Genomic DNA, 57,671 nt, shown 5'->3' on the forward strand with positions numbered 1-57,671 from the left:
TCGCCGGTATGGCCTCCCCCGACCAGGTGCGCCTCGCTGCGCGGCGGGTCGACGAGCCCATCCCTGATGCGCTGTGGCAACGAATACGGCCCACGGCACCGCTGCCCGAGGGCGCGTTCAGCCGGCCGCCGTCGGCGTGAGCACGGCGTGCCGCGGTACCGGGGCGGGCTGTCGCCCCGGTACCGCCGCGTCACTCCTCGTCGCGCAGCCGAGCCGCCAGGGAGATCAGCGGCTCGGTCTCCTCGGTGCGGCCCAACGCGGTCAGGTGGGAGACCGCCGCATCGAGGCGGGTGAGGGCGGGGGCGGGGCGTTCCAGGTAGATGCCCTCCACGGCGCCCGCGAGGCGGACGCACTCGGCCCACTCGGCGGCGCGGTCGTCGTCCCTTCCCGGCTCGCCGAGCAGAGCGAGGGCCTTCTCCAGGGCGGCCAGGGCGCCCTCGTACTCACCGGCGTAGGCGTTGACCCGTCCGTGTTCGTAGGCCAGAGCGGTGTCCAGGGAGCGGCCGCGGGCCTCGTATTCGGCGGCGCGGGCTTCGTCGGCGATCCGGCCGGCGTCGGCCAGGAAGGCGAGGGCGTCGGCCAGGCCGTCGGGGCCCTGCTGCTCGGCCTGGAGACGGGCGAGTTCGCGCAGGCAGTTGCTGAGCTGCTCGTAGCGCGGAGCCCGGGCGTGGGCGGCGAGTGCCTGGTCCGCAGCCTCGCGGGCCCGGCCGAACTCGCCGGACTCACCGAGGAGTACGGCCGTCTCCGCGGCGATCATGGCGTGGCTCCCCGGGTCGTCGTCCCAGTCGGCCGACTCGGCCGCGAGGGTGACGAACTCCGCCGTGGCGGCCTTGAGGTCCTGGCCCGCGTGCAGTGCGCGGGCGCGGGTCAGGCGCAGTTGAGCGACGAGCCGGTCGTCCTGCTCTCCGGCGGCGACGTCCGGTTCGGCCAGCAGGGAGTCGAGCAGCGCGATGCAGTCCTCGACCCGGCCCAGGTCGAGGGTGAGCTGGGCCGCGTTGCCGTAGGCGCAGAACCCGTCCGTCCGGCTGCCGCGGCGAAGCTCCAGCTCTCCGGAGCGCGTCAGGTGCTGCAGGGCCTCGTCGGGGCGGCCCAGGCGCATGCATGCCTCGGCCAGATCACCGTGGAGGCGGGCGGTGTCGACCGCGTCGGCCGGCCAGTCGGCGGCCAGTCGCAGGCCTTCGGTCAGGTCGGCGTGCGCGGCCCGCGCGGCCTGGAGGCTGAGTTGGAGCCGGCCGCGCAGTCCCAGCGTGCGGGGCAGGTGCCAGGCGGGACCTTGCGCCTTCAGCCGGTCGAGGAGGGCGTCGATCTCCGTGACGGCGGCGGGCAGGTCGCCGGAGATGGCGTACGTGCTGGCCCGCAGCAGCAGGGCGCCGGAGATCTGGCCGGCGAGGTCGTGCCGGGTGGCGAACGCGTGCAGCAGGTCCACCTCGGCGAGGACCGGCGCGACGTGCTCCTCGCTCCCCGACGTCTGTACGCGCAGGCCGAGCGTGGTCGCCCGCAGCCGCAGCAGGCGGGCCTCCTGGTACGGGGCGAGGCCGGGCGTCTCCTCGTGCAGGCGGACCATGGAAGCGTGGGCGGCGGTCAGCGCAACGGCCTTCGCCTCGGCTCCGTCGGCGCCTTGTGCGGGGGTCTCGACGGTGGCGAGCAGGGCGCAGGCGCGGGCGAGCGCCGCGTCACCCGGCTCTCCGGCGTCGTCGTACAGGGCCGCGGCCTCCTCGTGGAGGGCGGCGGCGTCGGCGAACTCCTCCTTCTCGCCCGCCCGGCTCGCCTCGTCGGCCAGCAGGTCCGCGCGCAGTCGTACGAGCGGGCCCACGGCAGGGTCGTCGGGATGGGTGTAGTCGCGGGCGGCGACGAGCGTGCGCAGCCGCGCCCAGCAGGCCAGTGCGTCCGGGTGGCCCTGCTCATCCAACCTCCTGGCCCGGAGGATGAGTTCGGGCAGCGAGTCGGGAACGGCGGCGGCTGTACGGGCGGCGGGCGCGACAACCGGGGCGGCCGGGGCCACGTCGTCGAGGCTGCGGATGCGCAAGCTCAGTTCCAGCGCGTCCAGGAGCGGGGCACGGTCGAGGCGGGCCCTGCGGCGGTCGGTGTGGGCCGTGGTTCCGTTACGGGCGTCGAAGCGGGCGGCCAGGTCGTCGGCGCGGCCGCGCACCTCGGCGCCCAGGCCGGCCACCGTCCAGGTGCGGCCCGCGTACCCGGCGGCGGGCAGTTCGCCGTGGCCGAGGGACTCGACGCGCTGGAGGAGGACCTCCACGCCGGTGAGGAAACTGAGCAGGTCCAGCGGCGAGTCGACCTCGTCGAACAGGCTCCGGTTCTCGGCGAGCAGTTCAAGGCCGCGTGCCTCGTTGCCGGTGAGCGCGCAGAACTCCAGGTGTCGGCCGACCTCCTGGGACGTCGAGGGGTTACGGCGGCAGCCGCGGTAGCCGGCGAGGTGCAGTTCGCGCGCCCGGTCGGTGCGGCCGGTGCGCAGCAGGGGCAACAGCGCGTACGAGACGGAACGGGCCGGTTCCTCCCGGCAGGATTCCTTCCCGGCCAGGACGGGCTCCCAGGTGCGCAGCGCCCGCTCGTCGTCGCCCGCCCCGAGGTGGTACAGGGCGCGTTCGCAGGTCTCGCAGGCCTCGCAGTCGCTGAGCCCGGTGCGGGTGCGGCCCGCCCACAGCTCGTACGCGAGGGTGGTGTCCTCGCCGACATGGGCGGCGAGCTGGTACGCCTGTCCGTAGTAGGGCTGAAGGCCGAGGCCGGCCTTTTCGTACCGGTCACGCATCTCCGACAGCCACTGGCGCAGGCTGGTCAGCGGTATCTCGGGCAGCGCGAGCAGAGCGTTGGCCACCCACTTGAACCGCCAGAACAGCATGTGGCGCAGGCGCTCGTCGAAGACGTCGGGCTGCTCGTCGAAGAGGGTGAGCAGGCGCGCGAAGACAACGGGCGACTTCCGGGGTTCGGAGCCGTAGGTGTACGCCTCCTGGAGCTCGAGGAGCGCATCGACGAGCGGGAGGGGCTCCGCGAACTGCTCGGCGGCGTCTACGAGTTCCTCGGCGGTGACGGTCCGGGCTCGGCCGTAGGCGCGCCGGTCGTTCTCCTGGAGCGCCTGGTACAGCTCGTCTGTGTTCCGGGGATGGGGTGCGGGTGCGGGCGCGGTCGGCATCGTCAGCTGTCCTTGCGGAGGGCGTGGGCGAGCAGGTCGAGGAAGGAGCGGTTGATGAGGCTCGATTCGGCGGGCCTCAGAGGGCGCCTGGACAGCATCGCGGCCTGCCCGTAGAGGGCTTCGGCGCTGGTGCGGGCCAGCTCGGGCTCGTCGATGGTGACGGCGGTGCGAACCAGCGGGTTGAGCTGGTTGAGGATCAGCTGGGCGCGCGGGGCCTCCTGGCTCAGAGCGCCGAGGATGTCGCCCCACAGGCCACCCTCCTGCTCACGGGCGAGCCGGGAGCGGGTGCGCTCGTGCCGCGCCTCGCGGCTGTCGACGAGGAGGGCGGGGGCGGAGGCGGGCTGGAAGGTGCGCAGCGCGACATCGCAGTCGAAGACCGCGAGGGCGTCGCGGGCCACGGCGAGGTAGGCCGCGGCGGCCAGTTCCGTCTCCCGGTCCACGGGGTCGAGGTGGGCGGTCAGGGTCGCCGGGTCGAGGTCGGCGACGACGGCCTCGGGCCTGATCTCGGGCAGCCGGTGGACCAGTTCACGGTCGTAGGTGTAGCCGCCGTTGACGACGCCGAGCCCGGCGGCCGAGGCGATGGCCGCGACCTGCCGGAACTCCTCCACGCTCGATGTCACGAGCACGGTGCGGTGGGTGCGCGCGAACTCGTCGAGAGTGGTGTGCCCGTCCGTGGTCTCGAACGGCAGCCAGGGCAGCAGCATCCGCAGGATTTCGCCGTCGTGCACCGCGAGCGACTTCACGGCCAGGTGGTGAGCCTGGAGGAAGCGCGCGAGCAGGTCCGGGTCGCTGGCGGCGGCCCGGGCGATCCACTCGCGCAGCCGCTCGGCGAGAGCGTCGCGGACGGCGGCGAGCGTGTCGTCCTCGTACAGGGACTCGCGGGACGCCGTCGGGCGCAGGCTCTCGGCGTCGATGACGCAGCGGACGAAGAAGGCCCACTCGGGCAGAATCTCCTCGGCCTGCTCGGACAGCAGCATGCCCTTGACGTGCACGCGGTGGCCGTGGCGGCGCCCGGCCGGCACCGCCTCGGGCAGCACGCACGCGATGCCCTTCAGACCTACGGCCGGCAGGTCCAGCTCGATGGTGTCCAGCGGCGTGAATCCGAAGACCTCCTCGCCGTACGCGGCCAGCGCACGGGAGCGGGCTCCCGGCGTGGGGTACGTACGCGCCCAGGGTGCGGGCTCGGGGTTGACGGACACGCTCGGGCCGCCCGTACCGCCCGTACCGTCGTCGAAGGTCACCGGGTGGCGCAGCAGGGAGCCGAAGTACCGGGCCAGCGCGTGCGCCTGCGCCGGGCGGGTCCACTCGCCGGCGTCGGCGCGCGGCGTCAGCGTGACGGTGGTGCCGGGGCGGCGGCGGGCGGAGGCGGGCAGGGTGCGGACGGTGTAGCTGCCGTCGCCGCGTCCCCGCCACTCCACGGCGGGCGCGTCGGGGGTACGGGCGGAGCGGCTCAGGACGTGGATCTCGTCCGCGACCAGGAAGCAGGAGAGCAGGCCGATTCCGAACTGGCCGATGAAGTCGGCGCGTTGCTCGGCGATCCGCTCGGCGCGCTTGCTGCTGCGGCCGATCGTGGCGAGGAAGGTGTGCACATCGGCTTCGGTCAGACCGACGCCGTCGTCCTCGACGCGCACCACCGAACCGTCGGCGTACAGGCGGATACCGAAGGCGTCGGCGGGTGCGGCCGGTTCGACGGGCGCGGCCGGTTCGAGGCTTTGCCGGGCGGTCAGCGCGTCCACCGCGTTCTGCATCAGTTCACGCAGGTAGACGCGCGGGCTGGAGTAGAGGTGGTGGGAGAGGAGGTCGACGAGGCCGCGCAGATCCACCTGGAAGGTGCGGTCGGCGCCGGCCGGGTTGACGGCGGTGTCAGGCAGGGTCATCGGACAGTCCGGGGTGGGAGGGGCGACGGGTGGCGGGCAGGCGGCACCGGGGCCGGCGGGTGCTCAGGCACGGCGGTGGTGGCGGGCGAACTGCTTCTCGGGCTCCGCGAAGTAGGTCCATGGCCACTTGGTGTACGCACCGTCCAGCGTTTGGAAGACGCGCCGGACCGTGTGGCGCTCACCGGCCAGCGACAGGGCCATGGCGAACATGTTGAAGTCGTGCTGCCAGCCCGGGCGCCACGCGTAGGCGGGGTGCAGGATGCTGCGGTCGGCCGCCTCCCGCAACTCGGCCTGGATTTCGGGGGTTTCGAGGCAGTCCTCATGATCCGACTCGACCCAGTCCTCGATGTGCGCCATGGCGATCACGCAGCCGAGGCGGTGCCCCTGCGGGGCGCGGGCGAGCGCGTCGCGGGCGAACGCCAGGGCCTCGCCGGGCTCGCCGCCCCAGCGGGGCTGCAACTGCGACACCCACTCGACGTGGCTCTCCAGGTCCAGTGGATCGCGGCCCAGGGCGGCGTCGAGCCGGGTCTCATTGACGGCGGGGCCCAGCGACATGCCACGGCCGGAGGTGAGGAGACGGCGCCACGGCGTGACCCATTCCGGCCGCAACTCGGCGGCCTCGAGCAGTTGCTCCTCGGCGCTGCGGAGCCGCTCGTGGAAGACCCGCCACTGCTCCTGCGTGACGTTCATGGCACGCGCGGCGGTGCGGGCCTCCCAGCCCCAGCTGATGTGGCGCGTCCCGGATATCAGCAGGGCGGTCGCCCGGTGCTCCTTGTCCTCCTCGCAGGCCCTGCCGATCCAGTCCTGCACACCGTCCAACTCCGCCAGCTCGCCCAGGACCTGGTGGTCGCGGCCGAGATCGAAGGGGGCCAGCGCCGCCTTGACCGCCTCCCAGTCACCCGCGGCGGCGGCCTCCACCAGCGCGAGCACCCGCGCGTCCCCGAGCGCGCGCAGCGTGTACGTCCCGTTCTTCTGCCTGCGCGGGACGGGAAGGGCGTGCGGATCCGCCGCCGGTCTCTCCGTATCCCTGCCGAACAGCTTGCCGAACATGCCGCGCCCTCCCCTGGTACCGCGTCATCGTCTGAGGCAGCATAAACGGCCCCACCGACACCACTTCCACAGGGTTTTCACCGGCACTTCACAGCCCTAGTCCCGCATGACCTCGGGCTCGTGCCTGCGCAGCAGGCGGGTCACCACGAAGCCGCAGGCCAGCCCGATGGCCAGGAGCACAGCGAGGTCGATGCCCCACTGGGTGACGGTGTGGGCCCACAGCGGGTCGACATCGTCCGGCTTGTCGAGATTCCAGGGCGGCATGGTGTGCGCGAGGTCGAGTGTGGTCCCGGCGCCGGCGACCGCCCAGCGGGCGGGCATCAGCCAGCCGATCTGTTCGATGCCCGGGGAGTCGAACAGCTTGAAGAGGACCCCGGTGAAGACGACCTGGACGACGGCGAACATCACGAGCAGCGGCATGGTCTTCTCCGGGGTACGCACCAGCGCGGAGATGACCAGACCGAACATCATGGTGGTGAAGCCCAGCGCGCTGATGACCACGCAGACCTCGACGGCCGTGGGCATGAGCAGCCCCTGGGCGGGCAGTTGGCGGACGGAGAAGCCGATGGCGCAAATGACGACACCCTGCATCGCGGTGATCAGACCGAGGATGATCACCTTCGACATCAGATACGCGGATCGGGACAGCCCCGTGGCTCTCTCCCGTTCGTAGATCACCCGTTCCTTGATCAATTCACGTACGGAGTTGGCCGCGCCGGAGAAGCACATGCCGACGACCAGCACCAGCAGAATGGTTCCGGACTCCTGGTTGTAGCGGAAACGGCTGTCGGGCGGTGGCGCGGCGAGTCCGTATGTCGCCGGAACCAGACAGCTCACTCCGCCCAGCACGGCCGGGAGCAGCAGCATCAGCGCCATGAAGCCCTTGTCGGAGGCGATGACCGACACATAGCGGCGCATCAGCGTCCATAACTGGACGATCCAGCCCTGTGGTTTGGGCCGCGGAGCCCGCGCGGGCGGCTGCGCCGCAGGGGCGCCCGGCTGCTGCGGCGGGACGGCCGAGTCGATCTCCGCGGCGCACCGGTCGTACTGCCGGGATGCCCGCCAGCGCCCGCCCCAGTCGTCGCGATGGTCCTCGAAGGCGGAGAAGACATCGGCCCAGCTGTCATGACCGAAGAAGTCCAGGGCCTCGCCCGGGGGACCGAAGTACGCCACGGAGCCACCGGGCGCCATGACCAACACCCGGTCGCACAGGGAAAGTTCGGCGACCGAGTGTGTCACCACCAGCACGGTGCGGCCGTCGTCGGCGAGCTCCCGCAGCAACTTCATGACATTGCGGTCCAGGCCCGGGTCCAGACCGGAGGTGGGCTCGTCGAGGAAGAGCAGGGAGGGCTTGGTCAGCAGTTCCAGGGCAACGGACACCCGTTTGCGCTGACCGCCGGAGAGCGAGGAGACCTTCTTGCCCCGGTGAACATCGAGTCTGAGCTCCTGGAGCACCTCGTCGATACGGGCCTTGCGCTCGGCCGCCTTGGTGTCACCGGGGAAGCGGAGCCTGGCGGCGTACTTCAGAGCGGTGTCGACGGTCAGTTCCTTGTGCAGGATGTCGTCCTGCGGGACGAGGCCGATACGGTGGCGCAACTCGGCGAACTGGGCGTAGAGATCGCGGTGGTCGTAGAGCACCTGACCACGGTCCGCGGGCCGGTAGCCGGTGAGTGCGCGCAGAAGGGTGGACTTCCCGGAACCCGACGGCCCGATCACCGCGACCAGCGACTTCTCGGGGACACCGAAGGAGACGTCGTCCAGGATGGTCTTGCCGCGCCCGACGGTCACTGTCAGGTTGCGGGCGGTGAAGGAGACCTCACCGGTGTCGACGAACTCCTCCAGCCGGTCTCCGGCAAGCCGGAAGGTGGAGTGGCCGACACCGACGATGTCGTACGGGCCGATGATCCGGCGGTCCACGGGCTGCCCATTGACATAGGTGCCGTTGTGACTGCCGAGGTCGACGATCTCGAAGCGGCCACCTGGCAGGGGCCGGAACTCCGCGTGGTAGCGGGAAACATGCGGGCCCTCCACCACGAGTTCGTTGTCCTGCGCGCGACCGATACGCAGCCGCTGCCCCAGGACGAGTGGGTAGACGCCCGAGGGGTCCCGGTCGATGGAAAGGGCCGCGGCGGCTCCACGGGGACCGTCTGTGGGCCCTTCGGACCGGCGACCGTCCCGGGCGTCACTCGCGTCTCCGGGCGTCCGGGGAACCGCGGCACGGGCGAGGTCGGCTGCGGCGTGGTGAGGGAGGGGCCGGAACAGGTCGTCGCCACCGGGCGCCGCCACCCTCATGGGGGCTCCCGGAACCTCCCCCGCCCGGGGACCGGGCACCACCGGGGGCATGGCGGCCGCCTCCGGCGTGTCCCGATCCGTGGCTCCCCGGGCCTCGGGACGGGCCTCGCCTTGAGGCAGCCCCGCGCGTATCGGAACGTCAGCACGCGCCTGATCGTCAACCATTGCCGCCGAGGCTCCCGTGAAGTCCAGCCGCATACCGGTGGAGACGTCTCCCAGCCGGACGATCGAACCGTGGCCGATTTCCATCCGCTGGATACGACGCCCTTCGGCGAACGTGCCATTCGCGCTGCCGAGATCTTCGATGACCCACGTCCCGCCCTCGCAACGGATCACGAGGTGCCGCCGGGAGACTCGACGGTCGATGAACGAGATGTCGGCCTGCTGGTCGCGCCCGATGGTGTAGCTCCGGGACGCGTCCAGGGTCCAGGTGCGTCTATTGGCATGCAGTACAAGTTCCGGCATGTCGGCCCCAAGTCGATCGTGTACACCGAGGCCGTCTGCGCAAGGACAGACGACGGCTCGGACGGTTCCTGCGGTTCCGGCGTGCGCCCGGATGCCCCGGGTGCGGATCGGTGTCATACGGTCCGCGCCATGGGCAGCGGCGGCTCCGCACAGGTCGGGTTTCGCCGACGCGTGGTGAGCCGACTCCCCGGAAACCGAACTGTACATTTCTCGACGAACGCAACGGGCTGTGCGCGGACGATCGATGACATCGTCCTCATGCGGTCGAAGTGTTCGTCGGGCATCAGGCGGTGTGTCCTCGTGGAGTCGGAACCGAAGTCGGTCAGCCGGCGTGCGGCCCGGACCGGGGCACATCGGCGCCTACGGTCATGGCCGGTATGGAAGAGGGCGCGGGACATGCGGAGGTTGCGCGTCATGGCGCGGAGCCGGGGATTCCGACCGCGTACCGCGCGGCAGGCAGTGCGGTGCACCGGGGCGGGCACGCCATCCCCAGCGGCGGCGCGACGGGCATCACCGTCCGGGGCGGGCACGCCATCCCCAGCGGCGGCGCGACGGGCATCACCGTCCGGGGCGACCTCGGCCACAGACACGTCAAAGCCGCCCAGGGCACCGGCCCCGGGCGGCTCTCTGCGCGGCGGCGACGGTCAGGCGTCGGCCTGGAGTTGGGCGAGTTCGGCTTCGAGGTGGGCCATGGCCTCGCCGCCGGCCATCAGGTCGGTGATCTCCTCGCGGGTGCGCTCGCCCTTGCGGAAGTCGTCGGCCTTCTGACCGCGGATCAGTACGGCGAAGTGGTCGCCGACCATCATCGCGTGGCGGACGTTATGGGTGACCAGGATGACCGCGACGCCCTTGGCGCGGGCCTGCATGACGATGCGCAGGACGTGCGCGGCCTCCTTCACGCCGAGAGCGGCGGTGGGCTCGTCGAGGATGAGGACGTTGGCGCCGAAGTAGACGGCGCGGTCGGCCGCGGCCTGTTCATCGTCGCCCAGCTCGCCGAACGCTGGGGCACCCGACACGGCCATCATGGCAAGACGATCTGGGCGGAACTGATCACGGGCCCCGTCGCGGCTTATCAGGCCGCGTAGTTCACGACTCCCATCAGTCCGGTCGGGCAACGAGGACTTCCACACCTTTGCTCTGCAGCGAGTCGAGGTCCGGCTCCGGGATGTCGGCATCGACGATGACAAGGTCGAAGGCGGTGACGGGCGCGAGTTGGTACAGCCCACGTCGTCGGAACTTGGTGTGGTCGACCAGGAGGACTCTACGGTCGCATGCCTCCATCAAGGCTCGTTTGACCGCCACTGTCTCCTGGGACTGGTGGTAGCAGTGACCGCGGGTGATGGCGGTCGTGGAGGCGAACAGGACGTCAGCGTGCAGGGTGCTGACCGCGTCGACGGTCCGGATACCGAGGAAGGCGTCGTAGGCAGGGTAGTACAAGCCGCCCAGTGATATCAGATCGATTCCGGCGCTGCCGGCGAGAAGCTGGGTCACGGGCACGAAGTTGGTGATGACTGTCAGCGGTGCCCGCTGCGGGAGCAGTCCGACGAGGGCGAGGGCGGACGTGCTGTCGTCGATCACGATGGACTGACCTGGTTTGACGAAGGTCAGCGCGGCACGCGCGAGCATGCTCTTCTGCGCCACCATGGCTTGGGTGCGATGCCGGACGTCACCGTGGAATGCCGTCGATGGCTGCGCGGTCGCGCCGCCACGCACCTTTCTGAGCCATCCCTTGGCCTGTAGGTAGTCCAGGTCACGACGGATGGTCATCGGGGTGACGCCGAACTCGTCAGCGAGTTGCTCGATGCGGACGAAGCCTTCGTCGACAACGCGTGTTTTGATCCGCTCCCGCCTGTCGCTCGGCCCCCGGCCGCCTTCGTCGGCGGTCGGGTGTTCGTTTGCCTCCATGAGACTCCCTGTTCGATTGATGTGAAGAGAACATCCTCGCGCGCACCGGACTCCGCCTGCCGACTTCGGGACTTCCACCTGGAGAGAAGCTGTGACAGCCGGGCATGCCCTGTGTTCCCCCCGGGAAGTGAGGTATGCCGCTGTTCAGCCACGCAAGGCAATCGAACACTTCAGGTGATCGAATTCCCAGCAACTCATGTTCGTTTCCGGCCGCCTGTTGACTCTTCCGATGACCGTCACGTTACTTGTGCGCTACGTCTTTGTGCGTTGTGACATAGCTACCGGTTCGCGGCCCAGGATCAAGGAGTGAAACATGAGGAGAACGGCCAATGGTGCTCTCATCGGCGTCATCGCCCTGAGTGTCCTCACCGCATGCGCCGAGGAACCGACCAAGGCCGTCCAGGGTAAGGACGCGACGGGCAAGGTCGCGTTCCTGATGCCCGACCTCGCGTCCACCCGCTACGAACAGTACGACGCTCCGCTGTTCAAGAAGCGCATGGCCGAGCTGTGCTCGGGCTGCAAGGTGATCTATCAGAATGCCAACAGCGACGCCTCGCTTCAGCAGCAGGCGAACTCCGCGATGACTCAGGGCGCGAAGGTGATAGTCCTCGACCCGGTCGACTCGACCGCGGCGGCGACGATCGTGCAGACGGCACAGTCCCAAGGTGTCAAGGTGGTCGCCTACGACCGACCCATTGTCGCGAAGCCGGCCGATTTCTACGTCTCGTTCGACAACGAGGCGATCGGCGCGTCGATCGGAAAGTCGCTGATCGATCACCTGAAGACGACCAAGGCCAAGGGTGGGTTGCTCGAGGTCAACGGGTCTCCCACCGACGCCGCCGCCGGGCTGATCAAGAAGGGCATCCACAAGGCCGTCGACGGCGGCGGGTTCAAGCTGCTCGCCGAGTACGACGCGCCGAAGTGGTCGCCGGAGAAGGCACAGCAGTGGGTGAGCGGCCAGATCGCACAGTACAAGGGCCGGATCGCCGGCGTGGTGGCGGCCAACGACGGCACCGGCGGGGGCACGATCGCCGCGTTCAAGGCGGCGGATGAACAGGTCCCGCCGGTCACGGGCAACGACGCCGAGCTGGCGGCGGTGCAGCGCATCATCGCCGGGGACCAGTACAACACCATCTCCAAGCCGATCAAAACCGTCGCCGAGGCCGCCGCGAACGTCGCCCACGAGCTGATGCAGGGGAAGAAGCCCAAGGCCGACACCACGCTGTTCGACACGCCTTCCCAGCTGTTCCAGCCGACCGTCGTGACGCAGGAGAACCTCAAGAAGGTCATCTTCGGCCCCGACGGAGTTCTCAAGACCAAGGACGTGTGCACCAAGCAGTACGCCGCCGACTGCCGCCGACTGGGCATCAAGTAGCGGTCTTCGCCTTGGAGGAGAGCGGGCCATGAGTACGGGCACAGCGGTTCCCCGCGAGAACACGGACACCGCGTTGTCACTGCGCGGCATATGCAAGCACTTCGGCGCGGTCGCCGCGCTCACCGACATCGACCTCGATGTCCCGGCCGGCGAGGTGGTGGCCATCGTCGGGGACAACGGGGCCGGCAAGTCCACGCTCGTGAAAGTCCTTTCCGGAGTCTACGCGGCCGACGCGGGGAAGATCTTCTTTCACGGCGACGAGGTCTCCCTGGGCTCGCCCGCCGAGGCCCACGCCATGGGAATAGCCACGGTCTTCCAGGACCTGGCGCTGTGCGAGAACCTCGACGTCAAGGCGAACCTGTTCCTGGGTCAGGAACTCCGGCCGTGGATGCTGGACGAGGTCGCCATGGAGAAGCGCTCGTGGGAACTGCTGCGTGAGCTGTCGGCGAAGATCCCGACACTCGACGTACCGGTGGCCGCTCTCTCGGGCGGTCAGCGGCAGACGGTCGCCATCGCGCGGTCGCTGCTCAGCAGCCCCAAGGTCGTCCTGCTCGACGAACCGACGGCGGCCCTGGGCGTCGCGCAGACGGCCGAGGTACTGAACCTGGTCGAGCGGCTCAAGGACAACGGACTCGGCGTGGTGATGATCAGCCACAACATGGAGGACGTCCGGGCGGTCGCCGACCGTGTCGCCGTCCTCAGGCTGGGCCGCAACAACGGCGTGTTCGACGTCAGGGACGTCTCGTCCGAGGAGATCGTCGCCGCGATCACCGGCGCGGCCGACAACGTGGTGTCACGGCGGGCCGCCCGCCACACGCTCGCCCAGCGGGAAGAGAAGGAACAGCCGTGAGTACTACTGAGGACAGTCGGGTGGCGCCGCCCGCCGATCTGCGAGACGAGCGTCTCGCGACCCCGCGGGACATCGCCGACCACGTTCGGGCGGGAGTGCGCCGGGTCCGGGACGGAGACCTGGGCGCGCTGCCCGTCATCGCGGGCATCGCGGTGATCTGGACCATCTTCCAACTGCTGAACCCCACGTTCCTGTCCAGCACCAACCTGGTGAACCTGTCCTTCGACATGGTTCCGATCGGCGTCATCGCGCTGGGGATCGTATGCGTCCTGCTGGTCGGCCAGATCGACCTCTCCGTGGGATCGGTCAGCGGCCTGTCGGGGGCGATCACCGCCGTCGTGATGGTCCGGTTCGAGCAGCCGACCTGGCTGGCCGTCCTCGCGGCCCTGGCCGCCAGCTGCCTGATCGGATGGCTCTACGGCCAGGGGTTCAACCGCGTCGGGGTGCCCAGCTTCGTGGTCACCCTGGCCGGTCTGCTGGCCTTCCTCGGGGTCCAACTGCTGGTGCTGCAGGGCGAGAACGCGATCAACCTCCCCTTCGACTCCACCCTCGTCAAGTTCGCGCAGCTGTGGTTCGTCCCCGACTGGCTGGCCTACACGCTGGCAGTGGCGGCGGGGGGCGGGGTACTCCGCCGCCGGCTGGGTGCGCGCCCGTACGCGGCGCCGCGCGGGACTCTCGGCACAGTCGCCGCAGTGGCTCATCGCGAAGTCGCTACTGCTGCTGGCCGCGCTGCTGTTCATGGTCTCCTACCTGTGCCGCACCCGTGGCGTCGCCTGGATGTTCATCCTCTTCGTCGCCCTGGTGCTGGCGCTGCACTATGTGCTCACCCGGACCAAGTACGGGCGGTCCGTCTACGCGGTCGGCGGCAATGCTGAGGCCGCCCGCAGGGCGGGGATCAACGTACGGGGCGTGTACACGTCGGTGTTCGTCATCTGTTCCAGCCTGGCCGCGCTCGGCGGAGTCCTGGCCGCGTCGCGGCTCGCCGCGGCGAACCAGAGCGCGGGCGGCGGAGACGTCAATCTCAACGCCATCGCCGCGGCGGTGATCGGCGGCACGAGCCTGTTCGGCGGCCGCGGCTCGGCCTTCGCCGCCCTGCTCGGCACCCTCGTTATTCAGTCAATCTCCAGCGGTCTCACCCTGCTCAACCTCGACTCGTCCTACCGGTTCGTGATCACCGGCCTGGTCCTGTTCCTGGCCGTGGGCCTGGATGCCGTAGCCCGCCGGTCGCGGCAGGCACACGGCCGGGGGTAGAACGCCGCCTCAGCTGATGTCCGCATTGGTCGAACGTCGTCATAGGCGCAGATGTCGTAGACGGACCTCGCTTCGACGTGCCCATCCATGTCGGCCGCATAGCGGATGACATGGGTGGGCACGTCATTTTGGCGTCACTGCTGGGGCGCGCGGTGGCGTCAAGGGCCCCGTAGGCGGTCACCGGTCGGTGGATCCAGCCCCAAAGCTTGACCACAAATTACACACATCCTCTCTACATACCGGGCTCCGATGGTCTAGATTGACCGTGCTTCAGCCGTTCGGGCACGAGGCGACCGGTAATGATCTAGAGAACCACTAATGATCTATAGGTCCGGCGCTACGGAAACAATTCTTGGAGCCCGAGGGGGGCCATGGGTGCGGGGAGCACCCAAGATTTCGACGGGTTCCTGCGCACGTTCTTCAAGTAGCTCTGAAACAGCTGAGATGTCATGCGCGGGGGGTGGGGGCCTCCCGTGGGAAGGACCGGCGCGGCGGGGGCGGGGGCCCCCGAGGGGAGGGACGGTGCGGGGGGTGGGGGCCTCCCGGCGGGATGAACAGTGTTAGGCGACCACGTCGAACCACTGGGGACCTGGGGGGTTCTGTGCGGCAGGGGGGATTAGTCAGCCCGTTTTCGTCAGAGCGCGGGCGTCTGGCGAACGGGGCAATCAGTCGGCCCGCGAATGACTGGGAGCAGCGGTACCGCCGTACCGTGATCACCAGCGATACCGTGGCCACCGCCATCGTGGTGGCGGCGATCGGCAACTTCTTCGGGGCCCGGGACGCGGCCAACTGGCACGAGAAGTGGGGGATTCTCGCATTCGGCACCGAGCTGCTGGTGCTGGGGGCGCTTGCGGTGAGCCGGTCGTGGGCTCCGGCCGTGCTCGGCCAGGGCGCCGAGGAATTCCGCCGGCTCGGACGCTCACTGTTCACGGCGACCGTCGTACTGGCACTCGGCGGGATCGCCCTCACCTCGCGCAACATCAAGCTCTGGATCTTCGTCGCGATCCCCGCGATCGCGCTCATCACCATGACCGCGCGGTATGTGCTGCGCCTCTGGCTGCACAAACAGCGGAAGGAAGGGCGGTGCCTGCGACCGGTGCTCGCTGCCGGGAGCCCGGCCACCGTGCACGACCTGATCACCCGAACACGCAAGTTCCCGCACCTCGGCTGGCGGGTGGACGCGGTGTGCACGACAGACGGTCTCGGGCTCGACGGTGACCAACTGGACGGAGTGCCGGTCGTCGGCCGGCTGACGGACGTGGCGGGCCATGTCCGCCGCGACGGCTACCGTGTCGTCGCGGTCACACCGGACCCGCACTGGTCACCGGACCGGTTGCAGCGGCTGGCTTGGAACCTCGAAGGCAGCGACGCCGAGATGGTCGTGGCCCCCGTGCTGATGGAGGTGGCCGGCCCGCGGCTGCACGTCGACGCGGTGCTCGGGATCCCGCTGCTGCGGGTCAGCATGCCTGCCTTCACCGGGGGCCGCCGGGCGGTCAAAGGGGTCGTCGACCGGATGGGCGCAGCGATCCTGCTGATCCTGTTCGCGCCGCTGATGGTGTTCGTCGGACTGCTCGTGATGGCCGACAGTCGGGGTGGGGCGTTCTACCGCCAGCGCAGGGTCGGCAAGGACGGCCGCGAGTTCACCATTCTCAAGTTCCGCACCATGGTCGCCGGGGCTGACGGGGCACGTGCCGCGCTGGCCGACCGCAACGAAGGCGCCGGCCTGCTGTTCAAGGTCCGCCGGGATCCGCGGGTGACCCGGGTGGGAGCAGTGCTGCGCCGGTACTCGATCGACGAGCTCCCGCAGCTTTTCAACGTGCTCACCGGATCCATGTCGCTCGTCGGTCCGCGGCCTCCGTTACCCGAGGAGTCCGCCGCGTACGACCCGGACATCCGGCGGCGGCTGCTGGTCAAGCCCGGGCTCACCGGCCTGTGGCAGATCAGCGGACGCAGCGACCTGTCGTGGGAGGAGGCGGTCCGGCTGGACCTGCGGTACGTGGAGGACTGGTCGCTCGCCCTGGACACAGTGATCTTGTGGAAGACGCTGCGTGCGGTGCTCTACGGGCAGGGGGCCTACTGATGCACGGGGGTCTGCAATTCAACGGTCGCGCCGACGCGCGGACCGCAGGCCAGAAGGGCCTGCCTGGGGGGAGGAACGGGTCATGAGAGTCAGCGTTTTCGGGCTCGGCTACGTGGGCTGTGTGTCGGCCGCGTGCCTGGCCGGCATGGGTCACGAGGTCATCGGGGTGGACGTGAACCAGGTGAAGGTCGACCTGGTCAACGACGGCAAGGCCCCGGTGGTCGAGGAGCGGATCGGCGAGCTCATCGCCGAGGTCGTGCGGACCGGGGCGTTACGCGCCACCGGCGATGTCCGCGAGGCGATCACGGGCAGCGAGGTGTCGCTGGTCTGCGTGGGCACGCCGTCGGAGCCCAACGGCAGCCTGTGCACCACGTACTTGGAGCGGGTCACCGAGCAGATCGGCGCCGCGCTGGCCGAGGGGGCCAAGCAGGGGGGCCGGCACACCGTCGTGTTCCGCAGCACCATGCTCCCGGGCACCTGCCTGAACCTGCTGGTGCCGATTCTGGAGAAGTACGTCGGCGGCACGGCCGGGGTGGACATCGGGGTCGCGGTCAACCCGGAGTTCCTGCGCGAGGGCACGAGCGTGCGGGACTTCTTCGACCCGCCCAAGACCGTCATCGGCGAGCTCGACCCGGCAAGCGGCGATGCGGTGATGGCGCTGTACGACGGCCTGCCCGGCGAGGTGTTCCGGGTGCCGGTCCCGACGGCCGAGGCGATCAAGTACGCGGACAACGCGTTCCACGGCCTCAAGATCGGCTTCGCGAACGAGCTGGGCGCGGTGTGCCAGGCGCTCGGGGTGGACTCGCACCAGGTGATGGACGTGTTCCTGGCCGACCGCAAGCTGAACATCAGCCCCGCCTATCTGCGGCCCGGCTTCGCCTTCGGTGGTTCCTGCCTGCCCAAGGACTTACGCAGCCTGGTGCACGCGGCGCAGCGGGCCGACGTCTCGGTGCCCATCCTCGCCCATGTGCTGCCCTCCAACTCCGACCATCTTCAGCGCGCGGTGGAGCTGGTCGAGCGCACCGGCAAGCGCCGGGTGGGCCTGTTCGGGCTGTCCTTCAAACCCGGCACCGACGACCTCCGCGAGAGCCCGCTCGTCGAGCTGGCGGAGCGGCTCTTCGGCAAGGGTTACGACCTGCGGATCCACGACGCCAACGTGAGCCTGTCCCGGCTGATCGGCGCGAACCGCGAGTACATCGAGAACCGGCTGCCGCACCTCGCGCAGCTGCTCGCGGATTCCGTCGACGAGGTGCTCGAGCACGCCGAGGTGTGCCTGGTCGGGACCAGGGATCCGGCCGTGCTGTCGGCCCTGCCGCATGGCGACGGCCCGGTGATCGTCGACCTCATCCGCCTTCCCGACGCCGAGGCGCGCCGGGCCGAACCGGGGTACATGGGCCTTGCTTGGTGACACATCGTTCGGTGACACGGTCAGCGGCGACGGGCCGGGCCGGCGCGCGCTGATCCTGGTGGAGAACCTGTCGGTGCCGTTCGACCGGCGGGTGTGGCAGGAGTGCACGACGCTGCGCGACGCGGGCTGGAAGGTGCACGTCATCTGTCCCCAGGGGACAAAGCGGGACACGGAGCCGGAGGCGGAGATCGACGGGGTGCGGATCCACCGCTACCCGTTGCGCGCGGCCACCGGAGGGCCGGCCGGCTATCTGCGGGAGTACGGATCGGCGTTGTGGCATACGGCCCGGCTGGCCCGCAAGGTCGGCCCGGTCGACGTGGTCCACGCCTGCAACCCGCCCGACCTGCTGTTCCTGCCGGCACTGTGGCTGAAGCGGCGCGGCGCGCGGTTCGTCTTCGACCAGCACGACCTGGTACCCGAGCTGTACCTCTCCCGGTTCGACCGCGGCGAGGATCTGCTCTATCGCGCCGTGTGCGCGCTGGAACGGCGGACCTACCGGGCCTCGGACGTCGTGCTCGCCACGAACGAGAGCTACCGGGACGTCGCGATACGCCGTGGCGGTCGGAGGCCGGAGGACGTCTTCGTGGTGCGCAGCGCGCCCTCGATCGACCGGTTCCAACCGGTGCCACCCGAGCCGGAGTTGAAGCGCCGCAAGCCTCATCTGCTGTGCTACCTCGGCGTCATGGGCCCTCAGGACGGCGTCGACTACGCCTTACGGGCCCTCGCGAAGCTGCGCGACGAGCTCGGGCGGACCGACTGGCATGCGGTGTTCGTCGGCGCCGGCGACGCCTTCGACGCGATGGTGGAGCTGTCCCGGCGGCTCGGGCTCTCGGAGCAGGTGCAGTTCACCGGGCGCATTCCGGACGCCGACCTGGTGCGCTACCTGTCCACCGCGGACGTGTGCCTCTCCCCCGACCCGCGCAATCCGCTCAACGACGTCTCGACCATGAACAAGGTCCTGGAGTACATGGCGATGGGCCGGCCGATCGTCTCGTTCGACCTCCGGGAGGCGCGGGTCTCCGCCGGTGACGCCGCCGTCTACGCATCCGCCAACGACGAGGCCGAGTTCGCGGGGCTCATCGCACTGCTGCTGGACGATCCGGAGAGGCGGGCCCGGATGGGCAAGATCGGCCAGGAGCGGATCGGCGGACCGCTCTCCTGGCGGAACTCGCAAGCGTCGCTGCTCGCCGCCTACGCCGCTGCCTGCCGTGACCACACTCCGGTGTCGGCGGGCGCCCCGAACCGGGCAGGGAAGAGGCAGCGCCGTTGAGCGACGACACGATACGCCTGGTCACGATCGGGCGGATTATCCGTCGGCGCCGACGGCTTCTCACTATCCTCGCCGTGGTGGGTGCGCTCGTCGGCTACGGCACCTCTTTACTGTTTCCGCCGCGCTACACGACGTCGGCATCGGTACTGCTGCCGGGGGCGTGGCAGGAGCGCGAGCTGGCGACTCAGGTGGAGATCGCGACCAGTTCGGTGGTGGTCGACCGCGCGGCCACCACGCTCGGCTGGACCGGGGTCAGCGGCAGCGAGCTGCGGGATCAGGTGAGCGCCAAGGCCGCCGACGGGAACATCATCACGATCTCGGGCACGGCCGACACCCCGGAGCGCGCACAGAAACTCTCCGACCAAGTGGCCCAGCAGTTCGTCACATTCGCCGCACGGATCGCGGGCGACAACACCGACCCCGAAGCGGCGACGCGGCCCGAGGCACTGCGGCAGATGGTGGTGCGGACCAGCCGCCGCATCACCGAGCTGGCCGATGCGGCCGATCCGGGTCAGACCGTGGAGGGCGTGCAGACCCGCACCGAGCTCGCGAAGCTGCGCACCACGCTGCAGGAGGCCATCAACAAGCTGGACCAGGCCGACCCGGCTGCCAACAAGGCGAACAAGACCAACATGGTCGTCATGGGGCCGGCGGCCCGGCCGACCGGCGAGGCACCGCCGACGCGGATGCAGCTCATCATCGCCGGGGCGCTGCTGTTCTTCCTGCTCGCGGTCATCGGCCATCTCACCGCCGCACGGATGAGTCGCCGACTGCGTACCGAACCGGAGATCGCCGCGGCGATGGGCTCGGTGCTGCTGGGTACCGTCGAGGTACCCGGTGAACGGCGCGCGCACCGGCCGGAAGGCCATGGCCCGCGGGCCCGGATCCGCCGGCTGCTGGGCGTCGACGTCCGGTGGGACATACCGACCCCGCGGACGTCCGGCGACGAGGCCGGCAGACAGATCCGCTACCGGCGGGTGTGCACCCGCCTCCGGGACCAACTGCCGGCCCCCCGGCGGCTGCTGGTTGTCGTCCCGGACGGCGACGAGATCGCCCGCCGGGCCGCCGGGCAGCTCGTCGCCGAGGCCGAGAGCGGTCCTTCCCCGTCCTCTTCGAGCAGGGGATACCCCATCCCGTCCTCGTCGAGCAGGGGGTACCCCATGCTGCGGGTGGTGGGGGTTTCGGTGGACCGGCCGATGGTGCCGGACCGCGACGACGAGTCCGGTGCCCTGGTCGTGCTCAGCGCGGGCTGCTGGACCGCGGGGGAGCTCGCCGGCATCGCCGGCGCGTGTGCGGACGCGGGGCACGAGGTCGTTGGCATCGTCCTCGCCGGCACGGTCCGGGCCCGTCCGACGCGGACTGCCGACCGTCCTCGGGATGCCGCGACGCCGGCGCTCGCGGCCCGCGACCATGCGACGGAAGGTTCAGGGTGACGACGAGTACGACATCGGAGTCGTCGGCCGCCGCTCCGCTGCTTGACCTGCAGTCGCTGGTGGTGGCGGTGCGCAGGCGGCGCCGCCTCTGGGGCTCCCTGGCGCTGCTGGGGCTGCTCGTCGGTGCGGCGTTGGCGGTCCTGCTGCCGCCGCCGCCGAGCGCGGTGACCAAGGTGCTGGTCGCGCACAAGGAGGACCAGCCGAACGACCCCGGAACGCTGATCCGCACCGACGTCGCGCTGCTGCAAACCACGCGGATCGCCGGTAAGGCCCTGAAGTCCCTCGGGTCCCCGGAAAAACCAGAGGACTTCATGCAGGACTACGGGGGTATCGGTTTGACCAACAACCTGCTGCAGATCAATGTGACAGGTGACAGCGACGCGCAAGCGGTGGCCCGCGCCAAGGCGCTGGCCGATGCGTTCGTCGCGGACCATGTGAAGCGGATACGGGAAGCCGCGAACGCCGAAGCCAAGACCCTGCTCGACCAGCGTGACCGAATGCGGGACGAACTCGCCCAGGTCAACAAGGCGATCGAAGAGGGATCGCCGGAGAGCGGGCCGAAGGCGTCGGCGAACATGGAGTCGCTCTTCGCCCGCCGGGCCGAGCTCACCTCGCGCATCACTGATTTCGGCCAGCGCGCCGCGGAGGCGCGCATCGGCACGCCCCAGCTCATCGCCGGCACGCAGATCGTGGACGCCCCGCGCGCGGTGCGGCACTCCCTGCCCAGGGCCGTTGCCACCAACGCGGCGATCGGGCTCGTCCTCGGGCTCGCCCTCGGGCTCGCGGTGGCCGCGGTCGGCGCGGTGGTCGCGGACCGCCCCGTGCTGCGCCGGGAGATCGCGGCGAACCTCGGCGCCTCGGTCATCGCGGAGCTGCCCCGGCGGTCGGGCAGGCTGTGGCAGCGCCGACGGATCCGGGCGGCACGGACAAGGCTCACCACGTCCTTGGCCCGCACCGTGCGCGGCTCCGCGGAACCGGTGTCGCTGCTGGAACTGGGCTGTGCGCGCAGCGCGAGCGTGATCGCCCTGGACCTCGGCCGGGCACTGGCGGCGGAGGGGCCAGCGGTCATCATCGACGCACTGCCCGGCCCGCAACTCGCCAAGCGCACCACGAAGCCAGGAGATCCCACCGTGGTCAGCGGCGAGCGTGCCGCGGCCGTGTCGCAGGAGGAGCTCCGGCTCGGCGTCGGCTCGGTGGCGCCCGGCACCGCGTGGACCGACCTCCAGTACCTCGGCGCCCGGACCGTGCTCGTCGTACGTGCCGGGCACGGCAGCGCCGCATGGCTGCACACCGTGGCGCGGCACCTCGCGGACCAGGGCATTCCAGTGATCGGTGTGGTGCTGATCGACCCCGATCCGCGTGACCGGTCCGACGGCACGCTGTGGGACGGGCCGCACACCGCGCTGCGCGGCCAGAGCGAGCGGCCGGCCCGGCAGAACGGGACGGGCCGGTGGCGGACGGAGCGGCAGCCGATGTGGGCCGCACGGATCCCGGACAGCGACCAGGAGGCGCGGTAGGACATGTGTGGCATCGCAGGCACTTACCGATGGCCGGACGGGAAGGTCGTGACCGACCGGCTCACCGATACCCTCGCCCACCGCGGCCCGGACGGGGCGGGCCGGTACAGCCACGCCGCCGGCGTTGGCGAAGTGCACCTCGGGCACCGCCGGCTGGCCATCATCGACCTGTCCGGGACCGGCGCCCAGCCGATGGTCTCGGACGGCCTCGCCCTGACGTACAACGGCGAGCTGTACAACGCGCCCGAGCTGCGTGCCGAGCTGGCAGCCGCCGGGGTGCGCTTCCGTGGTACCTCCGACACCGAGGTGCTGCTGGGGGCCTGGCGGCGCTGGGGCACGGACTGTCTGCCCCGGCTGCGCGGCATGTTCGCGTTCGGCATCTTCGACGAGCGAACCGGTGAGCTGGTGCTCGCCCGCGACCAGCTCGGCATCAAGCCGCTGTTCCTGCTCCGGCGCGGCGAGGGTCTGGTGTTCGCCTCCGAGCTCAAGGCGCTCGCGGCCGCCACCGGCGGGTCGCTGCAGGTGGACCAGGCGGCGCTGGTGGCCTCGCTCCTTTACTACTGGGTGCCGGACTCGCGCTGCGCGTTCCGCGAGGCGGAGAAGCTGCCGCCGGGGAGCTGGCTGCGGATCCGGCCCGACGGCCGGGTGGAGCGCGGCAGTTACTGGAACCTGAAGGACGTCGCCGCCGAGGGCCGGGAACGGGCCCGCAACGGTGAGCAGCCGGACCTGGCCGCCATCGTCGAGGAGTCGACGCGGCGCCACCTGCTCTCCGACGTACCCGTGGCGACCTTCCTCTCCGGCGGTCTCGACTCCAGCTACCTGACCGCGCTGGCGGCCCGCGACCGACCCGGGATCTCCGCGTACACGATCGGCTTCCGCTCCGAGGACGCCAGGTTCGAGGCGATGCCGGACGACCTGCGCTATGCCCGGCAGGTGGCCGAGCGGTTCGGCGTCGACCTGCATGAGATCGAGATCGCCCCGAACGTGCTCGATCTGCTGCCGCAGATGACGTACCACCTGGACGAGCCGATCGGCGACCCCGCCGCGATCAACACGTTCCTGATCTGCTCGGCCGCCCGGGAGGCCGGGGTCAAGGTGATGCTCTCGGGGATGGGTGCCGACGAACTGTTCGCCGGTTACCGCAAGCACCTGGCCAACCTGATCGCGCTGCGCTACCAGCGCGTCCCGCGGCCCCTGCGGCGCGGGGTGTTCAGGGCCGTGGACCGGCTGCCGGTCGCCACGGCCCGCCGGGGGTACCGGTCGGTGCGCTTCGCGAAGCGGTTTCTCTCCTTCGCCGAGCTGCCGGAGGAGACCGCGTTCCGGCGCAGCTACACCATGTACGACCAGGACGAGCTGCTCGCCCTTCTCGATCCGGACCTGGCCGGGACGGTCGAGGACGTGCTCACCGAGCACGCGGACATCTATCAGGACAACGACCTCGACGACTTCGTCAACCGCATGTGCCTGGGCGACGCCCGGATGTTCCTGCCGGGCCTGAACCTCACGTACACGGACCGCTCCAGCATGGCCGCGTCGACCGAGGTGCGGGTGCCGTACGTGGACGTCGAGGTGGTCAAGGCGGCGTTCGCCGTGCCCGGTGATCGCAAGATCGTCGGACGGCAGGGCAAGGCCGTCCTCAAGGAGGCGGCCACCTCGATCCTGCCCCGGGAGATCGTCTACCGGCCCAAGGGCCTGTTCAGCGCCCCGCTGCGGGCCTGGATGAGCCGGGATCTGGCACCGCTGGTACGCGAGGTGGTGCACGACGGCGTGCTCGTCCGTTCCGGCTTCCTGCGCCGCGACGCGCTGGCGCGGCTCGTCGCCGAGGACGCCGCCGGGCAGCGGGACTTCTCCAAGCATCTGTGGCATGTGCTGACCCTCGAGTACTGGTATCGCGACGCGACCTCTGGGTCCGGCCAGAGCACTCGGTTAACGGCTTAGGAATTCAGAGGAGTTCGGGTGAAACAGGTTGTGCAGAACTACAAGAGCGGCGAGCTGGCGGTGCTCGACGTGCCGGTGCCGGGATGCAAGCCGGGGGGTGTGCTGGTCCGCAGCGCCTACTCGCTGATCTCCACCGGGACCGAGCTCATGAAGGTGTCCGAGGCCGGTATGTCGATGCTGGGCAAGGCCCGCTCCCGGCCTGACCAGGTGGCCAAGGTCATGCAGAGCGTGGCCACCAACGGATTGCCCGCCACCTACCGCAAGGTGATGGGCAAGCTGGACTCCTACACGCCGCTGGGCTACTCGCTGTGCGGAGTGGTCGAGCAGGTCGGCACCGGGATCGACGATGTGGCGGTCGGTGACCTCGTGGCCTGCGCCGGCAATGAGCACGCGTTGCACGCCGAGCTGAACTGGGTGCCGAAGAACCTCTACGCCCGGGTGCCGGACGGCCTCGCGCCGCGGCACGCGGCCTTCGGCACCGTCGGGTCGATCGCGATGCAGGGCGTCCGCCGCGGCGAGCCGCAGCTCGGCGACACGGCACTGGTCATCGGCCTCGGGCTGATCGGGCAGCTGGTGGTGCAGCTGCTGGCCGCCTCGGGAGTCCGCGTCGTCGGAGTCGACCCCGACCCGGTGCGCTGCGAGCTCGCCGAGCGCCTGTCCGCGGCGGCCTGCGGCGATCCCGCCTCCGCGGCCGTGGAAGCCGCCGTCGCCGAACTCACCGGCGGTCACGGTGTGGACCAGGTGTACCTGGCCGCCGGCGGTAACAGCAACCAGCCCGTCGAGCTGGCCGCCCGGCTGTGCCGGGACCGAGCCCGGGTCGTCGACATCGGCAAGTGCCGCCTGGACCTGCCGTGGAACGCGTACTACGAGAAGGAGCTCGACGTCCGGTTCTCCCGCAGTTACGGCCCCGGGCGCTACGACCCGGAGTACGAGCTCGAGGGGCGGGACTACCCGATCGGCTATGTGCGCTGGACCGAACGCCGCAACCTGGCGTGCTTCCTCGATCTCCTCGCCCGCGGCAGCGTCGACGTGGAGCCCTTGGTCTCTCACATCGCCGCCTTCGATGACGCCGTCGAGACGTATCAGCGCCTGAAGGACGGCGATCTGAAGGCCGTGGCGGTGCTGTTCCGGTACCCCGGCCACCCCAGCCAAGCTGCGGAAGCGGAGGCCCCGGCGGTGGCCGTGCCCGCGGTGAGGAGAGCCGGCGGCGGAGTGTCCACCCCGACCGGGTCCGCCAAGGCGCCGGTGCGGCTGGCGTTCGTCGGCGCGGGAAACTACACGACATCCATGCTGCTGCCGCACCTGGCACGGCGCGACGGCGTCGAGTTGTCCACGGTCGTCACCACGACCGCGCTGTCCGCGGCCAACGCGCAGCGGAAGTTCGGCTTCGCCGAGGCGACCACCGATCTCGACGCCGTGCTCGGCGACAAGTCCATCGACGCGGTGTTCGTGGTCACCCGGCACAGCTCGCACGCCGAACTGACCCGGAAGGCGCTGCTCGCCGGCAAGACGGTGTTCGTGGAGAAGCCCCTGGCCCTCACCGAGGACGAGCTGGCCGGCGTGCTCGCGGCAGTGGAGGAGTCCGGCAACGACCGGCTGCAGGTGGGCTTCAACCGCCGCTTCGCCCCGCTGCTGCAGGAGGCCAGGAAGCGGTTCGGCGCCCGGACCGGCCCGGCGAGCCTGCGCTACCTGGTCAACGCGGGCCGGCTGCAGCACGGCAGCTGGTACCTCCAGCAAGACACCGAGGGCTCGCGGTTCGAGGGCGAGGGCGGGCACTTCATCGACACGGCGAGCTGGCTGCTCGAGGCCGACCCGGTCTCGGTGTACGCGGTCGCCACGTCCGGCAACGAGGGCAGCGGTGACCTTCAGGTTGTGCTGCGCTACCCGGACGGGTCCACCGCCACCATCAGCTACGTCACCACCGGCGCGCCCGGTTTCCCCAAGGAGACGCTGGACCTGATCGCGGACGGCAAGGTGCTGCGGCTCGACGACTTCGTCCGTGCCTCGCTGTTTGCAGACAGGGGGGCCAGCGGCAAGCGGTGGGTCAGTTCGCGGCTGCCCAAGGCCCGGGACAAGGGCCAGTCCGCCGAACTGGCCGCGTTCATCAAGGCCGTGCGCACCGGCGGGCCGATGCCGGTGCCGCTGGAGTCGCTGGTCGCCACCACGGCGGCCACCCTCGCCGTGCGGACCGGCCTGGCCGGCGGCGCGCCGGTCACGTTGGCGAGGGCGCGATGACTGTGAGCTCGGGGAGTCCGGGCTGGTACCTGCGGCGGCTGTCCCGGATGGGGCCGCGGGAGGTCGGCGGCCGGGTGGGCGACGCCGTGCGCAGGCGGCGGTGGCGGTCGGCGCGGCCGGACTGCCCGAGCGTGACCGGCGCCCGGTTCACCGCGGTACTGCCCGCGGGGACGATCGCCGCGGTGCCACCGGACGCCGCGAAGCGTCTCATCGCCGAGGCGGACCGGCTGATGGCCGGGCACGCCGAGTTTTTCGGGGTGGTCCGCGACGACCTGGCCGACCCGGACTGGTGGTACGACCCGAAGACCGGGCGCCGGGCTCCGTGGGGCTACGCCTTCGACGTGCCGTACCGGAACGAGGACGCGGTCGGGGACATCAAGCAGATCTGGGAGCTGTCCCGGCATCAGTACCTCACCCAGCTCGCCGCCGCCTACGCGATCACCGGGGACGAGCGGTACGCCGAGCGCGTGGCCGAGCACCTGCGGTCGTGGTGGGCGGGCAACGCGCCGCTGCGCGGAGTGCACTGGACCAGCGGCATCGAGCTGGGGATCCGGCTGCTGTCGTGGGTGTGGATCCGCCGGCTGCTCGACGGCTGGCCGGGCGCGGCCGGGCTGTTCGAGGGCAACCCGGTGGCGCTGAACCAGATCTGGCACCACCAGCGCTGGCTGGCCGCCTTCCCCAGCCGGGGGTCTTCGGCGAACAACCACGTCATCGCCGAGACCGCCGGGCAGTCTGCCGCGGCCTGCGCGTTCGGGTGGTTCCCCTCCTCGGCGCGCTGGCGAGCCGACGCGCTGCGGTCGCTGGAGCGGCAGCTGCGGAGCAACACCTTCGACTCCGGTCTCAACCGCGAGCTGGCCACCGAGTATCACGGACTGGTGCTGGAGCTCGGCCTGGCCGCGGTGGCCGAGGCGGATGCCGCAGGCGTGCCGGTCCCCGCGTCGATCCGGCTGGTGCTGCTGCGGATGACCGACGCGCTCGCGGCCATCGTGGACAACCGGCTGCGGCCGCCGCGCCAGGGGGACGCGGACGACGGGCACGGTCTGGTCGTGGACGGCGCGGGAACCGACCGCTGGGCCTCGCTGCTGGCCACCGGGGACGCCGTGTTCGGCCGGCTCGCCTGGTGGCCGGCGGTGACCGGCGCCGATGTGCGCACCCCGCTGCTGGCCGCGCTCATCCGGCCGTACGCGAAAAATGGAACCGCACCGGCCGTGTCCCGACCGCCAAGCCGGCCGGCCCATTTCGCCGACGCGGGGCTTACCATCCTGCGCGGTCCGGCGGAGATCTGGTGCCGCTGCGACGGTGGTCCGCACGGGTTCCTGACCATCGCCGCGCATGCTCACGCGGACGCGCTGTCCGTGGAGGTCCGGCACGACGGGGTCGACGTGCTCGCCGACCCGGGGACATTCTGCTACCACGGGCAGCCCGAGTGGCGGCAGTACTTCCGGTCGACCCTCGGCCACAACACCCTGCAACTGGACGGCGGTGACCAGTCCGTCTCCGGCGGCCCGTTCCTGTGGACCCGGCATGCCCGCAGCCGCGTCCTGATCGCGGACACATCCGGCGCCTCCGAAGAGGGGACGGCCCGCTGGTGCGCCGAGCACGACGGCTACCAGCAATCCGTGCACCGCCGCAGGGTGGAGCTGACGGCCGCGGCCAAGGAGCTGAGGGTGGTCGACGAGGTGCGCGGCCCGCGCCGGGCCGTGCGCCTGGCGTTCCACCTCGGCCCGGCGATCGCCGCGGACCTGGTGGGGAACCGGGCACAGCTCACCTGGACCCGGGACGGCGAGGACCGCTCCGCGGCGCTCGACCTGCCCGGGCAGCTGTGCTGGCGGGCGCATCGCGGCGAGAGTGACCCGCCGCTGGGCTGGTACTCCGCCGGCTTCGGGCGCAAGGAACCCACCACAACGCTGGTCGGCACCGGCTTCGCCGACGGCACCGCGCTGTTGGGGGAGTTCACCACCGTACTCAGGTTCCGCGGCTAGGGAGGAGGACGCTTGGGGATCAAGTGGCGGCACTGGGCGTTTCCGGCGGCACCACTGGCGCTGGCCCTGCTGGCGGCGGCCGGCTGTGAGAGCACGCCGGGCGCTCGGTCAAAGCCGCCCGCTGCGCCGTCCACGTCCGTGGCCCGGGTGTGCGCCAAGCCCGCGGCCGGGCCGGCGAAGGCGCCGGCGGGCGCGGTGATGGTCGACCCCGCGGTGGCCGGTGACCTGGCTGCGAAGACCAAGAAGAGCCCTCCGAACACCACGTTCTGGCTTCGACCGGGCAAGCACAGGCTCGACCCGGACCGCTACGCCCAGGTCATCCCCAAGGAGGGGAACACCTACCTCGGCGCGCCGGGCGCGGTGCTCGACGGCCGGAAGACCAACCAGTACGCGTTCGGCGGCACCGCCCGCAACGTCACCATCCGCTTCCTGACCGTGCAGGATTTCGTCGCGCCGCACAACGAGGGCGTGGTCAACCATGACTCGGCCGACGGGTGGGTGATCGAGCACGCGACGATCCAGAACAACTCCGGCGCCGGGCTGATGGCCGGCGCCCGCCAGCGGGTCCGCGCCAGTTGCCTGCGCGGCAACGGTCAGTACGGCATGAACGCGTACAAGGCCACCGGCCGTATCAGCGGTCTGGTGGTCGAGGGCAACGAGATCGTGGGCAACAACCGGGACGACTGGGAGCGGCGACGGCCGGGCTGCGGCTGCACCGGAGGCGTCAAGTTCTGGGCCGTCAACGGCGCCGACATACGAGGCAACTGGGTGCACGACAACCGCGGAGCCGGGTTATGGGCGGACACCAACAACAACGACTTCCGCATCGAGAACAACGTGCTCGAGGCCAACGACGGTGCCGCGCTGATCTACGAGACCAGCTACAACGCGGTCATCCGGAAGAACACGATCCGGCGGAACAACTGGGTCGAGGGCCGCAGGTACGCCGACCGAGGCGACAACTTCCCGTATCCGACCATCTACCTGTCCGAGTCCGGCGGCGAACCACGGATCCGGGCCCGTACGGACAAGATCGAGATCTACCGGAACGTGCTGGAGAACAACTGGTCCGGAATCACCCTGTGGGAAAACGCCGACCGGTTCTGCAACAGCCCGGCCAACACCTCCTCCGGTGACTGCACGTTGCTGGTGAAGAAGACCGACCGCTGCGCACAGCCGGCGATCGCCACTGCCCCGCTCTACGCCGACTGCCGGTGGAAGACCCAGCGGGTGGACATCCACGGCAACCGCTTCGTGCTGGACGAATCCGTCGTCGACTGCACGGTGAAGTGCGACCGGATGGCGTTGCTGGCCAACTACGGCACCTATCCGGACTGGTCGCCGTACCAGGGCGAGCGGGTGGCCGAGGCGATCACCCGCAAACAGCACAACCGCTGGCACGACAACGTCTACCTCGGGCCATGGAAGTTCGTCGCCCACGACCCGAGCCGGATACTCGACTCCTGGCAGTGGCAGAGCACGCCGTACCAGCAGGACGCGGGCAGCACCTTCCGCGCACGGGACGGTGGTTGAGATGAGCACCGACCACACGTCCCACACGTCGAAGATCGTCGGGACGGTCTGGGGACTGCTGATCCTCAACACGCTCGGCTCCGCCGGGGCGAAGACCATCATCCCGCTCCCCCGCTCCCTCATCCAGTTGGTCACCATGGGCGCGCTGGTCACCGCGTTCGCGCTGGCGCTCACCCTCAATCTGCGGCTGCGCATCCGAGCCAGCGCCTATCTGTTCCTGCTCACCTTGCTGCTCGTGCCGAGCGTGATCTCCAGTGCGCACCTGGAGTCCGGGTTCGGCGCGTTGTTCCGGTGCGCCCGGCTGGCTCTCTTCGTCGGCACGCTGTGGCTGCTCAGCCGCTGGTGGGACGGCGGTCTGACGTTCGTGCGGCACCACATCCGGATGTACTTCGCGGTGCTCGGGTCGGTGGCCGCCGGCCTGGTCGTCTCGCCGGGCGCTGCCATGCCCGACCTCTACGGCGGCCGGCTGGTCGGCGCGTTGTGGCCGCTCACCCCGCCGCAGATCGGACAGTACGCCGCGGTGATCACCGGGCTCACCGTGCTGCTCGTACTGGGCCGCCGGACCGACCGGGCGAGCGCGGCGCTGGTCATCGTGCCGTCACTCGTCCTGCTCGCGTTGACCCATACCCGGACGGCCACACTCGGCCTGTTCATCGGGCTGGCGTTGGCGATCGGCTCGCTCGTCCTGACCAGCGCCGCCGCCCGCCGGTTCTTCACCCGGGCGGTGCTGTGCGCCGCGGTGGCCGCGGTGGCGCTCGGCTCCGCGCTGCAGGCGTGGTTCCTGCGCGGACAGAGCAAGGAGAACTTCTCCAGCCTCACCGGTCGGGCCAAGGTCTGGGACGCCCTGCTGGCAGCGCCCCGGACGACCGTGGAGCAGGTGTTCGGCGTGGGCCTGGGCGACAAGTCGTTCGGCGGGCTGCCGATCGACAACAGCTGGCTGGCCGTCTACAACGAGCAGGGTCTGCTCGGCGTCGCCCTCGTGGCGGCGATCATCATCGTGCTGGGTGGCGTCGCGTTGCTGCGGCCACCGTCGCTGCAGAGGGCCTGCGCGATCTTCCTGATCAGCTACTGCGCGATCGCGTCGTACACCGAGGCCGGGCTGGGCGACGCCTCGCCGTATCTGCTGCATCTGGCCGTGGCCGGCTCGCTGCTGGCGGCACCTGCCCCGGCCACGCCCGTCCCGACGCCCGAAGTTCCTCGACGACGCATTCCGCGATGGGCCCGGAGATCGGAGGTGACCTGATCATGCACGGCATTCACGTCCTCGTAGTGCACAACCGCTACGCCTCGGCGCAGCCGAGCGGGGAGAACAAGGTCGTCGACCAGGAGGTGGAACTGCTGCGCGCGGCCGGCCACCGGGTCGAGGTGTTCGAGCGGCGCAGCGACGAGATCGCCGCCCGTTCCCTGCTGGGCAAGGCCGCCGTACCGCTGCTGGTGCCGTGGAACCCGGCGGTCCGCACGGAGCTCGCCGCCCGGCTGCGCACCGAGCGGCCGGACGTGGTGCACGTCCACAACGTCTTCCCGCTCCTGTCGCCAGCGGTGCTGGCCGCCTGCGCCGACGCCGGTGTGCCCGCCGTCGCCACGCTGCACAACTACACCCAGGTCTGCCCGCCCGGCACGCTGCAGCGGGACGGCCGGCCGTGCGCCGAGTGCGTCGGGTCGACGCCACTGCCCTCCGTCCGGCACGGCTGCTACCGGGGCTCCCGGCTGGCGACGGTGCCGCTCGCGGTCAGCCTGTCGGTCAACCGGCGGCGGTGGTGGTCCGGCGTGGAGCGGTTCTTCTGCATCTCCGCGGCGCAGCGCGACGTCCTGGTGCGGGCCGGCATGCCGGCCGAACGGCTGGCGGTGAAGCACAACTTCGTGCCCGAACCGGGCGCCCGCCGAACGGGCGCCGGCGAGCATCTGCTGTATCTCGGCCGGCTCGCGGAGGCCAAGGGCGTACGGCTGCTCATGGCCGCGTGGGACGAGATCGCCGCGAGCGGCGGTGTGGGTGTGCCGCTCATGGTCGCCGGCGCGGGGCCACTGGAACGAGAGGTGACCGCCTGGGCGGCGGGCCGGGACGACGTGCGGTACGTCGGCCTGTACGACACGGCGGAGTGCCGGCAGGCCATCGCGCGGTCGGTCGCCGTGGTGGCTCCCTCGACGTGGCTGGAGGCGTTCGGCCTGGTGGTCGTGGAGGCGATGGCGGCGGGGGTCCCGGCCGTCGCCGCCGGTCACGGCGCCTTCGTCGAACTCGTCGAGGACGGGGTGACCGGGCTGCTGCACCGGCCGGGCGAGCCCGCCTCGCTCGCGTCCTGCCTGCGCCGGATCACGGCCGAGCCGGCGCGCAACCGGGAGATGGGGCAGTCGGCCCGGCGCCGTTACGAGCGGGACTTCAGCCCGGCCGTCGGGCTGGAGCGCCTGGTGGAGGGGTACCGCACCGCGATCGCGGATCGGACGGAATCAATGGGGGGCAATAGATGACACGATGCCGACTCTGCGGCTCGGAAGCGATGGCGAGCGTCGTCGATCTCGGGGCGACGCCACCGTGTGAGAGCTTTCTCGCCGCGGACCAACTGGACAAGCCGGAACCGGCGTACCCGCTGCACCTGCGGGTCTGCACCGACTGCTGGCTGGCACAGATACCACCGCTGATCACGCCGGAGGAGACGTTCAGCGAGTACGCGTACTTCTCCTCCTTCTCGACCTCCTGGGTGGAGCACGCGCGCACATACGTCGCCGACGCCGCACAGCGGGTGGGTCTCGGCCCCGACTCCTTCGTGGTCGAGGTCGCGAGCAACGACGGGTACCTGCTGAAGCACGTGGTGGACCGCGGGATCCGCTGCCTGGGCATCGAGCCGTCGGTGAACGTCGGCGCCGCGGCGCGGGACGCGGGTGTGCCGACGCTCACGGAGTTCCTGTCCCCGGACACCGGCTCGGCCGTCCGCGCCGAACATGGCCCGGCGGACCTGGTCGTGGCCAACAACGTGTACGCGCACATCCCCGACGTGGTCGGGTTCACCCGAGGGCTGCGCGCCCTGGTCGCCGACGACGGCTGGGTCTCCATCGAGGTGCAGCACCTGCTGACCCTGATCGAGGAGAACCAGTACGACACGATCTACCACGAGCACTTCCAGTACTACACGGTCGCCTCCGCGATCCGTGCCCTGACGAGCGGTGGACTCGCGCTCGTGGACGTCGAGTTGCTGCCCACCCACGGTGGCTCCATCCGGCTGTGGGCCCGGCCGGCCGAGGTGGCCGGAGAGCCGACCCAGCGGGTGGCCGACGTGCTGGCCCGGGAGAAGGCCGCCGGGCTGCGGGAGCTGTCCGGGTACGCCGAGTTCTCCGCTCGGGTGGCCAAGGTGCGCCGGGACCTGCTGCGGTTCCTCGTCGAGGCGGCCGAGCGCGGCGAGACGGTGGTCGGCTACGGCGCCCCGGGCAAGGGCAACACCCTGCTCAACCACTGCGGCATCCGGCCCGATCTGCTCCCGTACACGGTCGACCGCAACCCCTACAAGCACGGCAGGTTCACTCCGGGCACCCGCATCCCGATCCTGCCGCCCGAGCAGATAGCCGCCGACAGACCCGACTACGTCCTCGTCCTCCCGTGGAACCTGCGGGCCGAGCTGGTCGAGCAGCTGTCCTTCGTGCACGCCTGGGGCGGCCGGCTGGTCTTTCCCATCCCGGAACTGAGCATTGTCGAGGTCGCGTCTTGAAAGAGGTCACAGCATGAAGGTCGTTCTGTTCTGCGGCGGTTACGGGATGCGTATGCGGAGCGGTGCCGCAGACGACGTGCCCAAGCCGATGGCGATGGTCGGGCCGCGGCCGCTGATCTGGCACGTCATGCGCTACTACGCGCACTTCGGGCACACGGAGTTCATCCTGTGCCTCGGCTACGGGGCCCACCACATCAAGAACTTCTTCCTCAACTACGAGGAGACCACGTCCAACGACTTCGTGCTGCGGGGCGGCCGGACCGAGCTGCTGTCCACCGACATAGCCGACTGGACGATCACATTCGTGCAGACCGGCACCGAGTCACCGATCGGGGAGCGGCTGCGCCGGGTGCGGCACCACCTGGACGGCGACGAGATGTTCCTCGCCAACTACGCCGACGTACTCACCGACGCCCCGCTGCCGGAGATGATCGACCGGTTCGCCCGGCGCGACGCCGGTGCGTCGATGATGGTGGTGCCGCCGCAGTCCTCGTTCCACTGCGTGGACCTGGGCGAGGACGGCCTGGTGGGGGGCATCACCCCGGTGAGCGAACTGCCGCTGTGGGAGAACGGCGGCTACTTCGTACTCCGCCAAGAGGTCTTCGACCACATCCCGGAGAACGGGGACCTGGTCGCCGACGGATGCGCCCAACTGGCCAAGCGCGGGCGGCTGGTGGCGCACCAGCACCGCGGCTTCTGGAAGCCGACCGACACCGTGAAGGAGCGGGCGGCGCTCGACGCCGCCTACGCGCGGGGCGACCGCCCGTGGGCCGTGTGGGAGCGGGACATCGCCGGAGCGAGAGCGTGATCCGGCTCGGCCCCGGGCGCCTGGACCGGATCGTCGCGGTGGGCGCGCACTGCGACGACATAGCCATCGGCGCCGGCGGCACACTGCTGACGCTGTGCCTCGCGCGGCCGGGCATCCGCGTCGACGCGCTGGTGCTCTCCGGCGGCGGCACCGACCGGGAGCAGGAGGAGCGAGCCGCGCTCGCCGCCTTCTGCCCGGGTGCCGACCTGCGGCTGACCGTGCACAAGCTGCCGGACGGCCGGCTGCCCGCGCACTGGGAGGAGGCCAAGTCCGCGGTCGAGGAGCTGCGCGCGCGGACCGAGCCGGAGCTCGTACTGGCCCCGCGCACCGATGACGCGCACCAGGACCACCGCGGCCTGGCCCAGTTGATACCCACCGCGTTCCGCGACCACCTGGTCCTCGGCTACGAGATCGTCAAGTGGGACGGCGATCTCGGCCGTCCGGCGGCGTACCAGCCGCTGCCGCCGGAGATCGCCGAGCGGAAGGTGCGGCTGCTGCAGGAGCACTACCCCTCGCAGCGGCACCGGCCCTGGTACGACCGGGAGGCCTTCCTCGGTCTTGCGCGGATCCGCGGCATCGAATGCCACGCGCGCTACGCCGAGGCGTTCGCCGTCACCAAACTCACTCTCAACCTGGGGGAATGAACCTTGCGCGTACTGCTGACCGGACACCAGGGCTACCTGGGCACCGTGATGGCCCCGGTACTCAACGCCGCCGGGCACGAGGTCGTCGGCCTTGACGCCGGCCTGTTCGCCGACTGTGTGCTGGGCCCGGCTCCCGCGGACCCGGCGGGACATCGGGTGGACCTGCGCGACGTCACGGCGGAACACGTGGCCGGGGTGGACGCCGTGATCCACTTGGCCGCGCTGTCCAACGACCCGCTGGGAGCGCTGGCGCCGGATCTCACCTACGACATCAACCACCACGCGTCCGTGCGGCTGGCCCGGCTGGCCCGCGACGCCGGAGTGCGGCGCTTCCTGTACGCGTCGACCTGCTCGGTCTACGGCGCCGCCGGCGGCGATGCCCTGGTGGCCGAGGACGCCCCGCTGCGCCCGGTGACGCCGTACGCGGAGTCCAAGGTGCGGGTGGAGGACGATCTGCACGCGCTGTCCGACGGCGACTTCAGCCCGGTGTTCATGCGCAACGCCACCGCCTTCGGCTACTCACCCCGGCTGCGCGCCGACATCGTGCTGAACAACCTGGTCGGCCACGCGCTCCTGTCCGGCGAGGTGCTGGTGCTCTCCGACGGCACCCCCTGGCGCCCGCTGGTGCACGCCGCCGATATCGCCCGGGCCTTCGCGGCCGCGCTGGTCGCGCCGCGGGAAGCGGTGCACGACCGGGCGTTCAACATCGGCAGCGAGATCAACAACGTCACGGTCGCCGAGATCGCCGAGCAGGTCGCCGAGGCGGTGCCCGGCGCCAAGGTGGTGATCACCGGGGAGACCGGTGCCGATCCGCGGTCGTACCGGGTGGACTTCTCCCGGTTCCGCGCCGCGGTGCCCGGCTTCGACTGCGAGTGGACGGTGAAGCAGGGCGCGCTCGAACTCGCCGACGCCTACCGGAAACACGGGCTGACCCGGGAGGACTTCGAACGACGCTTCACCCGGCTGGCCGTGCTGCGCGCGGCGTCTGACGCCGGCGCCGTCGACGACACCCTGCGGTGGCGCCGATGACCACGGCCGGCGAACAGATGCACGCGCTGGTGGAGCGGTTGTACCCGCTGTGCCGGAGCATCACCGGCGACGGTGTGCGCGCCACCCTGGAGATCGTCGGCGAGTACGTTCCGCTGCGGGTGCACGAGGTGTCGACCGGGACTCAGGTGCTCGACTGGACGGTGCCACAGGAGTGGAACATCCGCGACGCGTACATCGCCGACTCCGCCGGCAACCGGGTCGTCGACTTCGCCGCGTCCAGCCTGCACGTGCTCGGCTACAGCGTGCCGGTGTCCGCGACCATGCCGCTGGCCGAGCTCCGCGCGCATCTGCACACCCTGCCGGACCACCCGAGCTGGGTGCCGTACCGCACCAGCTACTACAAGCCGGAGTGGGGTTTCTGCCTGGCCCAGGACACCTTGGACGCGCTCCCGGACGGCGACTACGAGGTGCGCATCGACTCCACACTCGCCGACGGCCACCTCACCTACGCCGAGCACGTGGTCCCTGGGCAGATCGCCGACGAGGTGATCGTCTCCTGCCACGTCTGCCACCCGTCGCTGGCCAACGACAACCTGGCCGGCATCGCGGTGGCGACGTTCCTGGCCCGGGCGCTGGCGGAGCAAACCCCGTACTACACCTACCGGTTCATCTTCGCGCCCGGCACCATCGGGGCGATCACCTGGCTGGCCCGCAACGCGGAGCGGATCAATGGGGTATCCCCTGCTCGAGCGGAGCCGAGAGCTCGGGGAAGGGTCAAGCACGGGCTGGTGCTGGCCTGCGCCGGCGACCGGGGCCAACTGACGTACAAGCAGAGCAGGCGCGGAGACGCGGAGATCGACCGGGTGATGCGGCATGTGCTGCTCGCGTCCGAACGCCCGCACCGCGTCACCGAGTTCACTCCGTACGGCTATGACGAGCGGCAGTTCTGCTCGCCCGGGTTCGATCTCGGCGTGGGCTCGCTCAGCCGGACCCCGTACGCCGGCTACCCCGAATACCACACCTCGGCGGACAACCCGGACTTCGTCTCCCCGGAGGCGATGGCGGACACGCTCGCCGTCTGCCGCGAGGCATTCGCCGTGCTCGACCGCAACCGGCGATACGTCAACCTCAGCCCCTACGGCGAGCCGCAGCTGGGCCGGCGGGGGTTGTACGACTCGGTCGGCGGCCGCAGCGACGCGAAGCAGGCCCAGATGGCCATGCTCTGGGTGCTCAGCCTCTCCGACGGCGAGCACAGTCTGCTGGACGTCGCCGAGCGGTCCGGGCTGCCGTTCGACACCGTCGCCGCCGCGGCCGACGCCCTGCACGGCGCCGGGCTGATCAAGGCATGACGCCGATGACCACCGAGCGGGAGAAGGCGACGGCATCGGCGGCCCCGACCGCCAAGCGGGCCATGGTCGGCCGGCTGTCCTGGGGACTGGCCGACCAGGCGGCCTCCAGCCTGAGCAACTTCGCGGTGGGGGTCTACGTGGCACGCTCGCTGGGGCCTGCCGCGTTCGGCGTGTTCAGCCTGGCCTGGGTGACCTACGGCGTGGTGCTCAACGTCTCCCGCGGGCTGGCCACCGACCCGCTCGTGGTGCGCTTCAGCGGCGTGTCGGACACGTCCTGGCGCGGGGCGGTGGCCCGGTCGTCGGGTACCGCGCTCGGCGTCGGTACCGCCCTCGGCGCGGCGTGTCTGGTGGTCGGGCTTGCCCTCGGCGGCAGCGTGGGGACCGCGTTCGCCGTCCTCGGCGTCGTGCTGCCGGCGCTGCTGCTGCAGGACGCCTGGCGGTTCGCGTTCTTCGCCGCCGGCACCGGGCGGAAGGCGTTCGTCAACGACCTCGTGTGGGGCGTCGCGCTCGTCCCGGCCATGGTGGTGGCCGCCCGCGTGGGCAGCGTGGCCGCTTTTGTGCTCGCCTGGGGCGCGTCCGCCGCGGTGGCCGCCGCGTACGGCTGCCTCCAGTCCGGCATCAGGCCCCGGATGGCCGGGGCGCGCGGGTGGCTTCGTGAGCAGCGCGATCTCGGCTACCGGTACCTGGTCGAGAACGTCAGCCTCAGCGGCGCGAGCCAGCTGCGGGCGTACGGGCTCGGCGCGATCGTCGGGCTCGGCGCGGTGGGTGCGGTGCGGGGCGCCGAGCTCCTGATGGGCCCGTTCCTCGCCGTGCTGATGGGGCTGTCCCTGGTCACGGTCCCGGAGGCGGCACGGGTGCTGCGGCAGGCCCCGCACCGCCTCGGCACGTTCTGCCTCCTGCTGGGCGGCGGGCAGGCCGCCGCCGCGCTGCTCTGGGGCGCGCCGCTGCTGATGGTGCCGGACCGGCTCGGCGAGCTCGTGCTCGGCGGCGTCTGGCACTCCGCCTCGGAGCTCATCGTGGCAATCACCTTCGGCGTCGCGGGCGCGGGCCTGGGCACCGGCGCGGCGGCCGGGCTGCGCGCGCTCGGCGCGGCCCGGCGCAGCCTGCGCTGCCAGCTGTTCGCCTCCGCCTGTTACGTCGGCGGCGGGCTCGGCGGCGCGGCCGTCGCCGGCACGGTCGGCTCGGCCTGGGGCGTCGCCGCCGCGACGTTGAGCAGCTCGGCCGTGTGGTGGCTGCAGTTGCGGTCCGCCCTGCGCGAGCGCCACCACACCCCCGTCCCCGAAGTGAGGACCTTATGACCGACCGACCCAGGCTGAGCATCGGCCTGCCCGTGTACAACGGCGAGGAGTACCTCGCCGAGTCGCTCGACGCCCTGCTCGGCCAGACCTACGAGGACTTCGAGCTGGTCATCTCCGACAACGCCTCGACCGACGCGACCCAGGACATCTGCCGCCGGTACGCAGCTCAGGACTCACGCATCCGCTACCTCCGGCTGCCCCGGAACATCGGCGCCACGCCGAACCACAACCGTGTGTTCGCCGAATGCCGCGGCGAGCTGTTCAAGTGGGCCTCGCACGACGACCTGTACGCCCGCGACCTGCTGCGGCGCTGTGTGGAGGCGCTGGACGAGCGGCCGGACGTGATCCTCGCGCACACCGGCCAGGCGGTCATCGACGGCGCCGGTCAGGTGAAGGTCCCGTACGAGTACGGGCTCGCCACCGACTCCCCGCACCCGCCGGAGCGCTTCCGCAGTCTGTTGTTCGAGCCGGGTGGCGACGACTTCTACGGGGTGCTGCGGGCCGACGCGCTGCGCCGGGTGAAGCCGCTCGACAGCTACCACCACGCGGACCGCACGTTCGTCGCCGAGATCACCCTGCACGGCCCCTTCCACCAGGTGCCGGAGCTGCTGTACTTCCGCCGCGACCACCCCACCCGCGCCGAGCGGGCGAACCCTTCCAAGCGCTCCCGGTGCGTCAACCTGGACCCGCGCCGGGCGGGCCCGCTGCACCCGACGCCCCGGCTGCTCGCCGAGTATGTCTGGGGCTTCGTCGCGGCGATCCGGCGGGCGCCGTTGTCCCCGGCCGACCGGCGCGCGTGCTACCGCCATCTGGCCGCCTGGATGAGCAGCCGGGCCCGGCCGGGCGCCGGTGAGCGGGTCGAGGACCGCGCCCCGGTCGACCCGGGCCTGCTCACTGTCTCCGTCGACGCCCTGGTCGCCGGACGTGAAGGGAGGCGGGCATGACGTCCGCGGACGAAACCCCGGTGCGCGTCGGAGTGTTCGGACTGCTCGGCTCCGGCAACCTCGGCAACGACGGGTCGCTCGAGGCCGTGCTCGGGTACCTGCGCGCCGAGCACCCGGAGGCGGTCGTGGACGCGCTGTGCGGCGGGCCCGAGGCCGTGACGGCCCGGTTCGGGATCCCCGCCACGCGGCTGCACTGGAACCGCGCGGAGTACCGGACCGCGTCGCGTGCGAGCGCGATCGCGGCGAAGGGTCTGGGCAAACTCGTCGACGTCTTCCGCACCGCCGCCTGGGTGCGCCGGCACGACGTGGTGATCGTGCCGGGCATGGGCGTCCTGGAGGCCACGCTGCCGCTGCGGCCGTGGGGCTTCCCGTACTCGCTGTTCCTGCTCTGCGCGAGTGGCCGGCTGCTGCGCACCCGGGTCGCGCTGGTCAGCGTCGGCGCCGCCGAGATCCGCAACCGGCCGACCCGGGCCCTGGTGCGCTGGTCGGCGCGGCTGGCCGCGTACCGGTCGTACCGGGACGCCCAGTCCCGCGACGCGATGCGGGCGATGGGCGTGGACACCGCGCGCGACGAGGTCTACCCGGACCTCGCGTTCTCCCTGCCGACACCACGGGTGAGCACGCCCACAGGCTCACCGGGTCCCGTCTGCCTCGGCGTCATGGACTTCCACGGCGGCAACGACGACCGCGCCCGGGCCGAGGAGATCCACCGGCGCTACCTCGACGGGACGATCCGGTTCGTCCGCGCGCTGGTCGAGGAGGGCAGGCCGGTCCGGCTGCTCACCGGCGACCAGTGCGATGTGTCGGTGGTCGCCGCGATCCTCGACGCGGTCGACTCACCGCTGGTCAGCGCGGCCGAACCGGCCTCACTTGCCGACCTGATGAAGGAGATGGCGGCCGCCGACACCGTGGTGGCGGTCCGCTACCACAACCTGATCTGCGCGCTGAAGACCGGCACACCGGTGCTCGCCCTCAGCTATGCGGCGAAGAGCGACGCGCTCATGGCGCAGATGGGCCTCGCCGCGTACTGCCACCCGGCGCGCGAGGTCGACGCCGACCGGCTGCTCGAACAGTTCCGGGACCTGGAGAAGCACGCGGCGGAGCTACGGCAGACCCTCGCCGAGCGAAACCGGGCCGCCGCGCAGCAACTCGCCCACCAGTTCACCGCCTTGACCACAACCCTGTTCCCGGCGGCCGACCACACCCACGCCCACGCTCGGCAGGAGTCTCCATGAAAGCGACCGAAGTCCCGGCGATCGCCGGCGCGTACCTGTTCGAGCCGACGCCGCACGGCGACGAGCGCGGCTTCTTCTGCCGCACCTTCGACGCCGACGTGGTCCGCTCGGTGGGTCTCGACCCGGACGCCTTCGTTCAGGACAGCCTGTCCCGCTCGGTCCGGGGCGTGCTGCGCGGCCTGCACCTGCGCTCCGGCGCCGGCGAGGCCAAGCTGGTGCGGTGCTCGTACGGGAGGATCTTCGACGTCGTCGTGGACCTGCGGACGGACTCGCCGACTTACCGCAACCGGGCCTTCTTCGAGCTGTCCGACGAGACGCAGGTGGCCCTGTACATCCCGGCGGGGTGCGCGCACGGCTTCCAGGCCCTGACCGAAACCGCCGACGTCTCGTACCGGATCGACCGCCCGCACGATCCGGCCGAGGACATGACGATCGCCTTCGACGACCCGGAGCTCGCCATTCCGTGGCCGCTGCCGGTCACATCGATGTCTCAGCGGGACCGGGAAGCCCCGAGCCTCGCCGAGGCCCTGACGTAGAAAGAGAGTTGAGGTTGGCGTGGCCACCGAAAACACCAAAAACACCGAGGAGTTCCGCCTGCCCCGGTCGCGGCTGGCGAACGAGCGGCTGCACGCCATGATCCCCGGGGGCGCGCACACCTACGCCAAGGGCGACGACCAGTACCCCGAAAATCTGGCCCCGGTCATCAGCCACGGCCGCGGTGCCCACGTATGGGACATCGACGGCAACCGCTACGTCGAGTACGGCTCCGGCCTGCGGTCGGTCAGCCTCGGCCATGCCCACCCACGCGTGATCGAGGCGGTGCGGCGGGAACTCGACCGCGGCAGCAACTTCGTCCGGCCGTCCATCGTGGAGGTCGAGGCCGCGGAACGCTTCCTGGCCACGGTGCCGACCGCCGAGATGGTGAAGTTCGCGAAGAACGGCTCCGACGCCACCACCGCCGCGGTGCGCCTCGCCCGCGCCGCCACCGGGCGCTCGCGGGTGGCCATCTGCGCCGACCATCCATTCTTCTCCGTCGACGACTGGTTCATCGGCACCACGCCGATGTCCGCCGGTGTTCCGGCGGCGACCAACGAGCTGACCGTGGCGTTCCCTTACGGGGACCTGGCCGCCACGGAGGAGCTGCTCAGCCGGTACCAGGGCGAGGTCGCCTGTCTGATCCTCGAACCCGCCACCCACACCGAGCCTTCCCCCAGCTCTCAACTTCGTTCGAGCGGGGGAGACCCCACTCCGCAGTACCTCACCGGCCTGCGCGAGCTGGCCGACCGGCACGGCTGCGTACTGATCTTCGATGAGATGATCACCGGCTTCCGCTGGTCCGAGGCGGGCGCCCAGGGCCTGTACGGCGTCGTCCCCGACCTCTCCACGTTCGGCAAGGCGCTGGGCAACGGATTCGCCGTCTCCGCGCTGGCCGGGCGCCGCGATCTGATGGAGCTGGGCGGGCTGCGTCACTCCGGCGACCGGGTGTTCCTGCTGTCCACCACGCACGGTGCGGAAACGCACTCCCTGGCCGCCGCGATGGCCGTGCTCACCACCTACGTCGAAGAGGGCGTCACCGCGCGGCTGCACACCCTCGGCGAGCGGCTGGCCGCCGGTATCCGCGACGCCGCGGCCGGCATGGGCGTCGGCGACCACATCGTCGTCCGGGGCCGGGCCAGCAACCTGGTCTTCGCCACCCTCGACGAAAACGGGCAGCCGTCGCAGCAGTACCGCACCCTGTTCCTGCGCCGACTCCTCGCGGGCGGGGTGCTGGCCCCGTCGTTCGTGGTGAGCAGCGCGCTCGACGACGCCGACATCGATCACACCGTCGACGTGGTGGCCCAGGCATGTGCGGTGTACCGGAAGGCACTGGACGCCGCTGACCCCACCCCCTGGCTGGGCGGGCGACCGGTGAAGCCCGTATTCCGCCGCTTGGCGTGATACGTGATATGACATGACGTCAGCGACGCTCCGGCCGACCGGCGTCGGCCATCCGACCGGCCGTCCGACCGGCCATCCGATCGAGGCGCCAGTCAGCCATCCGGTCGACCAGCCACGCGGTCGCCGGTATCACCGCCAGCGCCGTGCACCAGCCGCCGAGGACGTCGGTCGGGTAGTGCGCGCCCAGGGCGACCTGCGCCCAGCCCATCGCGGCGCCGGCGACCAGCGCCGCGGCGAGCACGAGTAATGTGCCGGCCGTCCTGCCGAGGCCGAGCCGGCCGGTCGCGAGCAGCGCCACCACGAGGGCGAGCGCGGTGAGGAAGGCGGTGTGCCCGCTCGGGTAGGACAGGTTCCCGTCGTGGATGGTGCGCCCCACCAGGGACTTGAGCAGCGTCGCCGTCCCCACGGTCATGCCGACGCCGGCAACGACGATCACCGCCGCGCGAGGACGCCGAAGCAGCAGGCAGCCCGTCACGGTGGCCACGACCAGCGTCGCCGCTCCCACGGGCTCCCCCAAGAAGTCCGTGGTCAGAGCGACGTGCCGCCACGGCGGCCCGACACCGTACAGCGCGGTCCCGATCCGCGCGTCCACCGTGCCTGGCTTGCTGTCGTCGGCGTACAGGACCCCGAGCGCGACGACCACCAGCCCGGCGAGGGCCGCGATCAGCCCGAGCCACCCGCGCAGCGATGGTGGCAGCACAGCGGGCGCCGACCGGCCGGTCACAGGCCCACCGCGTCCGCTCGCACACCGTCGCAGACCATCCGGCAGATGCGATGCACCCCTCCCCCTCCCGTCGGGGCCGACGCCATGTCACCCGCCGCCACCGCGATGCCGCACCCCGAGAACCACCCTAACCAACAATGCGGCGCGGCAAACGGCCGTCGGAAATCCACGTGTCAACACTTATGTCAGACCGAGAAGCAGAAGAGCTTGCCGGACCAGCTGGCGAAGACGTGGTCGTCGGTGGGGACCGCCGACCAGGAGCCGGAGCCACCGCTGACGGGGTGGTGCCAGACCTGTTGGCCGGTGCCTGCGTCGTAGCCGTAGAGCCCTTTCTCTCCCGCGAGGAGGAAGAGGTCGCGTACGGCGCCCAGGAACTGCGGCTCGCCGAGGCCGGAGCCTGCCGTCCAGCGCTTCGCCCCGGTCCGGGCGTCGACGGCGTGCAGGACCTGGTCGAGGTAGCAGACGGTGTCACCGGACCGGTCGTAGTCCCGCATCCCCCGAGCCGCGGTCCGCACGCTCCACAGGGTCTTGCCCGTCTTGGGGTCGAAGGCGGCGAGCAGCCCGCCGGTCGCCCCGGCGGCTCCGGTGGCCGGGTAGCAGAACAGGGTCCCCTGGCGCAGCTCCAGGGATCCTTGCCAGCCGAGGATCGCACTGTTCGTCGGCGGGAGACCGGTGGGCTTGCTCCAGAGCGTGTCGCCGTCGGCGGGCTTGAGGGCGAGCAGCCGCATATCGCCGTCGATGGCGTAGAGCACCTCGCCCTCGGACGGCGTACAGAGGGCGACGAGGTCCTTGGACCACAGGCGGTCACCCGTGTCCGACGCGATGGCGGTGTATCCGTTGAGGATCGCGGTCGTGGACGTGTTCGACTCGCGGCCCCAGACGATCAGTTGGTCCGCCCGGGTGGTGCCGACGACCGTGGGTCCGCCCATGTCCGGGGTCTGCCACCGCACCGCACCGGAAGACGGGTCGATGCCTTGGAGGCGCCCGTCGCTTCTGGTCACGAGCAGCGAGCCGTTCGCGAACTCGATCTCCGGCGCGCCGTCCCCGGCCGGGGACGCGGTCCACAGCTCCTTCCCGGAGCGGCTGTCGAACGCGTGGACCTTCCCGTCGGTGCGTACGGTGTAGACGCGCTTGTTGTCGGCGATGGCGTCGGTGTTCTGACCGCTGAGGTCCTGCCACAGGTGCTTGCCGGTGGCCCGGTCGACGCAGACCCCCGAGGTCTCCCCGGCGCACAGCAGGGTGGACGGTGTCACCGCGAGGAGGGACATGCCGGGCTGCGGGAGGTCCGTGGTCCAGGAGAGTTCGGGGGTGGCGGTCGCGTCCCCGTCCCCGTCGCGCGACCGGAGAATCAGCGCGGTACCCGTGGCGGCCGCGGCGACGGCGAGCACCGCGCCGCCGGCCAGCACCCGGCGCCTGCTGAGCAGCGGAGTGCGCACCTCGTCGCGCAGGCTGCGCTGCGCCGCGGTCACCTGCAGTTCGACCGCGCCGAGCCAGCCCGCGGTGGTCGCCGGGCGCAGCCGGTCCTGCAGCTGCGCGACGGTCGGGCGCCGGGCGGGGTCCTTGTCCAGGCAGGCGGCGACGATGCCGAGCAGGGCCTGCGGGACGCCGTCCAGCTCCGGTTCCTCGTGGGCGGCGCGGTAGAGCAGTGCGTGCGCCGCGCCGGTGCCGAAGGGCGGGGCGCCGGTGGCGGCGAAGGCGAGCACGGCGCCGAGCGCGAACACGTCGCCGGCAGGGGTGAGCTCGGCCCCCGTCGACTGTTCGGGCGACATGAAGCCGGGCGACCCGATGATCTGGCCTTCCGCGGTGAGCACGGTCCCGTCGACGGCTCGGCTGATACCGAAGTCGATGACCCTGGGACCGTCGAGCGTGAGCAGGATGTTGGACGGCTTGAGGTCGCGGTGGACCAGTCCGGCGCGGTGGATGGCGGCCAGCGCCTCGGCCAGGCCCGCGCCGAACACGCGCAAGGTGGCCTCGGGCATGGGCCCGTGGGCCCCGATGGCGTCGGTGAGCGAGGGGCCGGGGATGTACGCGGTGGCGAGCCACGGTTGCGGCCCCTCGGGGTCGGCGTCGACGACGGGCGCGGTGAACGCGCCGCCGACCGCGCGGGCGGCGTCCACCTCGGCCTTGAAGTGCCGCCGGAAGCCAGGATCGGCGGCCAGTTCGGGGCGTACGACCTTGACGGCGACGGCACGGCCGCTGCGCGACGCGGCCAGATGGACGCGGCCCATGCCGCCCGCGCCGAGTTCCCGGATCACCCGGTACGGTCCGATGTGTGTGGTGGCGTTGTGTGTGGTGGCGTCGCCCTGCGTGGTCATGGGGTGGGGCTCCGGAAGGCGTAGAGGGTGGTGTCGGACGCGGCGTAGACGGTCGTGCCGGAGGTCTGCACCGACCAGGACTTCTTGCTCTTGGCTTCGGCCCCGGATGCCTGGTGCGCCCACAGCGGTTTGCCGTCGGCGGCGCGCAGCACGATGAAGCCCGGGGTGACGGCGCCGAACAGGGAGAGCGCCACCAGGCACCCGGTGGCGGAGGGGCCCTGGGCGCGTGCGCTCCAGGGGTCGAGGGTCAGCGGACTCGGGGTGTGCCACAGCTGGCCGCCGTGGCGCAGGTCGAGGGCGAAGACGGTGCCCTGGCCGTCCGCGACGTAGCCCCGCTTGCCCTGGACCGTGGTGGGGCTCAGGTTCGTCGTCTCGTTGACGGCGGTCCACAGGTCGCCACCGTCGGCAGTGCTCAACGCGCGCACCTTGACGTGCGTGACCAGCAGCGCGTTGCCGTCGGTGGCCAGTCTCGGGTAGGCGCCGGGCTTGATGACGTCCCGGACCGTCCAGCGGACCTCGCCGGAACGCAGCTCGATTCGGTGGACGTTGCCGTTGTCCTGCAAGAAGCAATCGCGCCCGTCGGCGATGGCCTGGAAGTCGGAGCCGTTCACCGTACGGGACCAGAGCACCGACCCCTCGGCGAGATCCACGGCGCACACGCTGTAGCCCTGATTGCCGCTGGTGCTGATGACGGCGACTGAGCCGGCGACGCTGAGGACGTCCTGGACCTGGTCGGCGTACGACTCCGTGTCCTTCTGCTCGGTGACCGTGTGGGTGAACTTCAGGTCGCCCTTGGCGTCCACACCGAGCAGGTAGCCGCGCTCACCCGCCCAGGCCGTGCCGAACAGCGTCGAGCCCCGGACCGTGAGCCAGTCCGGCCCGCTGGAGGCGTCGGACGGTATGCGGGCCTTGGCCGTCCAGCGTTCCTTTCCGGTCGTGGTGTCGTAGGCGATGGCGGTCTGCTTGTCCCAATGCACCAACGTGGAGCCGAGAAGACGTAGTTGGCCGTTCTCCACCCGCCGCAGCGGGCTCGACCACCGCGGCTCTGGGCCCGCGGGCACCTTGGCCCGCGGCCGGACCGTGGTGCCCGCGCCACCGCCACGGCCCGGGGTGCGGCCGGGCTCCGACCGCCGCCCGGCCACGACCGCGGCGCCCGCGGCCAACGCGGCGGTGCCACCGGCCACGGTGATCCACACGAAGCGGCGGCGGCTCGGCCCGCCCGGGGCCGCCGGGGAAAGCGAGGTCACGGGCATGGGGGGTGCGGCCACCAGCACGGCGGCGTGCGCCTCGCGTGTGGCGAGGTCGTCTCGCAGGCCCGGTGTGAGCAGCGCGGACGGTTCGGCGGGGCCGAGCGCGGCCAGCGCCGCGCCGGTCGGCGGCCTGCGGGTGGGGTCCTTGTCCAGGCAGGCCGCGACCAGCGGACGCAAGCCGTCGGGTACGCCGTCCAGCAGTGGCGGGGCGTGGACGGCCCGGTAGAGGATCTCGGCCGAGTTCCCGGCGCCGAAGGGGCCCCGGCCGGTGGCCGCGAAGACCAGGACACAGCCGAGGGAGAAGACATCGGCCGCCGGTCCGGCTTCGCGGCTCGACACGATCTGCTCGGGGGCCATGAACCCCGGCGTCCCGATCACGGCGTCCGTCCGGGTGACCTGCGTCGCGTCCGCCGCCCGGCTGATGCCGAAGTCGATGACACGGGGCCCGTCTTCTGCCACGAGTACGTTGCCGGGCTTGAGGTCGCGGTGGACGATTCCGGCGGCGTGGATCGCGAGCAGCGCCTCGGCGAGGCCGGTGCCCAGGGCCCGCAGGGCCGGCTCGGTCAGCACGCCGAAGCGGCGTACGACATCGTGCAGGGACGGTGCGGGGATGTACGCGGTGGCCAGCCAGGGCCGCGGGGCGTCGGCATCCGCGTCGAGCACCGGAGGCGTGTAGAACCCGCTGACCTTACGGGCGGCGTCGGCCTCGCGTCGGAAACGCCCGCGGAAGTTCGGCGTCTCGGCGTACTCGGGCCGGATGACCTTCAGGGCGACCAGGCGTGACCCAGGTGACCTGGCCAGGAAGACCCGGCCCATGCCGCCTTCGCCCAGGAGCTGGAAGACCTCGTAGGGGCCGATCCGGCCCGGGCCCTGCGGCTGCGGCTGCGGCTGCGGCTGCGGCTGCGGCTGCGGGACCGTCGTGTGCGGCTCGAAGACTTTCGTGTGCGGCTGCGGAACCGTGGGGTCGCTGCCGCCGTGTGCCGGTGTGTGCACCGTGATCGTGGACGCGGGTCAGCTCAGCGAACCGAGTACGTCGCGCGCGGCGGCTACGACGGCGTCCTCGGCCTGCTGCTGGTTTCTGCCGGAGTCCCCGGTGTCGTAGGTGAGGCTCACAGTGAACTCGGCATTGCCCTCACGGACGATCACCTGGGCCTCCGCCAGGTCGAATGGGTCCTTGTCCACACCATGCACGACGTAGGCGTCCTCGCCGAGCCCGCTGAGCGACCGGGAGTCGGTGATCGTGCGCACCTTCTTCAATGCCTCGAGGGCGCTCTTCTTGTGCACGTCGAACATCCCACTCGCCGACGGGCTGACCGTGAGATTCACCCGCAGGCTCAGCGACCCGCCGCTCGAGCCGAACGGCATGTCCCAGCTCGGCATCCTGGTGATCATCGCTGCCATGGTGGCGTTGTCGAACTGCGACGGCTTGCACTCGGTTCCCGGTGCGATGCGCGCGATGGTGGACGCCTTGATCAGCCGGCATCCTTCGGGCACCTTGGTGAACGACTTCCCCGCCGCCGTCGGCGCCTGCGGCTTGCCGGCGCCGCCCGGGGCGCCGGACTGCTTCCCCTCCGCGGCGCTTTCGCCGTCACCCCCTGACATGGCGATGACCACACCGACGATCGCGGCCACGGCGAGGGCCGCACCGCCGCCGATCAGCCAGGGCCGCGTACGGGCGCCGCCCCGCCGCCCCGAGCCCGGGCCACCGCTGAGCGGCGACGTCGCCGGGACCGGCTGCGACCAGGCCGAAGGCGTGCCCGGCGACTGGGGCGGGACCGGCGACTGGGGCGTGCCTGGCGCCCCCTGCTGGGGGTCCGACTGCGGGGTCTTACTCACGGGGTGGCTCGCTTTCCGTTCTCGCCATCGGGACCGGCGGGGCCCGTCCCGTCGACCGGGCCGGAGCGAAGGCGCACCGGGGCCCGGCACAACTTGCGAAACCCTTTCGCGAGGCGATGCAATGCCGATGAAATCTCGCTGAAGCAGGGGACTTGGGGGGCTGGGACTTGAGGGGCTGCGGGGCCATGGGGGACTTCGAGGTCGGCACGGTTCCGGCGGATTCGGGAGCGGATCCGGCAGAAGCGACGGGAGGGCTGCGGATCGACCTGCTCGGCCCGGTCAGAGCCCGCCGGGGCGGGGCACCGCTCGACATCGGCCCCGTACGACGGCAGGCGGTGCTGGCCGCGCTGATGCTCCGTACGGAGACAGTGGTCACCCACCAGCAACTGCTTGATGACGTATGGGGAACCGAGCCCCCGGGGACGGGCCGCCGGGTGCTGCCGAGCTACGTCTACCCGCTGCGCAGGGCACTGGACGTGCCCGGAGCCCGGCTTGCCGAGTCGTTGATCCGCGGCGAGCACGGCGGCTACCGCTTCGTGCCGGGCGGCGCGCGGACGGACATCGGTCAGCTGGCCGAACAGGCCGTCGGCGCCCGGCGCGCGAAGGCCGCGGGCGAACTCGCCACCGCCCTCGACCACTGCACCCGGGCGCTGCGGCTGTTCCGCGGCGAGCCGCTGCCCGGCCTCCCGGGACCGTTCGCGGACACGGAGCGGCAGCGTCTTGCCCAGCAGCGGCGCGCACTCCGCGAACAGCGGGCGGAGTGCCTGGTGCTCCTCGGCCGCTATACGGATGCCCTGGACGACCTCATGTCCGCGCCCACGGCGGAGCCGTACGACGAACCGCTCGCCGCCCTGCGGATGCGCGCGCTGTACGGCAGCGGCCGCCAGGCCGAGGCGCTCACCGCTTACCAGGAGACACGGGACCGGCTCCGCGCCGAACTGGGAGTGGAGCCCGGTGAGGAACTGCGCCGGGTACACCAGGGCGTCCTGCGCCGGGACGACCTGCTGCTGCTCGGCCAGGCGGTGCGGCAGCGCGCGGCAGCGTCCGCGCCCGCGCAACCCCCGGCGCGGCGCAACGAACTCCCCGGCGACACCGCCTGCCTCGTCGGCCGGGAGGCGGAACTCGCCCTGCTCACCGCGCCCGTGCCCGGCGGGGCCGTGTCGGTGGCGGCCGTGGACGGCACGGCGGGCGTGGGCAAGACCGCGCTGGTGGTCCGCGCCGCCTGGACGCTCCGCGACCAGTACCCGGACGGCTGCCTGTTCGTGGACCTGCACGCGCACAGCGCCGCACACGAGAGCCTCCGCCCGCAGCGGGCACTGCACCGGCTGCTGCGTGCCGTCAAGGGTGCCGACGGCGATCTGCCGGACGACCTGGACGAGTTGGTCACGGCCTGGCGCGCGGCCACCAGCTCCCTGCGACTGCTGCTGGTCGTGGACGACGCCCGCAGCGCGGAGCAGGTGCGCCCCCTGCTGCCCGCCGGTCCGGGCAGCAGGGTGCTGGTGGCCGGCCGGCAGCGGCTGTCCGGACTCGACGCCGACCTGCGGCTCACCGCGGAGCCCCTCGGCACGGGCGAGGCGGTCACGCTGCTCACGCATCTCCTGGGTGAGGCGCGCGCCGAGCGGGAACCAGAGGCCGCGCATGAACTCGCCCGCCGCTGCGGCGGTCTGCCCCTGGCGCTGCGGATCACGGGGGCCCGGCTGCAGAACCGCCCGTCCTGGACGCTGGCCCACCTGGTGGACCGGATGTCGGACGACGCGCGCCGGCTCGGCGAGCTGCGGGCCGACGACCGCAGCGTGGAGGCCGCCTTCCGGATGTCGTACGACCAGCTCGCGCCCGAACTGCGGCGCGCGTTCCGCGCGTTGGGCCTGTCACCGACCGCCGGATTCGACCCGCTCACCCCTGCCGTCATGCTGGGCCGTTCCCGCGACGACGCTGAGGATCTCCTGGAACGCCTGGTCGACGCGAGTCTGCTGCAGCAGCCGCGGCCCGGCCGCTACCGGCTGCACGACCTCGTGCGGGATCACACACGCCGCCTCGCCGCCGCGGCGCCCGAAGAGGCCGCCGCGGACCGTACCGCCGTGCTGCACCTCTACACAGCCGCCGGCCGGATCGCCAGCGACTGGGGTCCCGAGGGCTTTCCGACCGGCCCGGACGTCTCCGGCTCGCCCTTCCCCGGCTGGCCGGACGCCGCCGCATGGCTGGACGCCGCGGGCGGTGAACTGGTCGACGTGGTGGCCTACGCCGCCGCCGGGGAACATGACCTGGCCTGCTGGATCGCCGAGAGCATGGTCGACCACCTGGTCCGCCAGGGCCGCTTCCACGAGTGCCGGGCGGCCCTGCAGATCGCGCTGCGCTGCGCGGACGTAGCCGCCGACCAGAGGATGCCCTCCTCGCTGCGGAACTGCATGGCCATCGCCGACATCTACCAGGGACGCTTCCGAGCGGGGCACGCCTGGAGTACCGACGCGCTGCGCCTCGCCCGCCGCCAGGGCGACCTGCGCGAGCAGGCCCGGGCGATGGCCGGTCTTGGCGCCACGGAGCGGGCGATGGGCCGCACCGCGGAGGCGGTCGCCCACCTCAGCGAGGTGGTGGAGCTCGCGGCCCAGCTCGGCGACGACTGGCTGGCCGGGATGTCGAACTGCAACCTCGGCGCCATCTTCGACCAACAGGGGCGGCACGAGGAGGCGCTCGCGTACTACGCCACCTCCCTTGCCTTCGCCGAGAAGATCGGCCGGCCCAGGATGATCAGCAAGACCCTGGGCTTCGCCGCCGAGGCCCACCTGGCGCTCGGGCGGCACGTGGAGGCCAGGAGCCTGCTGAGACGGGCGGCCGACCTGGCCCGGGAGGTCGCGGATCTGCAACTGCTCGCGGTGAGCCTGTCCCTGCTCGGCGCCGCGGAACACGGTCAGGGAGACCTGCCCCTGGCCGTCGCCCTCCACCACGAGGCGCTGTCCACACTCACCGAGCACACGAGCACACCGCTGGAGGCGGAGGTCCGCCGCCGCCTCGGGAACACCTATGAGGCGGCGGGCCGCGGTGCCGAGGCGCGGCAGCAGTTCCACATCGCCCACGCCCTGACCGGAGCGGGGACCGGGAGTCTGTCCGTGTCCGGGCACACCGGACTCGGGGGCTCTCCCGAAGGCGATCAGAAGCCAGACGACTCGGGACGCACCAAGCCACTCTGATAAGCGATGACGACGAGTTGGGCGCGGTCCCGGGCGCCGAGCTTGGTCAGCGCACGCTGCACGTGGGTGCGCACGGTCAGGACGCTCAGGACGAGTTCTTCGGCGATCTCGTCATTGGACTTGCCCTGAGCCGCCAGCACGGTGACTTCCTGCTCGCGGGGGGTGAGGTCACCAAGGCGTTCCACCGGGGCGAGGGGTGTCCCTGAAGCGGGAGCGGTGAGGAAGCGGGTGATCAGGGCCTGCGTGGCGCCCGGCGACAGGAGGGCCTCACCCGCGGCCACGGTACGGATCCCCGACAGCAGCGCGTCCGTGGTGACGTACTTGCCCAGGAAGCCACTGGCCCCCACACGCAGCGCCTGGGCGACGTACTCCTCGGTCTCGAACATGGTCAGGACCAGCACCCGGGTGCCCGCCAGGTCGGGATCCTCACAGATGGCGGCGGTGGCGGCCAGGCCGTCCGTGCCGGGCATGCGGATGTCCATGAGCACGACGTCGGGCTGCTGGGCGCGGGTGAGCTCCACGGCCTCCTGCCCGTCGGCCGCCTCGCCGACCACCTCCATGTCCTCGCAGGAGTCGATCAGCAGCCGGAACGTGCCCCTCAGCAGGGCCTGGTCGTCGGCGAGCAGGACACGGATGGTCAACGGTCTTCCTCTTGTCGTTCGGCCAGGGCTTCCGCCTGGGTCTGGGGCTCGGGCTGGGGCTCGGGCTGGGGCTGGAGGGGCAGGGCGGTGGCGACTTCGAAGCCGCCCTCGGAGCGGGGCCCGGCGCGCAGGTCGCCGCCGACGGAGTGGGCGCGTTCACGCATGCCCATCAGGCCGTAGCCACCGCCGGGAAGCGACGGCGTGACGGCGGCGCCCTCGTTGGTCACGGTGATGAGCAGGCGTGAGTCCGAATAGACGAGCCGGACACGGGCCGCATGGTCGGACGCGTGTTTCGTGGCGTTGGTCAGGGCTTCCTGGATGATCCGGTACGCCGTCAGGTCCACCCCCGGAGACAGGGGCTGAACCCTTCCCTCGGTGGTGACCGTGACCGTCAGACCGGCCGACTCGCAGCCGGCCACCAGCTCCGGCAGACGCCTCAGACCCGGGGTCGGCTCCAGAGGGTCGGCCTCCGGGTCGCCGGTCTCACGTAGCACGCTCACCGTGGCGCTCAGTTCCAGCAGCGCGGAGGAGGTGGTGCCGACCAGGTCGGTGAGGATCTTCCGGGCCTGTTCCGGTTGAGTGCTGGCAAGGTGGGCGGCGGTGCCGGCCTGGGCGTTGGCGACGGCCATGTGGTGGGCGATGGCGTCGTGGAGCTCGCGGGCGATGCGCATGCGTTCCTCAGCGACGCGCAGCCGGGCCTCCTCCTCGCGGGTACGTTCGGCGTGTGCGGCGCGGGCCTGCACGGACTCCAGGTAGGCGCGCCTGAAGCGGCTCATGCCGCCCAGGGACAGGGCCAGCAGCAGCCACACGACCGTGCCCACGGACCGGAGCATGATGTTGTCCCGGAGCGGGGCGGCGGACAGCGAGGTGGCCACCAGCACGGCCATGGTCGGGTAGCCGTAGATCGCGGTGGTTCGGGAGTCGGTGAGGGCGGCGAGCCAGTAGAGGGTGGCGATGACGGGAGCCAGCAGCAGCGGGCTGGGCAGGTAGCCAAGGCTGGTCATGACGGCGGTGGCCGCCACGGTGACGGCAAGTGCGGCACGCGGGTGGCTGCGGGACTTCAGAACGGCGGCGCCGCAGACGACGGCGAGGATCCGGGCGGGCCACACGTTCTCCGGGGGCGAGGATTCGGAGGTGCTGATCTGGGCTCCGAAGACCGTGAGGGCGCACAGCGCCATTGCCATCACCACGTCCGCGGCCCGGGAGTGGCGCTCCGCGTACCGTTCGAGGTTGCTCGTCATCGTGTTTCTCCGGGTGGGAGTGCTGGGTCCATGCTCGCCGATGGCCGGGAGGGCGGCCGTGTGGGCCGCCCGAGGCCTTGTCCCGGGCGGCCCAGGGGCGGGCGGAGTCGGTCAGACGCGCGCTTCGACCGGCTCGTCCGGGGCCGGGGCCGGGTCCGCGTCCGGGGCCTGGTTCCCGTCCGGCCGGCAGCTGAGTGCCTCCCCCTCCACGTCCACCCGCGGCAGGATCCGGGCCAGCCACTTCGGCAGCCACCAGGCCCTGTCGCCGAGCAGGGCGAGTACGGCGGGCACGATCGCCATACGGACGACGAAGGCGTCGAAGAGTACGGCGATGGCCAGGCCGAACCCGATCATCTTGATCATGAAGCCGTCCTCGGCGATGAATCCGGAGAAGACCGCGATCATGATGAGCGCGGCGGCCACCACCACGCGGGCACTGTGCCGGAACCCGGACACTACGGCCTGCTTGGCCGACTCACGGTGGGTGTACGCCTCCCGCATCCGGGAGACCAGGAAGACCTCGTAGTCCATGGCCAGTCCGAAGACGATGCCCACGAGGAAGATCGGCATCAGGCTCATGATCGGGCCGGTCTGCTCCACGCCGAAGAGGCTTGCGAGGTGGCCTTGCTGGAAGACCAGTACCACCACGCCGAGGGCCGCGAGCACCGAGAGCAGGAAGCCGAGCGCCGCCTTGAGGGGCACGAAGACGGACCGGAAGACCACCATCAGCAGCACGACGGCCAGACCGACGATCGTGATCAGGTACGGGACCAGTGCCGACTGGACCTTGGCCGCGACGTCGATGTTCAGCGCGGTGGTGCCGGTGACCTCGAAGGTCGCGGACGTGTCCGACTCCAGGGCGGGACGTTCGGCGCGGATGGTCTTGACCAGGGTCTTGGTCTTCTCGTCGGTGGGGGCGGTGGCCGGGATGGCCTGGAACACCGCCGTGTCACCTGCCTTGTTGAAGCCGGCCTGCGAGACCGAGACGATCCCCTTCGTGTCGCCGATCTTCTCGCTGATCATCTTCACGGCGGCCTTGGGGTCGGGCACTCCCTTGGCGTCCACAACGATGGTCAGCGGGCCGTTGAAGCCGGGGCCGAAGCCCTTGGCGAGGTCGTCGTAGGCGCGGCGCTCGGTGGTGGCGGTGGACTTGGCCTCGTCACCCGGCATACCCAGTTGCAGGGACGCCATCGGTACGGCGAGGGCACCGAGCCCGAGAACACCGAGAATCAGTACCGGGAGAGGCCGGCGCAGGACGAAACGGGCCCAGCGGGTGCCGAGGTTCTCCTTGCCGCCCTTCTCCGCCTTCTCCGCCTTCTCCGCCGCGACGTCAGTCCTGGATCCCTTGCGCATCCGGCGCCCAAGCACCGCGTTCGGCCAGAACCCGAGGAACGCCGGGACGAACGTCAGCGCAACCAGTACGGCGATCACGACCGCCCCTGCGGCGGCCAGGCCCATCTTCGTCAGCATCGGAATCCCGACCACCGAGAGGCCGGCCAGCGCGATCACCACGGTGACGCCGGCGAAGACGACCGCTGAGCCGGCGGTACCCACAGCCAGACCGGCCGCCTCCTGGGGCGTGTGACCCTTGCCACGCTCCTCGCGGTAGCGGGAGACGACGAACAGCGCGTAGTCGATGCCGACCGCCAGACCCAGCATCATCCCCAGGGTGCTGGTGTCCGAGGACAGACCGAGCGGGTGGGCCAGCATCATGATCCCGAACAGGCTCACGGCGACACCGACGATCGCGGTCAGCAGCGGCAGCCCGGCCGCGGCCGGCGAACCGAAGGTGATCAGCAGCACGACGGCCGCCACCGAGATGCCGACGATCTCGGCGACCCCGCTGACACCACCGCCGGCATCCATCGCGGAGCCGCCGGTCTCGACGGTCAGCCCCGCCTCACGCGCGTGGTCGGCGGCCTCGCTCACCGCCGTACGGCTGGCGTCGGTGACCTTGTCCTGCGCCATCTTGTAGGTGACGGTCGCGTACGCCGTCGAACCGTCCTTGCTGACGGCGTGCGACTCGAAGGGATCCGCGACACTGGCCACCTGCGAGCCCTTGCCCAGGGAATCCACCGTCTCCTCGATGGCCTTCCTGTTGTCGGTCGCGGTCACCTTCTGCCCATCGGGGGCGACGAAGACGACCGTGGCGCCGGCGCCGTCGGCACTCGCTCCGGGGAAGCGCTGCCGCATGAGATCGTAGGCCTTCTGGGACTCGATCCCCGGCATCGAGGAGTCATCGCTGGAGGCCCCCGACGCCTGCACACCACCCAGACCCACGGCGGCCACGATGGCCAACCACATCAGGGCGACGTAGCCTCGTCGCCGGAAGGCCGTACGGCCCAGTCGATAGAGAAAAGTTGCCATGTCAGGCCACTCCAGATCCGTTCCTCGATTGCCCACCCAGCCTCGCCCGGGAGGGCGTGTCCCGTCGTCGTGCGGCTACTGGCACTGCGGGCTACTGAAGTCACTGGACCAGCTACTGAAATCGCAGTAGGAACCGGTGCTCTCGGCGCACCGCGGGAGGGGAGAAGCACCGTGAAGATTGTGATACCCGGAGGCACCGGTCAGGTGGGCGGCATACTCAACCGCACGCTGACCGCCGCGGGCCACGAGGTCGTGGTGCTCACCAGACGGCCGACGCAGGACAGTGAACTCCGGTGGGACGGCAGAACTCTCGGCCCCTGGGCGGAGACGATCGACGGCAGCGATGTCGTGATCAACCTGGCCGGCCGCAGCGTCAGCTGCCGCTACACCGAGCAGAACCTCCGGGTCATGATGGACTCGCGCGTGGACTCCGCGCGCGTCGTGGGCGAGGCGATCGCGGCCGCCCGACGGCCTCCCCAGGTCTGGCTCCAGATGAGCACCGCCACCATCTACGCCCACCGCTTCGACGCACCTCACGACGAGGCGACCGGAGTGATCGGCGGCGGCGAACCCGATGTCCCCCGCTACTGGGATTTCAGCGTCGAGATCGCGAAGAACTGGGAGCGGGAGCAGCAACGGGCCCAGACACCGCGCACCCGCAAGGTGGCCCTGCGCTCGGCGATGGTGATGAGCCCCGACCGCGGTGGTGTATTCGACTACCTGCTGTGGCTGGCGCGGCTCGGCCTCGGCGGGCCGGTCGCGGGCGGCGACCAGTACATGTCCTGGATCCACGACCATGACTTCGTCCGCGCGACGACGTTCCTCATCGATCGGAACGACATCACCGGACCAATCAATCTCGCGGCCCCCGCTCCCCTCCCCCAGCGGGCGTTCATGCACGCGCTACGAAAGGCGTGGGGCGCACCGGTGGGCCTGCCGACCACGAAATGGATGGCCGAGATCGGCGCCTTCGTCCTGCGATCCGACACCGAACTCCTGCTCAAGAGCCGCCGCGTCGTGCCGGGCCGGCTACTTGAAACCGGCTTCACATTCGACCACACCCATTGGCCACAGGCCGCGGATGAACTCGTGCGGCGGGTACGCCACGAGCGGCGCCGCACCTGAGCGGTCCGGGTTTGAGGCAGCGTGCGGGTCATTCCGACACGATCATGGGCCCAGTTGTCCCGGGTCCGACGAAGCCGTGTGTTCTCACGCACGGTGGGTTCACCGGCCCGGGACAGTTCTCTTCGTGGCTGTCAGTCCAGCGGTTCGATCCAGAGGTTCCTGAAACGGACCTTGTTGCCGTGGTCCTGGAGCCGGATCGCGCCCGCCGCCGCCGATTCGGCGTCGCCGGCGGCGGTCGGGCCGTCCACGGCCACGTTGTCGTGGACCTTCTTGCCGTTCCACACCACGGTGATCCTGGCGTCATCGGTCTTCCGGCCCTCGGTGTCGAAACGGGCCGCGCGGAAATCGATGTCGTACGTCTGCCAGGTTTCCGGTGGGGTGGCGGCGTTCAGGTCGGCGGCCTTTTTGTTGTAAATGGCCGCGGCCTCGTTCGGGGCGAGTTCCTCCACTCCGAACGAGTCCAGGATCTGGATCTCGTACCGC

General features: G+C 71.1%; 39 protein-coding genes and 1 pseudogene (1 of these 40 running past the window's edge). 26 read left to right on the forward strand and 14 right to left on the reverse strand.

What is annotated here, in order from left to right; genetic code table 11:
- Positions 1-190: 190 nt before the first annotated feature.
- From ACFV2X_RS39670 to ACFV2X_RS39695, 6 genes are all read right to left on the reverse strand, one after another.
- Positions 191-3,142 (reverse strand): hypothetical protein, encoded by a 2,952-nt coding sequence (locus ACFV2X_RS39670; RefSeq protein ID WP_385626159.1) that lies wholly within the window; start codon positions 3,140-3,142, stop codon positions 191-193.
- Positions 3,143-3,144: 2 nt separating this feature from the next.
- Entirely contained in the window at positions 3,145-5,019 is a 1,875-nt protein-coding gene (locus tag ACFV2X_RS39675) for an HSP90 family protein (RefSeq protein ID WP_385626160.1), read from the reverse strand.
- 63 nt (positions 5,020-5,082) lie between these two features.
- On the reverse strand, positions 5,083-6,069 hold the full coding sequence (locus tag ACFV2X_RS39680) for a hypothetical protein (RefSeq protein WP_385626161.1): 987 nt from the start codon (positions 6,067-6,069) through the stop codon (positions 5,083-5,085).
- Positions 6,070-6,165: 96 nt separating this feature from the next.
- Positions 6,166-8,826: an FHA domain-containing protein gene (locus ACFV2X_RS39685; protein ID WP_385626162.1), complete on the reverse strand. Its 2,661-nt coding sequence runs from the start codon at positions 8,824-8,826 to the stop codon at positions 6,166-6,168.
- Positions 8,827-9,470: 644 nt separating this feature from the next.
- Positions 9,471-9,842 carry a hypothetical protein gene (locus ACFV2X_RS39690; RefSeq protein ID WP_385626163.1) on the reverse strand — a complete coding sequence of 124 codons (372 nt, stop codon included), beginning with the start codon at positions 9,840-9,842 and terminating at the stop codon, positions 9,471-9,473.
- Between the two features lie 82 nt (positions 9,843-9,924).
- Positions 9,925-10,731, reverse strand: coding sequence for a DeoR/GlpR family DNA-binding transcription regulator (locus tag ACFV2X_RS39695; protein ID WP_385626164.1), 807 nt, complete (start codon positions 10,729-10,731; stop codon positions 9,925-9,927).
- A 313-nt stretch (positions 10,732-11,044) separates the two neighbouring features.
- On the opposite strand from ACFV2X_RS39695, the gene ACFV2X_RS39700 reads away from it, so the two are divergent.
- The 24 genes and pseudogenes from ACFV2X_RS39700 (at position 11,045) to ACFV2X_RS39815 (ending at position 42,504) form a co-directional block, all read left to right on the forward strand.
- Positions 11,045-12,106 (forward strand): sugar ABC transporter substrate-binding protein, encoded by a 1,062-nt coding sequence (locus tag ACFV2X_RS39700; RefSeq protein ID WP_385626165.1) that lies wholly within the window; start codon positions 11,045-11,047, stop codon positions 12,104-12,106.
- A gap of 28 nt (positions 12,107-12,134) precedes the next feature.
- Complete coding sequence (locus ACFV2X_RS39705; RefSeq protein ID WP_385626166.1) at positions 12,135-12,956, forward strand: ATP-binding cassette domain-containing protein; 822 nt, start codon at positions 12,135-12,137, stop codon at positions 12,954-12,956.
- Between the two features lie 20 nt (positions 12,957-12,976).
- Positions 12,977-14,207 (forward strand): annotated as a pseudogene (locus tag ACFV2X_RS39710) (sugar ABC transporter permease).
- 601 nt (positions 14,208-14,808) lie between these two features.
- Positions 14,809-16,287, forward strand: coding sequence for a sugar transferase (locus ACFV2X_RS39715; protein ID WP_385626167.1), 1,479 nt, complete (start codon positions 14,809-14,811; stop codon positions 16,285-16,287).
- A gap of 82 nt (positions 16,288-16,369) precedes the next feature.
- Positions 16,370-17,695 carry a nucleotide sugar dehydrogenase gene (locus ACFV2X_RS39720; protein ID WP_385626168.1) on the forward strand — a complete coding sequence of 442 codons (1,326 nt, stop codon included), beginning with the start codon at positions 16,370-16,372 and terminating at the stop codon, positions 17,693-17,695.
- Positions 17,685-18,965: a glycosyltransferase family 4 protein gene (locus ACFV2X_RS39725; RefSeq protein WP_385626169.1), complete on the forward strand. Its 1,281-nt coding sequence runs from the start codon at positions 17,685-17,687 to the stop codon at positions 18,963-18,965. The genes ACFV2X_RS39720 and ACFV2X_RS39725 overlap by 11 nt, the downstream gene beginning before the upstream one ends.
- Positions 18,962-20,398, forward strand: coding sequence for a Wzz/FepE/Etk N-terminal domain-containing protein (locus ACFV2X_RS39730; protein WP_385626170.1), 1,437 nt, complete (start codon positions 18,962-18,964; stop codon positions 20,396-20,398). Before ACFV2X_RS39725 ends, ACFV2X_RS39730 begins: the two co-directional genes overlap by 4 nt.
- Positions 20,395-21,915 carry a Wzz/FepE/Etk N-terminal domain-containing protein gene (locus ACFV2X_RS39735; RefSeq protein ID WP_385626171.1) on the forward strand — a complete coding sequence of 507 codons (1,521 nt, stop codon included), beginning with the start codon at positions 20,395-20,397 and terminating at the stop codon, positions 21,913-21,915. Before ACFV2X_RS39730 ends, ACFV2X_RS39735 begins: the two co-directional genes overlap by 4 nt.
- Before the next feature lie 3 nt (positions 21,916-21,918).
- Positions 21,919-23,853: an asparagine synthase (glutamine-hydrolyzing) gene (asnB, locus tag ACFV2X_RS39740; RefSeq protein WP_385626172.1), complete on the forward strand. Its 1,935-nt coding sequence runs from the start codon at positions 21,919-21,921 to the stop codon at positions 23,851-23,853.
- A gap of 18 nt (positions 23,854-23,871) precedes the next feature.
- Positions 23,872-26,088 (forward strand): bi-domain-containing oxidoreductase, encoded by a 2,217-nt coding sequence (locus tag ACFV2X_RS39745; RefSeq protein WP_385626173.1) that lies wholly within the window; start codon positions 23,872-23,874, stop codon positions 26,086-26,088.
- The gene (locus tag ACFV2X_RS39750) at positions 26,085-28,070 is read left to right on the forward strand and encodes an alginate lyase family protein (protein ID WP_385626174.1); all 1,986 of its coding nucleotides are present in this window, start codon (positions 26,085-26,087) and stop codon (positions 28,068-28,070) included. Before ACFV2X_RS39745 ends, ACFV2X_RS39750 begins: the two co-directional genes overlap by 4 nt.
- Positions 28,071-28,082: 12 nt before the next feature.
- Positions 28,083-29,603, forward strand: coding sequence for a right-handed parallel beta-helix repeat-containing protein (locus tag ACFV2X_RS39755; RefSeq protein ID WP_385626175.1), 1,521 nt, complete (start codon positions 28,083-28,085; stop codon positions 29,601-29,603).
- 1 nt (position 29,604) lies between these two features.
- Positions 29,605-30,846, forward strand: coding sequence for an O-antigen ligase domain-containing protein (locus ACFV2X_RS39760; protein ID WP_385626176.1), 1,242 nt, complete (start codon positions 29,605-29,607; stop codon positions 30,844-30,846).
- An 11-nt stretch (positions 30,847-30,857) separates the two neighbouring features.
- Positions 30,858-32,066 carry a glycosyltransferase gene (locus ACFV2X_RS39765; protein WP_385626213.1) on the forward strand — a complete coding sequence of 403 codons (1,209 nt, stop codon included), beginning with the start codon at positions 30,858-30,860 and terminating at the stop codon, positions 32,064-32,066.
- Positions 32,063-33,298: a class I SAM-dependent methyltransferase gene (locus ACFV2X_RS39770; RefSeq protein ID WP_385626177.1), complete on the forward strand. Its 1,236-nt coding sequence runs from the start codon at positions 32,063-32,065 to the stop codon at positions 33,296-33,298. Before ACFV2X_RS39765 ends, ACFV2X_RS39770 begins: the two co-directional genes overlap by 4 nt.
- A 13-nt stretch (positions 33,299-33,311) precedes the next feature.
- Entirely contained in the window at positions 33,312-34,106 is a 795-nt protein-coding gene (locus ACFV2X_RS39775) for a glucose-1-phosphate cytidylyltransferase (RefSeq protein WP_385626178.1), read from the forward strand.
- Entirely contained in the window at positions 34,103-34,750 is a 648-nt protein-coding gene (locus tag ACFV2X_RS39780; protein ID WP_385626179.1) for a PIG-L deacetylase family protein, read from the forward strand. Before ACFV2X_RS39775 ends, ACFV2X_RS39780 begins: the two co-directional genes overlap by 4 nt.
- A gap of 3 nt (positions 34,751-34,753) precedes the next feature.
- Positions 34,754-35,779 carry an NAD-dependent epimerase/dehydratase family protein gene (locus ACFV2X_RS39785; RefSeq protein WP_385626180.1) on the forward strand — a complete coding sequence of 342 codons (1,026 nt, stop codon included), beginning with the start codon at positions 34,754-34,756 and terminating at the stop codon, positions 35,777-35,779.
- A complete protein-coding gene (locus ACFV2X_RS39790; protein WP_385626181.1) occupies positions 35,767-37,089 on the forward strand; it encodes a DUF4910 domain-containing protein in 1,323 nt (440 codons plus the stop codon). The genes ACFV2X_RS39785 and ACFV2X_RS39790 overlap by 13 nt, the downstream gene beginning before the upstream one ends.
- A 5-nt stretch (positions 37,090-37,094) precedes the next feature.
- Entirely contained in the window at positions 37,095-38,387 is a 1,293-nt protein-coding gene (locus tag ACFV2X_RS39795) for a hypothetical protein (RefSeq protein WP_385626214.1), read from the forward strand.
- The gene (locus ACFV2X_RS39800; protein ID WP_385626182.1) at positions 38,384-39,331 is read left to right on the forward strand and encodes a glycosyltransferase family 2 protein; all 948 of its coding nucleotides are present in this window, start codon (positions 38,384-38,386) and stop codon (positions 39,329-39,331) included. Before ACFV2X_RS39795 ends, ACFV2X_RS39800 begins: the two co-directional genes overlap by 4 nt.
- Positions 39,328-40,566 (forward strand): polysaccharide pyruvyl transferase family protein, encoded by a 1,239-nt coding sequence (locus ACFV2X_RS39805; RefSeq protein ID WP_385626183.1) that lies wholly within the window; start codon positions 39,328-39,330, stop codon positions 40,564-40,566. The genes ACFV2X_RS39800 and ACFV2X_RS39805 overlap by 4 nt, the downstream gene beginning before the upstream one ends.
- Positions 40,563-41,102, forward strand: a complete 540-nt coding sequence (rfbC, locus tag ACFV2X_RS39810) for a dTDP-4-dehydrorhamnose 3,5-epimerase (protein WP_385626184.1) — start codon at positions 40,563-40,565, stop codon at positions 41,100-41,102. The genes ACFV2X_RS39805 and rfbC overlap by 4 nt, the downstream gene beginning before the upstream one ends.
- 19 nt (positions 41,103-41,121) lie before the next feature.
- Positions 41,122-42,504, forward strand: coding sequence for a glutamate-1-semialdehyde 2,1-aminomutase (locus tag ACFV2X_RS39815; RefSeq protein WP_385626185.1), 1,383 nt, complete (start codon positions 41,122-41,124; stop codon positions 42,502-42,504).
- Positions 42,505-42,523: 19 nt separating this feature from the next.
- On the opposite strand, the gene ACFV2X_RS39820 is transcribed toward ACFV2X_RS39815, so the two are convergent.
- The 4 genes from ACFV2X_RS39820 to ACFV2X_RS39835 form a co-directional block, all read right to left on the reverse strand.
- Positions 42,524-43,228 carry a phosphatase PAP2 family protein gene (locus ACFV2X_RS39820; protein WP_385626186.1) on the reverse strand — a complete coding sequence of 235 codons (705 nt, stop codon included), beginning with the start codon at positions 43,226-43,228 and terminating at the stop codon, positions 42,524-42,526.
- Positions 43,229-43,413: 185 nt separating this feature from the next.
- Positions 43,414-45,543, reverse strand: a complete 2,130-nt coding sequence (locus tag ACFV2X_RS39825) for a PQQ-binding-like beta-propeller repeat protein (RefSeq protein WP_385626187.1) — start codon at positions 45,541-45,543, stop codon at positions 43,414-43,416.
- Positions 45,540-47,786 carry a PQQ-binding-like beta-propeller repeat protein gene (locus tag ACFV2X_RS39830; RefSeq protein ID WP_385626188.1) on the reverse strand — a complete coding sequence of 749 codons (2,247 nt, stop codon included), beginning with the start codon at positions 47,784-47,786 and terminating at the stop codon, positions 45,540-45,542. The genes ACFV2X_RS39825 and ACFV2X_RS39830 overlap by 4 nt, the downstream gene beginning before the upstream one ends.
- Before the next feature lie 18 nt (positions 47,787-47,804).
- Positions 47,805-48,629, reverse strand: a complete 825-nt coding sequence (locus tag ACFV2X_RS39835; protein WP_385626189.1) for a hypothetical protein — start codon at positions 48,627-48,629, stop codon at positions 47,805-47,807.
- Positions 48,630-48,814: 185 nt separating this feature from the next.
- Between ACFV2X_RS39835 and ACFV2X_RS39840 the strand changes: the two genes are divergently transcribed.
- Positions 48,815-51,814 (forward strand): BTAD domain-containing putative transcriptional regulator, encoded by a 3,000-nt coding sequence (locus ACFV2X_RS39840; protein ID WP_385626190.1) that lies wholly within the window; start codon positions 48,815-48,817, stop codon positions 51,812-51,814.
- Here ACFV2X_RS39840 and ACFV2X_RS39845 read toward each other — a convergent pair.
- The 3 genes from ACFV2X_RS39845 to ACFV2X_RS39855 form a co-directional block, all read right to left on the reverse strand.
- Positions 51,775-52,455: a response regulator gene (locus ACFV2X_RS39845; RefSeq protein WP_385626191.1), complete on the reverse strand. Its 681-nt coding sequence runs from the start codon at positions 52,453-52,455 to the stop codon at positions 51,775-51,777. The two genes, ACFV2X_RS39840 and ACFV2X_RS39845, sit on opposite strands and share 40 nt — an antisense overlap.
- Positions 52,452-53,696, reverse strand: a complete 1,245-nt coding sequence (locus ACFV2X_RS39850) for a sensor histidine kinase (protein ID WP_385626192.1) — start codon at positions 53,694-53,696, stop codon at positions 52,452-52,454. Before ACFV2X_RS39850 ends, ACFV2X_RS39845 begins: the two co-directional genes overlap by 4 nt.
- Positions 53,697-53,807: 111 nt before the next feature.
- Complete coding sequence (locus ACFV2X_RS39855; protein ID WP_385626193.1) at positions 53,808-56,063, reverse strand: MMPL family transporter; 2,256 nt, start codon at positions 56,061-56,063, stop codon at positions 53,808-53,810.
- Positions 56,064-56,234: 171 nt separating this feature from the next.
- Between ACFV2X_RS39855 and ACFV2X_RS39860 the strand changes: the two genes are divergently transcribed.
- On the forward strand, positions 56,235-57,188 hold the full coding sequence (locus ACFV2X_RS39860; RefSeq protein ID WP_385626194.1) for a TIGR01777 family oxidoreductase: 954 nt from the start codon (positions 56,235-56,237) through the stop codon (positions 57,186-57,188).
- A 131-nt stretch (positions 57,189-57,319) separates the two neighbouring features.
- On the opposite strand, the gene ACFV2X_RS39865 is transcribed toward ACFV2X_RS39860, so the two are convergent.
- Positions 57,320-57,671: the 3' end of a family 16 glycoside hydrolase gene (locus tag ACFV2X_RS39865; RefSeq protein ID WP_385626195.1), read on the reverse strand. 2,672 nt of this gene lie beyond the right edge of the window; the window shows 352 of its 3,024 coding nt (coding positions 2,673-3,024); its start codon lies off the right edge, out of view — the gene reads right to left on this strand; its stop codon occupies positions 57,320-57,322.

This window comes from Streptomyces sp. NPDC059679, from assembly GCF_042734105.1.
Lineage (GTDB): Bacteria > Actinomycetota > Actinomycetes > Streptomycetales > Streptomycetaceae > Streptomyces.

Bases quoted from the DNA above. Each gene is read 5' to 3' on its own strand.
- ACFV2X_RS39670 (WP_385626159.1), bottom strand. From the start codon at position 3,142: ATGCCGACCGCGCCCGCACCCGCACCCCATCCCCGGAACACAGACGAG.
- ACFV2X_RS39675 (WP_385626160.1), bottom strand. From the start codon at position 5,019: ATGACCCTGCCTGACACCGCCGTCAACCCGGCCGGCGCCGACCGCACC.
- ACFV2X_RS39680 (WP_385626161.1), bottom strand. From the start codon at position 6,069: ATGTTCGGCAAGCTGTTCGGCAGGGATACGGAGAGACCGGCGGCGGAT.
- ACFV2X_RS39685 (WP_385626162.1), bottom strand. From the start codon at position 8,826: ATGCCGGAACTTGTACTGCATGCCAATAGACGCACCTGGACCCTGGAC.
- ACFV2X_RS39695 (WP_385626164.1), bottom strand. From the start codon at position 10,731: ATGGAGGCAAACGAACACCCGACCGCCGACGAAGGCGGCCGGGGGCCG.
- ACFV2X_RS39700 (WP_385626165.1), top strand. From the start codon at position 11,045: ATGAGGAGAACGGCCAATGGTGCTCTCATCGGCGTCATCGCCCTGAGT.
- ACFV2X_RS39705 (WP_385626166.1), top strand. From the start codon at position 12,135: ATGAGTACGGGCACAGCGGTTCCCCGCGAGAACACGGACACCGCGTTG.
- ACFV2X_RS39720 (WP_385626168.1), top strand. From the start codon at position 16,370: ATGAGAGTCAGCGTTTTCGGGCTCGGCTACGTGGGCTGTGTGTCGGCC.
- asnB (WP_385626172.1), top strand. From the start codon at position 21,919: ATGTGTGGCATCGCAGGCACTTACCGATGGCCGGACGGGAAGGTCGTG.
- ACFV2X_RS39750 (WP_385626174.1), top strand. From the start codon at position 26,085: ATGACTGTGAGCTCGGGGAGTCCGGGCTGGTACCTGCGGCGGCTGTCC.
- ACFV2X_RS39760 (WP_385626176.1), top strand. From the start codon at position 29,605: ATGAGCACCGACCACACGTCCCACACGTCGAAGATCGTCGGGACGGTC.
- ACFV2X_RS39770 (WP_385626177.1), top strand. From the start codon at position 32,063: ATGACACGATGCCGACTCTGCGGCTCGGAAGCGATGGCGAGCGTCGTC.
- ACFV2X_RS39775 (WP_385626178.1), top strand. From the start codon at position 33,312: ATGAAGGTCGTTCTGTTCTGCGGCGGTTACGGGATGCGTATGCGGAGC.
- ACFV2X_RS39795 (WP_385626214.1), top strand. From the start codon at position 37,095: ATGACCACCGAGCGGGAGAAGGCGACGGCATCGGCGGCCCCGACCGCC.
- ACFV2X_RS39800 (WP_385626182.1), top strand. From the start codon at position 38,384: ATGACCGACCGACCCAGGCTGAGCATCGGCCTGCCCGTGTACAACGGC.
- ACFV2X_RS39805 (WP_385626183.1), top strand. From the start codon at position 39,328: ATGACGTCCGCGGACGAAACCCCGGTGCGCGTCGGAGTGTTCGGACTG.
- rfbC (WP_385626184.1), top strand. From the start codon at position 40,563: ATGAAAGCGACCGAAGTCCCGGCGATCGCCGGCGCGTACCTGTTCGAG.
- ACFV2X_RS39825 (WP_385626187.1), bottom strand. From the start codon at position 45,543: ATGACCACGCAGGGCGACGCCACCACACACAACGCCACCACACACATC.
- ACFV2X_RS39840 (WP_385626190.1), top strand. From the start codon at position 48,815: ATGGGGGACTTCGAGGTCGGCACGGTTCCGGCGGATTCGGGAGCGGAT.
- ACFV2X_RS39850 (WP_385626192.1), bottom strand. From the start codon at position 53,696: ATGACGAGCAACCTCGAACGGTACGCGGAGCGCCACTCCCGGGCCGCG.
- ACFV2X_RS39855 (WP_385626193.1), bottom strand. From the start codon at position 56,063: ATGGCAACTTTTCTCTATCGACTGGGCCGTACGGCCTTCCGGCGACGA.